Source organism: bacterium (assembly GCA_030704665.1).
Classification (GTDB): Bacteria; Patescibacteriota; Microgenomatia; order Woykebacterales; family RBG-16-39-9b; genus JAUYID01.
Genome location: JAUYID010000009.1, coordinates 721,537 through 777,471 on the forward strand (window position 1 = coordinate 721,537; position 55,935 = coordinate 777,471).

Annotated in this window: 62 protein-coding genes and 1 tRNA gene (2 of these 63 cut by a window edge); 34 read left to right on the forward strand and 29 right to left on the reverse strand. The window is 43.1% G+C overall.

The genetic code is table 11. The features are described from left to right. The 5 genes in view from Q8P13_04210 to Q8P13_04230 are tightly spaced (at most 54 nt apart) and all read left to right on the forward strand, a layout consistent with a single transcriptional unit that may run on beyond the window. Positions 1-272 carry the 3' portion of a hypothetical protein gene (locus Q8P13_04210; GenBank protein MDP2671629.1) on the forward strand. Its footprint begins 259 nt before the window's first position, so only the last 272 of its 531 coding nucleotides appear in the window; its start codon lies beyond the left edge, outside the window; it ends in the stop codon at positions 270-272. 54 nt (positions 273-326) lie between these two features. Continuing rightward, a complete protein-coding gene (locus Q8P13_04215) occupies positions 327-941 on the forward strand; it encodes a hypothetical protein (protein MDP2671630.1) in 615 nt (204 codons plus the stop codon). A gap of 53 nt (positions 942-994) precedes the next feature. Next, positions 995-1,609 carry a hypothetical protein gene (locus Q8P13_04220; GenBank protein MDP2671631.1) on the forward strand — a complete coding sequence of 205 codons (615 nt, stop codon included), beginning with the start codon at positions 995-997 and terminating at the stop codon, positions 1,607-1,609. 2 nt (positions 1,610-1,611) lie between these two features. After that, positions 1,612-1,935 carry a hypothetical protein gene (locus Q8P13_04225; GenBank protein MDP2671632.1) on the forward strand — a complete coding sequence of 108 codons (324 nt, stop codon included), beginning with the start codon at positions 1,612-1,614 and terminating at the stop codon, positions 1,933-1,935. Between the two features lie 40 nt (positions 1,936-1,975). Then, a complete protein-coding gene (locus Q8P13_04230) occupies positions 1,976-3,085 on the forward strand; it encodes a hypothetical protein (protein ID MDP2671633.1) in 1,110 nt (369 codons plus the stop codon). A 107-nt stretch (positions 3,086-3,192) separates the two neighbouring features. On the opposite strand, the gene Q8P13_04235 is transcribed toward Q8P13_04230, so the two are convergent. The 3 genes from Q8P13_04235 to Q8P13_04245 all read right to left on the reverse strand — a co-directional run bounded on the left by Q8P13_04235 (position 3,193) and on the right by Q8P13_04245 (position 5,925). Next, on the reverse strand, positions 3,193-4,839 hold the full coding sequence (locus Q8P13_04235; protein ID MDP2671634.1) for an FAD-binding oxidoreductase: 1,647 nt from the start codon (positions 4,837-4,839) through the stop codon (positions 3,193-3,195). A 252-nt stretch (positions 4,840-5,091) separates the two neighbouring features. After that, the gene (locus Q8P13_04240) at positions 5,092-5,565 is read right to left on the reverse strand and encodes a hypothetical protein (GenBank protein MDP2671635.1); all 474 of its coding nucleotides are present in this window, start codon (positions 5,563-5,565) and stop codon (positions 5,092-5,094) included. A gap of 39 nt (positions 5,566-5,604) precedes the next feature. Then, the gene (locus tag Q8P13_04245) at positions 5,605-5,925 is read right to left on the reverse strand and encodes a metalloregulator ArsR/SmtB family transcription factor (GenBank protein ID MDP2671636.1); all 321 of its coding nucleotides are present in this window, start codon (positions 5,923-5,925) and stop codon (positions 5,605-5,607) included. Positions 5,926-6,151: 226 nt separating this feature from the next. Here Q8P13_04245 and Q8P13_04250 point away from each other — a divergent pair, with 226 nt between their 5' ends. The 7 genes from Q8P13_04250 (at position 6,152) to Q8P13_04280 (ending at position 11,665) form a co-directional block, all read left to right on the forward strand. Beyond that, entirely contained in the window at positions 6,152-6,376 is a 225-nt protein-coding gene (locus tag Q8P13_04250) for a general stress protein (protein MDP2671637.1), read from the forward strand. A 113-nt stretch (positions 6,377-6,489) separates the two neighbouring features. Continuing rightward, positions 6,490-7,125: a DUF5671 domain-containing protein gene (locus tag Q8P13_04255; GenBank protein ID MDP2671638.1), complete on the forward strand. Its 636-nt coding sequence runs from the start codon at positions 6,490-6,492 to the stop codon at positions 7,123-7,125. Next, on the forward strand, positions 7,125-8,003 hold the full coding sequence (locus Q8P13_04260; protein ID MDP2671639.1) for a hypothetical protein: 879 nt from the start codon (positions 7,125-7,127) through the stop codon (positions 8,001-8,003). Before Q8P13_04255 ends, Q8P13_04260 begins: the two co-directional genes overlap by 1 nt. 183 nt (positions 8,004-8,186) lie before the next feature. Further along, positions 8,187-8,798 carry a hypothetical protein gene (locus Q8P13_04265; GenBank protein ID MDP2671640.1) on the forward strand — a complete coding sequence of 204 codons (612 nt, stop codon included), beginning with the start codon at positions 8,187-8,189 and terminating at the stop codon, positions 8,796-8,798. 60 nt (positions 8,799-8,858) lie between these two features. After that, a complete protein-coding gene (locus tag Q8P13_04270; protein ID MDP2671641.1) occupies positions 8,859-10,088 on the forward strand; it encodes a bifunctional glycosyltransferase family 2/GtrA family protein in 1,230 nt (409 codons plus the stop codon). After that, positions 10,085-11,167: a hypothetical protein gene (locus tag Q8P13_04275; GenBank protein ID MDP2671642.1), complete on the forward strand. Its 1,083-nt coding sequence runs from the start codon at positions 10,085-10,087 to the stop codon at positions 11,165-11,167. The genes Q8P13_04270 and Q8P13_04275 overlap by 4 nt, the downstream gene beginning before the upstream one ends. Positions 11,168-11,254: 87 nt before the next feature. After that, complete coding sequence (locus Q8P13_04280) at positions 11,255-11,665, forward strand: hypothetical protein (GenBank protein ID MDP2671643.1); 411 nt, start codon at positions 11,255-11,257, stop codon at positions 11,663-11,665. Here Q8P13_04280 and Q8P13_04285 read toward each other — a convergent pair. Continuing rightward, on the reverse strand, positions 11,662-12,537 hold the full coding sequence (locus Q8P13_04285) for a M23 family metallopeptidase (GenBank protein MDP2671644.1): 876 nt from the start codon (positions 12,535-12,537) through the stop codon (positions 11,662-11,664). The two genes, Q8P13_04280 and Q8P13_04285, sit on opposite strands and share 4 nt — an antisense overlap. 113 nt (positions 12,538-12,650) lie before the next feature. Here Q8P13_04285 and prfB point away from each other — a divergent pair, with 113 nt between their 5' ends. From prfB to Q8P13_04310, 5 genes are all read left to right on the forward strand, one after another. Beyond that, positions 12,651-13,730: a peptide chain release factor 2 gene (prfB, locus tag Q8P13_04290; protein MDP2671645.1), complete on the forward strand. Its 1,080-nt coding sequence runs from the start codon at positions 12,651-12,653 to the stop codon at positions 13,728-13,730. A gap of 68 nt (positions 13,731-13,798) precedes the next feature. Then, positions 13,799-14,497: a cell division ATP-binding protein FtsE gene (gene ftsE / locus Q8P13_04295; GenBank protein MDP2671646.1), complete on the forward strand. Its 699-nt coding sequence runs from the start codon at positions 13,799-13,801 to the stop codon at positions 14,495-14,497. After that, positions 14,494-15,375 carry a permease-like cell division protein FtsX gene (locus Q8P13_04300; GenBank protein MDP2671647.1) on the forward strand — a complete coding sequence of 294 codons (882 nt, stop codon included), beginning with the start codon at positions 14,494-14,496 and terminating at the stop codon, positions 15,373-15,375. The genes ftsE and Q8P13_04300 overlap by 4 nt, the downstream gene beginning before the upstream one ends. 6 nt (positions 15,376-15,381) lie before the next feature. Beyond that, positions 15,382-16,521, forward strand: coding sequence for a peptidoglycan DD-metalloendopeptidase family protein (locus Q8P13_04305; protein MDP2671648.1), 1,140 nt, complete (start codon positions 15,382-15,384; stop codon positions 16,519-16,521). A gap of 74 nt (positions 16,522-16,595) precedes the next feature. Further along, positions 16,596-17,495: an IS1595 family transposase gene (locus tag Q8P13_04310; protein ID MDP2671649.1), complete on the forward strand. Its 900-nt coding sequence runs from the start codon at positions 16,596-16,598 to the stop codon at positions 17,493-17,495. 118 nt (positions 17,496-17,613) lie between these two features. Here Q8P13_04310 and Q8P13_04315 read toward each other — a convergent pair whose 3' ends face one another. Together Q8P13_04315 and Q8P13_04320 are read right to left on the reverse strand one after the other, a co-directional pair. Beyond that, a complete protein-coding gene (locus Q8P13_04315) occupies positions 17,614-18,177 on the reverse strand; it encodes a hypothetical protein (protein MDP2671650.1) in 564 nt (187 codons plus the stop codon). 1 nt (position 18,178) lies between these two features. After that, positions 18,179-18,880 carry a hypothetical protein gene (locus tag Q8P13_04320; protein ID MDP2671651.1) on the reverse strand — a complete coding sequence of 234 codons (702 nt, stop codon included), beginning with the start codon at positions 18,878-18,880 and terminating at the stop codon, positions 18,179-18,181. Positions 18,881-18,993: 113 nt separating this feature from the next. Here Q8P13_04320 and Q8P13_04325 point away from each other — a divergent pair, with 113 nt between their 5' ends. Then, the gene (locus Q8P13_04325; protein ID MDP2671652.1) at positions 18,994-20,160 is read left to right on the forward strand and encodes a lamin tail domain-containing protein; all 1,167 of its coding nucleotides are present in this window, start codon (positions 18,994-18,996) and stop codon (positions 20,158-20,160) included. Positions 20,161-20,201: 41 nt separating this feature from the next. Here the strand turns inward: Q8P13_04325 and Q8P13_04330 are convergent, their stop codons facing one another. Then, the gene (locus tag Q8P13_04330; protein ID MDP2671653.1) at positions 20,202-21,116 is read right to left on the reverse strand and encodes a hypothetical protein; all 915 of its coding nucleotides are present in this window, start codon (positions 21,114-21,116) and stop codon (positions 20,202-20,204) included. Between the two features lie 164 nt (positions 21,117-21,280). Between Q8P13_04330 and Q8P13_04335 the strand changes: the two genes are divergently transcribed. The 9 genes from Q8P13_04335 (at position 21,281) to Q8P13_04375 (ending at position 28,936) form a co-directional block, all read left to right on the forward strand. Then, positions 21,281-21,745, forward strand: a complete 465-nt coding sequence (locus Q8P13_04335) for a hypothetical protein (GenBank protein ID MDP2671654.1) — start codon at positions 21,281-21,283, stop codon at positions 21,743-21,745. A 106-nt stretch (positions 21,746-21,851) separates the two neighbouring features. Next, entirely contained in the window at positions 21,852-22,250 is a 399-nt protein-coding gene (tsaE, locus tag Q8P13_04340; GenBank protein ID MDP2671655.1) for a tRNA (adenosine(37)-N6)-threonylcarbamoyltransferase complex ATPase subunit type 1 TsaE, read from the forward strand. A gap of 55 nt (positions 22,251-22,305) precedes the next feature. Beyond that, complete coding sequence (pyrH, locus tag Q8P13_04345; protein MDP2671656.1) at positions 22,306-22,989, forward strand: UMP kinase; 684 nt, start codon at positions 22,306-22,308, stop codon at positions 22,987-22,989. 367 nt (positions 22,990-23,356) lie between these two features. Continuing rightward, positions 23,357-23,851 (forward strand): pyruvoyl-dependent arginine decarboxylase, encoded by a 495-nt coding sequence (locus Q8P13_04350; protein MDP2671657.1) that lies wholly within the window; start codon positions 23,357-23,359, stop codon positions 23,849-23,851. A gap of 107 nt (positions 23,852-23,958) precedes the next feature. Beyond that, a complete protein-coding gene (locus Q8P13_04355; protein MDP2671658.1) occupies positions 23,959-25,140 on the forward strand; it encodes an MFS transporter in 1,182 nt (393 codons plus the stop codon). 8 nt (positions 25,141-25,148) lie between these two features. Continuing rightward, positions 25,149-25,736, forward strand: a complete 588-nt coding sequence (locus Q8P13_04360) for a hypothetical protein (GenBank protein MDP2671659.1) — start codon at positions 25,149-25,151, stop codon at positions 25,734-25,736. Between the two features lie 21 nt (positions 25,737-25,757). Next, positions 25,758-26,309: a GNAT family N-acetyltransferase gene (locus Q8P13_04365; GenBank protein ID MDP2671660.1), complete on the forward strand. Its 552-nt coding sequence runs from the start codon at positions 25,758-25,760 to the stop codon at positions 26,307-26,309. A gap of 100 nt (positions 26,310-26,409) precedes the next feature. Further along, a complete protein-coding gene (locus tag Q8P13_04370) occupies positions 26,410-28,665 on the forward strand; it encodes an ATP-binding protein (protein ID MDP2671661.1) in 2,256 nt (751 codons plus the stop codon). A 1-nt stretch (position 28,666) separates the two neighbouring features. Next, positions 28,667-28,936, forward strand: coding sequence for a hypothetical protein (locus tag Q8P13_04375; GenBank protein ID MDP2671662.1), 270 nt, complete (start codon positions 28,667-28,669; stop codon positions 28,934-28,936). Here Q8P13_04375 and uppP read toward each other — a convergent pair whose 3' ends face one another. The 9 genes from uppP to greA all read right to left on the reverse strand — a co-directional run bounded on the left by uppP (position 28,937) and on the right by greA (position 35,583). Continuing rightward, positions 28,937-29,764, reverse strand: a complete 828-nt coding sequence (uppP, locus tag Q8P13_04380; GenBank protein MDP2671663.1) for an undecaprenyl-diphosphatase UppP — start codon at positions 29,762-29,764, stop codon at positions 28,937-28,939. Continuing rightward, positions 29,757-30,404, reverse strand: coding sequence for a fused MFS/spermidine synthase (locus Q8P13_04385; protein ID MDP2671664.1), 648 nt, complete (start codon positions 30,402-30,404; stop codon positions 29,757-29,759). The genes uppP and Q8P13_04385 overlap by 8 nt, the downstream gene beginning before the upstream one ends. After that, positions 30,376-31,605, reverse strand: coding sequence for a serine--tRNA ligase (gene serS, locus Q8P13_04390; GenBank protein ID MDP2671665.1), 1,230 nt, complete (start codon positions 31,603-31,605; stop codon positions 30,376-30,378). The genes Q8P13_04385 and serS overlap by 29 nt, the downstream gene beginning before the upstream one ends. 17 nt (positions 31,606-31,622) lie before the next feature. Next, positions 31,623-31,991, reverse strand: a complete 369-nt coding sequence (locus tag Q8P13_04395) for a four helix bundle protein (GenBank protein ID MDP2671666.1) — start codon at positions 31,989-31,991, stop codon at positions 31,623-31,625. Positions 31,992-32,024: 33 nt separating this feature from the next. Continuing rightward, the gene (locus tag Q8P13_04400) at positions 32,025-32,222 is read right to left on the reverse strand and encodes a DUF2007 domain-containing protein (protein MDP2671667.1); all 198 of its coding nucleotides are present in this window, start codon (positions 32,220-32,222) and stop codon (positions 32,025-32,027) included. Further along, positions 32,215-33,756 (reverse strand): lysine--tRNA ligase, encoded by a 1,542-nt coding sequence (lysS, locus tag Q8P13_04405; protein ID MDP2671668.1) that lies wholly within the window; start codon positions 33,754-33,756, stop codon positions 32,215-32,217. The genes Q8P13_04400 and lysS overlap by 8 nt, the downstream gene beginning before the upstream one ends. A gap of 131 nt (positions 33,757-33,887) precedes the next feature. Beyond that, the gene (locus Q8P13_04410; protein MDP2671669.1) at positions 33,888-34,430 is read right to left on the reverse strand and encodes a hypothetical protein; all 543 of its coding nucleotides are present in this window, start codon (positions 34,428-34,430) and stop codon (positions 33,888-33,890) included. A gap of 95 nt (positions 34,431-34,525) precedes the next feature. After that, entirely contained in the window at positions 34,526-35,077 is a 552-nt protein-coding gene (locus Q8P13_04415; GenBank protein MDP2671670.1) for a hypothetical protein, read from the reverse strand. An 8-nt stretch (positions 35,078-35,085) separates the two neighbouring features. Beyond that, positions 35,086-35,583 carry a transcription elongation factor GreA gene (gene greA / locus Q8P13_04420; protein ID MDP2671671.1) on the reverse strand — a complete coding sequence of 166 codons (498 nt, stop codon included), beginning with the start codon at positions 35,581-35,583 and terminating at the stop codon, positions 35,086-35,088. Between the two features lie 245 nt (positions 35,584-35,828). On the opposite strand from greA, the gene Q8P13_04425 reads away from it, so the two are divergent. The 7 genes from Q8P13_04425 to Q8P13_04455 all read left to right on the forward strand — a co-directional run bounded on the left by Q8P13_04425 (position 35,829) and on the right by Q8P13_04455 (position 42,231). After that, positions 35,829-35,905, forward strand: a tRNA-Glu gene (locus Q8P13_04425). Between the two features lie 198 nt (positions 35,906-36,103). Beyond that, entirely contained in the window at positions 36,104-37,462 is a 1,359-nt protein-coding gene (locus tag Q8P13_04430; GenBank protein MDP2671672.1) for an aspartate kinase, read from the forward strand. Then, complete coding sequence (gene dapB, locus Q8P13_04435; GenBank protein MDP2671673.1) at positions 37,459-38,199, forward strand: 4-hydroxy-tetrahydrodipicolinate reductase; 741 nt, start codon at positions 37,459-37,461, stop codon at positions 38,197-38,199. Before Q8P13_04430 ends, dapB begins: the two co-directional genes overlap by 4 nt. Next, the gene (gene dapA, locus Q8P13_04440; GenBank protein ID MDP2671674.1) at positions 38,196-39,083 is read left to right on the forward strand and encodes a 4-hydroxy-tetrahydrodipicolinate synthase; all 888 of its coding nucleotides are present in this window, start codon (positions 38,196-38,198) and stop codon (positions 39,081-39,083) included. The genes dapB and dapA overlap by 4 nt, the downstream gene beginning before the upstream one ends. Beyond that, entirely contained in the window at positions 39,080-40,126 is a 1,047-nt protein-coding gene (gene asd / locus Q8P13_04445) for an aspartate-semialdehyde dehydrogenase (protein ID MDP2671675.1), read from the forward strand. Before dapA ends, asd begins: the two co-directional genes overlap by 4 nt. 226 nt (positions 40,127-40,352) lie before the next feature. Further along, positions 40,353-41,036 (forward strand): hypothetical protein, encoded by a 684-nt coding sequence (locus tag Q8P13_04450; GenBank protein ID MDP2671676.1) that lies wholly within the window; start codon positions 40,353-40,355, stop codon positions 41,034-41,036. Positions 41,037-41,109: 73 nt separating this feature from the next. Next, complete coding sequence (locus Q8P13_04455; protein MDP2671677.1) at positions 41,110-42,231, forward strand: AAA family ATPase; 1,122 nt, start codon at positions 41,110-41,112, stop codon at positions 42,229-42,231. A gap of 73 nt (positions 42,232-42,304) precedes the next feature. On the opposite strand, the gene Q8P13_04460 is transcribed toward Q8P13_04455, so the two are convergent. The 13 genes from Q8P13_04460 to Q8P13_04520 all read right to left on the reverse strand — a co-directional run. After that, positions 42,305-42,889 (reverse strand): hypothetical protein, encoded by a 585-nt coding sequence (locus Q8P13_04460; protein ID MDP2671678.1) that lies wholly within the window; start codon positions 42,887-42,889, stop codon positions 42,305-42,307. Between the two features lie 283 nt (positions 42,890-43,172). After that, entirely contained in the window at positions 43,173-44,033 is an 861-nt protein-coding gene (locus Q8P13_04465) for an ATP-binding cassette domain-containing protein (GenBank protein ID MDP2671679.1), read from the reverse strand. Beyond that, positions 44,030-45,133: an ABC transporter permease gene (locus tag Q8P13_04470; GenBank protein ID MDP2671680.1), complete on the reverse strand. Its 1,104-nt coding sequence runs from the start codon at positions 45,131-45,133 to the stop codon at positions 44,030-44,032. The genes Q8P13_04465 and Q8P13_04470 overlap by 4 nt, the downstream gene beginning before the upstream one ends. Positions 45,134-45,199: 66 nt before the next feature. After that, positions 45,200-47,410, reverse strand: coding sequence for a glycosyltransferase (locus Q8P13_04475; GenBank protein MDP2671681.1), 2,211 nt, complete (start codon positions 47,408-47,410; stop codon positions 45,200-45,202). A gap of 116 nt (positions 47,411-47,526) precedes the next feature. Beyond that, positions 47,527-48,645 (reverse strand): signal peptidase I, encoded by a 1,119-nt coding sequence (locus Q8P13_04480; protein ID MDP2671682.1) that lies wholly within the window; start codon positions 48,643-48,645, stop codon positions 47,527-47,529. Positions 48,646-48,699: 54 nt separating this feature from the next. After that, entirely contained in the window at positions 48,700-49,239 is a 540-nt protein-coding gene (locus Q8P13_04485) for a hypothetical protein (GenBank protein ID MDP2671683.1), read from the reverse strand. A gap of 308 nt (positions 49,240-49,547) precedes the next feature. Further along, positions 49,548-50,630, reverse strand: a complete 1,083-nt coding sequence (locus Q8P13_04490; protein ID MDP2671684.1) for a dockerin type I repeat-containing protein — start codon at positions 50,628-50,630, stop codon at positions 49,548-49,550. Positions 50,631-50,637: 7 nt separating this feature from the next. Then, positions 50,638-51,663, reverse strand: coding sequence for a hypothetical protein (locus Q8P13_04495; GenBank protein ID MDP2671685.1), 1,026 nt, complete (start codon positions 51,661-51,663; stop codon positions 50,638-50,640). Positions 51,664-51,712: 49 nt separating this feature from the next. Beyond that, a complete protein-coding gene (locus Q8P13_04500; GenBank protein MDP2671686.1) occupies positions 51,713-52,480 on the reverse strand; it encodes an inositol monophosphatase family protein in 768 nt (255 codons plus the stop codon). Continuing rightward, positions 52,461-54,239: a phospho-sugar mutase gene (locus Q8P13_04505; GenBank protein MDP2671687.1), complete on the reverse strand. Its 1,779-nt coding sequence runs from the start codon at positions 54,237-54,239 to the stop codon at positions 52,461-52,463. Before Q8P13_04505 ends, Q8P13_04500 begins: the two co-directional genes overlap by 20 nt. 74 nt (positions 54,240-54,313) lie before the next feature. Continuing rightward, positions 54,314-54,574, reverse strand: a complete 261-nt coding sequence (locus Q8P13_04510; protein MDP2671688.1) for a DUF4342 domain-containing protein — start codon at positions 54,572-54,574, stop codon at positions 54,314-54,316. Positions 54,575-54,587: 13 nt separating this feature from the next. Then, on the reverse strand, positions 54,588-55,121 hold the full coding sequence (locus Q8P13_04515) for a hypothetical protein (GenBank protein MDP2671689.1): 534 nt from the start codon (positions 55,119-55,121) through the stop codon (positions 54,588-54,590). A 118-nt stretch (positions 55,122-55,239) separates the two neighbouring features. Beyond that, positions 55,240-55,935 carry the 3' portion of a DUF4430 domain-containing protein gene (locus Q8P13_04520; protein ID MDP2671690.1) on the reverse strand. Its footprint extends 99 nt past the window's final position, so 696 of the gene's 795 nt are visible here — the last part of the coding sequence; its start codon lies off the right edge, out of view — the gene reads right to left on this strand; it ends in the stop codon at positions 55,240-55,242.

The following is a 55,935-nucleotide window of genomic DNA, read 5'->3' on the forward strand; positions in this document are numbered from 1 at the left end:
CAACTGGGGGAACAGCCTGGACTCTAGCTAGTACTATCGGTACTGATCAATATAAGCATTCTTTTTGTACCGCCGGTGGCGGCAGTCCAGATCCATGTGACAGCACTCCAACCTGGACAGCAATAACAACTGCCGGGTCTTATCAGTCTCTTTCAACAAATGTCGCTGCGAGCGGTACAACAAGATTTGACCTCCAACTCAGCACCCCAAGCTCAGTTGCTGACTATGTTCAGAAATCTATCACGGTAACTGTCCAAGCAGTCGCTAACTAAGAAATCTCACCACTTTCATTTTCTTTTTGACTTCTGCTATAGTAGCAGCACTTTATGGGAAAGCTCTGCTTTTTTTTCGTTTTGCTTGTTTTTTTTCTTGCTGTTCCAAAGGCTGCTCTTTCTGATATTGGGGTTGGAGTTGGAACTGGAAAAATAGTTTTGAATGAAAAACTAAAACCCGGAGCTACCTACAAACTTCCACCGTTGACGGTCTTTAATACCGGCACCGTGACCGCCACTTATAAGATCAGACCAGCGTTCAACGAAAAACAATCTCAAAAAAAACCAAAAGCCTCATGGTTCTCATTTTCACCAGAAAAAATTAGTATTAATCCGAAAAAATCAGAAGTAGTAACAGCGAGACTTTCTCTGCCTTTATCGGCTCCACCGGGAGATTATTTTGTCTATTTAGAAGCCGTTCCTGATCAAACAGTCCAAAAAGGTACTACCTCTGTGGGAGTAGCTGCCGCTACAAAACTTTATTTCACGGTGGTCCCAGCCAACTTTCTGATGGCTCTTCTTTATCGAATAATATCAATCTATCAGCAATTTGCACCTTGGAGCTATCTGCTAACCCTACTTGTAGTATCGATAACGCTAATCATAGTGCTGAGGAGAGTCATTATAAGACTTCTCCTCACAATCGCAAGGCTGCTAGAAAAGATATGACCGAATTAAAGTCGCGACTAATAAAAAATGCCAAAGCCTTCCACAGGGACTTTATGAGAAATTTCTGTTTGATTCTTACCATTTTTTTCTTTTTTCTATTCGTAGCCGCGCTTCCTACTGTAGCTGACGTAGGCGTAGGCGTGGGCACTGGAAAGATCAATGTCACTGAGAAACTCAAGCCGGGTGCTAGTTACACTCTTCCACCAATGACCGTCTTTAATACCGGCACCGTGACCGCCACTTATAAGATCAGACCAGCGTTCAACGAAACTCAACCGCAGAAAAAACCGGATGCGAGTTGGTTTTCCTTTTCCCCTGAAAATTTTACTCTTACAACCAAAGACTCCCAAAGAGTCACACCAAGACTTTCTCTTCCTTTGAGAACACCCCCGGGTGATTATTTTGTCTATCTAGAAGCTGTACCCGACAAGACAGTTCAGAAAGGTGACACCTCTGTGGGAGTAGCTGCCGCCACCAAACTTTACTTTACTGTTGTACCAGCAAACCTCTTCATGGCCATCCTCTACTGGATTATCTCTTTTTATCAAAACTATGCTCCTTTCAGCTACATTCTTACTGCTCTTTTTGTCTTTGGTGTCCTGACAACTATCTTTAGAAAATACTTTAACTTTTCATTCAGGATTCAAAAGAAAGGCAGAGGCAGCTAAAGATGAAGATCCACAATTTTTACTTAATCTTGCTTTTCACAAGCTTCTTCTTTTTGCTCGCTAGCTTCATCCCAAAAAAGGTCTTGGCCAACAATACAGTCACCGCTACTGTCCAAATTCGGCCTCCAGCAAAATCAAGTGTCGAGCTGCCTGGATCAAAATTAGACGAGAAGACCTTTGTTTCCCACGAAACCGGTTTATTAAACAAAAGCGGCTGGAAAAGCTCTATCTTGCAATACGGTCAACTATCACCAGAGGCACTTGAAGTGAGGAAGCAAACTATTTATCTAAAATCGTTGTTGAACTACTTCATCGCTGGCCCTTAACATACGGTCTAATACTAGCCTTTACTTAATTTGACTAAACATGATAAACCCTTTTCTTAACTCAAAAAAATCGTTTTTAAAAAGATTTATTGTTTTTCTTTTAATTTTATTCTGGTTATTGTCCGGTTGGCCACCCCTTTGGCAAAATCCCAGCTTCCCACCAAAAATTGGTTTTGTCCAAGCTAGTACTCTGACCAAAACGTTTACTTTTGATGCAGATACCGAAAGTTGGACCGCCACTGCCTGTGGAGCTGCCGGAGCAACTTGCGCTTGGCAATCCAGTGCTGGTAGCCCAGCCAATGGAAGTTTGGAAGAGCCGGAAACCAGAAAAAACAAAAGTGGAACCTGGACTTGGGAACTTTCTGGAATTTCGTGGGAGAGCCTTGGCGTACCGACAGGTAGTGTTGTAACTGTCGTTGATGGTTCCTACAACCACACCATGGCTACTTGTACGAATTGTAACACTACCGGAGGAAATACATCCGGCACTTTATCGATCCGCGACTCAGGAGATACCACAACAGTCACTACTCTGGAAACAGAAGTTTCTTACACTGGCGCTACTAGTTGGGCGGCTCGTAATGCTTCTGGTGCCCAGTCCATCGGTGCTTCTTACCAAGCAAGTTCAACCGGCATTATTCTGCGTCTTTCCGGTAGTATCCAAACCAACAATGTTAACGGTGCGGCCGCTGTGATAAGACAAGACCAAATCTCCATGGTAATCACCTACACCACTCCAGTGATCTCCGTTTCTATCAGTGACGGCTCTACCGCTTACGGAACCTTGGCAGTAAATACCAACGAAGATACCACCTCCTCGGGCTTAAACGATACCCAGGTAGCAACCAACGACGGTGACGCTGCCGAAGATTTCAATATCAAAGGACAATCTAGTGCTGCTTGGACTCTTGGTGCTAGCGCCGGTAGTGAACAGTATGTCCATTCTTTCTGTACTTCGGGGACTGGTAGTCCAGATCCCTGTGACAGTAGTCCGACTTGGACAACCCTAACTACAGGTTATACAACTTTGGCCAGTAATATTGCTACTAGCGGTACTCAACGCTTCGACCTGAAAATTACGACACCTACATCTACCACCGCCACCACCCAACAAAGCGTCAATGTGACAATACAGGCAGTTCTCCACTAATTCAGCTATATCACGAGCACTTCAAGAAGTGTGGTCTTACCGACTCACCCCAACACCAGGAAAACCTGGTTAAAGCCCAAACATAACTGCTTTTCCACAAAAACAATCTAAAAATGGTCTCTGACGTGCTGGAGTGAGTATTCCATTGAGGCATCAGTTTTTTTGTGCGGGTTGAAAATGTTCTCGGGATCAAAAATATTTTTCACCTCTTTGAAAAAGTTGAACATTTTCTCTCCATACATTTTTTGCAAATATGGTCCTCTTATCAAACCATCGTTGTGTTCGGCCGAAATAGAGCCTTTGTATTCAAGAACAAGATCGTAAACTTCATTTGCGACAATGGGAATTTTTTCTTTTTCGCCAGCTAGAGCTAGGTTCATCAGGGGGATAACGTGAAAATTTCCATCTCCCATGTGTCCGGCAATAGTATAGAGGAGCTGGTATTTATCCAAAATCGCCGTCAGGCGTGGAAAGAATTCCAGCAAATGCTCCGGAGAAACAATGAAATCATCAATAAAAGGAGCGGTGTGTTTGTCTTTAATATTTTTTCTCAAAAGGTTGAAGCTTTCCCGCCGTATCACCCAATATTTTTCGGCTTTGCTTTTTGTATTTGCTTTACTTGTTTTGATATTGAAATGTTTGATCTGTTGGTGGAGTTCCTCAAGCTTTTGGTCGACTTCATCTTGAGTTTCACCACCGTACTCAACTAAAAGAGTAAATTTGGGGATTCCCTCAGTTGCAAACATCAAAAGCTGGGGCAGAAAATTCAGGCCCATTTCTATGGTTCCTTTTAGCCCCAGAATTTGGACGAATTTGGGAATAAATTTCAATGCTAGTTTCATTGTATGGTCATCAAAAGCTTCAAAACTTTCTGGTTTTGTCGGAACAACCGCATGGACCAGCTCTGGAAGTTTGTGTAAATCTTCAACATAGATGACCAAAAGCCCGGAATATTTTCTGATTGGGATCAGTTTTAACTTCGCTTCGGTTACCAAGCCCAGAGTACCCTGTGAGCCGACGAAAAGTTTGCTGAGATCAAAAACACCTTTCTCCCGATCCCAAACATCCCAAAGATTGTAGGCAGTAGAGTTTTTGCTGACCTTGGGTTTAGCAGCTTTGATCGTCTCGTAATTTTCCTCGACAATCCGGTAGATCTGGCGGTAGAATTCCCCTTCAAAATTCTCCGCTTTGAGTTTTTCGTCCAATTGTTGTCTGTTGAGCGCTTCCAGGCTGTACTCATTGCCGTCACGGAGAATCACTTTTAACCCTTCCACATAGTCAATCGTTTTTCCATGAATCAGGGTTTTTTCTCCGCCTGAATTGTTGTTGATCATCCCACCCAAAGCGCAAATGTTCTTTGAGGCTGGATAGCTAGGCAGATAAAGCCCTCGCTTTAGTGTCTCTTTTTCAAAATCACGGTAAAAGACCCCTGGTTGGGCTGTTATTGTTTCCTCTTCAAAATTCTTGATCTGGTTGAAATGTTTTGTAAAATCAACAATGATTGAATCGTTGATTGCCCCACCACCCATATCAGTTCCACCAGAACGGGCGGTCAAGGAAATGGTTGGATCCTCCTGCTTTTTCTTGACAATATACTGAACTAACCTTTCAACGTCTTCGCTATCTTTGGGATAAACAACTACTTTGGGTTTTATTTCAAAAAGGCTGGTGTCATGGCTGTAAAAACTGAGGGTTTGCGGGTCACTTAAAACCTCACCTTTAATAACTTCTTTAAGGTCTTCAAATAAGCTCATTACTACCCCCTAATTTTGGAAAAGTATTCATTTAGAACAGGTTTACTTGATAAAACTGCTACTTTATCTATTTTAATGGTTTTTACTTAGTGCAAACAAGGTATACACATAAAGTTATTTCCGCTTTTTCTTTCTCTATTGTTGCTTTATTCTCGAGAAAGACTAATTCAGCGGAAATAACTATAGATAATTTTATTGCTATTTAACCTAAGCTTGCGTTTGCTTTTTTAGAATCAGCAACGAGAAAGTATCTTACTCTTTCTTACTCAGAGCATTTACTACAAACCCAGACCAGATTAATACTAACCCAAAGAGGATAGCAAAGCCTGACAACATATACGCCATTATACCGAGGTTTAGTGAAGTTGTAAGAGTAGTAGCAGTTACCCAAATATTACGCGCTGCATTCGGAACCATCACTGGTTTACCATCTTTATCTAGTACTGCACTCCCTGTTGCATCGACTTTGGCTACTTGCTGGGGCATCTCGGCATAAGTCTTGCCCTCAGTTGATTTCAAGGTATGCTTTCGAATCACATCAGCTTGAGCCTTTAGCGTCATGGGATCCCGAACAGCAGCGTTGGGTATCGAAGCATCTTCCGGAGTAACTATTTTCTCTCGAGCTACAGTCTGATATGTAAACACGACTCCCCAAGAACCGGCTAGGACAACAATGATTCCCACAAGAACAGCTAAAACAGATGAGACCTTTAGTAATCTATTCATAACAACATTTCACCTCCTTACCTGATAAACTGCCTCTTTCTAATTAAATTTAGCACTTCCCCTGCTTGCTTGCAAAATTCTCCCCAGGATTTTATCTAGCTCCTTTAGTTTCTCCTTGTTCAAGGAATAATAAATTTCTCTACCCAGTTTTTCACTGGTTGCCAATTTCTCTGCTTTTAAGATTTTTAAATGGTGTGAGATTAAATTCTGTTTCAGTCGAAGACAGCGGTAAATATCCGAGACCGTGTAGCTTCCGTGGGTGAGAATTGCAAAAACAGAAAGGCGGTTTTTGTCAGCAAGGCATTTGAGAAGATGGGAGCCTTTTTCCATCTCTTTGTCAAAACTGCTTTGGGCAGGCATAAATATATCAACTACTATTGATATATTAAGTACTTATCTTTCCTTTTGTCAATCGCTGGTAGCTTAAAACCAATCTCGTTCGGACGGACTGAGAAGAATTCATTCTTCAACCCCTTCCCAAGTCTATTCGACAAATAGCGTCCCTTTGCCTGTTTCTTGCATAAGGTGTCAGCATTGCTATAATGATTTTTGTTAACAATACCCCCAGAAAGGAGGTGTAGTGAGCATGGTTGCAGAGATGGAAGAAACAAAAAGAGAAGGTAGTGGTTGGCACGGTGACCCTGAGGGGCACGCCGAAGCCGGTCGCAAGGGTGGGGAGAAAACCGCCTCCGAAAGAGGCCCTGAGTTCTACAGTGAAATTGGCCGCAAAGGAGGGGAAGCTTCCCCTACCAAATTCGAAAAAGGCTCGGAGCGAGCCCGGCAAGCTGGTCGCAAAGGCGGACAAAATTAAAAAGTAACTAAAATAGTAGCAAACAGATGATCTTTTTTGACTAGATTGTCTGTTTGTTTGTTTCAAAAACCAAATTTGCTTTTTTCAAAGAATTGCTATTATAATTTCTTTACATGCCCAATCCTGATCTAGAAAAATACATCACTACCTCCCGAGAACAAAAAATTCCCGATGAGACAATCAAAGATCAACTGATAAAATCTGGCTGGGGGGCAAACGACGTCGCTGACGCTCTAGCCCCAAAAACCGAGGCAGCAACTCTTCCACCACCTCCAGTACCTCGTCTGGGAATGTGGGTCGCCTTTCACTATATTATTCTCTTCATTACGCTTTACATGAGTGCTACTGCGATTGGGGGAATTCTTCATATCGCGGTCAACAATACCTTTAAGGACAATCTGGATCTAAGCAATAGCTACAGCAATTCTTTTGATACCTTAATTTTGCGCGGTTTTTTGGCAGCCTTGATCGTCGGTTTCCCTATTTTTGCGACTCTTTTTGTCATGGCCAAAAAGCAACTTGCCGAAAAACCAGTGGTTCGCAATCTTGGGGTGCGGAAACTTCTCATTTACATCACCCTCTTCGGAACTTTTCTTCTCATGATCTGGAACCTTTTTCTGGAAATTTACCGCCTTCTGGGAGGGGAAACGACCTCCCGATCGCTAGCTCACTTAGCGGTAACTTTTCTTGTCGCTGGATCAATCTTTGCTTACCTATTATTGGAGGTTCGTGAAGATCGTCGCACTTGATGCAAAAAACTTATTTAGCGATTGCCATAGTTTCCCTCCTTGCCTTAGGTACTGTCATCTATGGTTTTAGTCTGACAGGCTCTCCTTTTGATGCTCGGGGCAAGCAGTTCGACCAAACTCGCGTCAGCAACCTCAGCAACCTCAAATACTCAATTGAGAGCTACTACAACCGCAACGGCAAACTACCTTCAACTCTCTCTGATCTTTCTTCAAACACCGACTACTATTATGGTAGCTCTAGGAACTCAACCAAAGATCCCGACACCGGCAAGGACTATGAGTATTCGGTCACGAGCACAACTTCTTACAAACTCTGTGCTACTTTCTCCGCCCCGAGCGAAACAACTGCCAAATCAGCTTATAGTTACTCCAACTCCTCAAACACTGACTTTTCTCACCCGAAAGGACGTCACTGTTTTTCCCTGACTGTCAGCCAAAATAGTTCTAGCTATAACTACAAATCAACCACGATCCAAGATTCGAAAATTGATTATGTCTACTCAAACGCAGAAAAAAATACAGGTGGCAATTTTCCTTACGGATTTTTCAGTCTTAGTACCACAGAGTACGGCCTAATCAACTACTCGGCTACTCCAGTCACAGTCACTATTTCTTTCAAAAAACCCGTTCAATTGTCTAGCATTTCCAACACCTTTGCCAGCTGTCTGTCATCCGCTTGTTACACTTGGAGCGCGAGTGGGGTAACAAACCAAGACAAAACGCTGGTTTTGGTAAAAAATACTGCTGTCTCCTCAGCAACCTCTACAAAAGCTGTTTCCACAGACGAAAAAATAAAGATATTGAAAATTACAGCCGCTCCTGCAACAACTGGTTACCTGTACTGGAAAAAGATCAAGATTAGCTACGTTAGTGATTGACCAAAAAGATGGCTGGTGAATTTGGCCCTAGTCCTGCTGAAATGGGTCTGACCCTCGGCCCATTGAACAAAGAAGCTCACCAATAAATAGTGCGAAATGTTGTCAATAAATTTTCTATCTGCAAAAAAAGCTTTTTGCCGAGAATTTATTGCTTCTTCTCCTAGATACATATATTATTAATTTGTGAACCGAAAGCTTCTGTTCTTCTTGCCTATACTTCTTTTTCTTGTCGGGGTGGACGTTTGGGGCGGGGTAAATTTTATCAGTCGTAAAGCTTCCTCTACCACCGAAAGTGCAAAAAACAAGATCGCTTCAGCTGAGAGCACAAAAAGCAAAACCACTTCTTGGGCAACCTACAAAAACACTGTCGTCGGCTTTGAATTCAGTTATCTAAGTTCTTACAAAAAACCCAGAGTCCCAACTAACACTCCTCCATACGAAGCTGTAGCAACGGGCAAAGAGGACAATGTTTCGGCTCTTCTCATTGGTGACGATGCAGAAAAAGGCTATGTGCTAAGTATTTTGCTCAGAGAAAAAAACTACTCATTAAATGATTATTTTACTGCTAGTCTCGCTCTAGTTGAGGAAAAAGGAAAAAGCTCCTTTAAAAAAACCAGTGTTACTATCGACGGGGTAGCCGGTTTAAAAGTAAGTTTGGTAGGGAAAACAACAAACGTAATTTTTATGACAAAATCGCATTTTATCGAGCTACACAATCACACTCCCTTGCCAGAAGAATCTAACGAATCCGAATTTACTTCAATGATTAATAGCTTTAAATTCACTATAAAATAATGGTTTCAATCACCAGACCTGCATTGGGCCATAAAATGGTCATAGGACGGAAATAGCAAAATGATTTCAATAATTATCCCCGCCTACAATGAAGAAGACCGCATTGGTAACTCCCTTGAAAAACTAGCTGCTTTTTTGGAAAAAAGAAATGGTGATTTTGAAGTCATACTAGTTGACGATGCTAGTACTGATAGAACCAGCGAAATTGCGCAGTCTTTTGCCAACAAAATCCCCAACTTTAAGGTTCTGAAGCTTGAGAAAAGTCCTTTTGCGGGTAAAGGCTACGCAGTCAACAAAGGAATTTTAGCTTCTCAAGGAGAAATTGCAGTCTTTACGGATTCTGATTTTTCTACCCCAATTGAAGAAGTCGACAAACTCCTGAAAAAAATTAGTGATGAAGGCTTCGACATCGCCATTGGTTCTCGTGCCCTTGATCGCTCAACCGTACTGCAACATCAAGGCTTTCTGCGCGAACTCATGGGACGAAGTTTTAATATTCTGGTCCGTATTTTTACAGTCCGGGGAATAGTTGATACACAATGCGGCTTTAAAGCTTTCAAGATGAGCTCTTGTCGCGAAATTTTCGAGCAGGAAAAGATCTTTGATTTTGGCTTTGACGTAGAACTCCTCTTTGAAGCCCAGAAAACAAACCTAAAGATAGCTGAAGTGCCTGTCCTCTGGTTCAATGACAAAAGAAGCACGGTCAATCCGATCATTGACTCAACCAAAATGTTTCTGGATCTGATCAAAATCCGGATGTATCACGGTCGTCTCGATGGTTCTTTGGCTGATAAAATTTACTATTTAATCTATCACCACCGAACTTTTTGGCGCTTCTCCATCGTCGGAGTCAGCAACACGATCGTTGACTACGGACTCTTTTTTGTTTTAACCAAAAAACTGAGCCTAGATGCTTTGGTTGCGAACCCGATCAATGTCGAGGTGGCCATTCTCTGGAGTTTTTTCTGGAACAACCTTTGGACTTTTTCGGAGAGAAAGTCTCGTCAACCACTCTGGTCGCGTTTTCTGATTTTTCAACTTATTCAACTCGGTGGGCTTGCTCTGTCACAAAACAGTTTACTGATTTTGCACAAATACTTCGGTTTGGGAGACTTACTTGCCAAAGCACTGACAATCCCCGTAGTCCTTGTCTTTAACTATGTTCTGAATAGTCGTTGGGCTTTTAGTGAGGAAAAGCGCAATCTTTTGAGCTGGTTTGCTTATTCTACTTTGATCGTCTTTCTCTTCTTTATCTATTTCTATTTGAATCAGGGGAAGTTCGTACTTTGAAAAGCTTTTTTTCTTTTCTCCTGATTTCTATTTTCAGTATCCTTTTTAGTCTTAGTCTCTTTGCTTACGACTTGAAATTAGTTTTCCTCAATCCAGAGACGATCAAGGAATCCTTGGTCAAAAACAATGCCTATGAAAGTGTCGTGACCAGCTTTTTGCCAACTGTAGTTTTACAAGCCCTGAAAAATAACGGTGCTGATTCTGAAAACGCAGGTACTTTAGCCCAAAAAGTCTCGATAAAATTGGTTGATCCAAAATCTCTACAGCAAGACACAGAAACAATTTTGGATCATTTACTTCCTTACCTTGATGGAAAAACTCAAACCCTAGCCTTTAGTCTTGATCTGACCAAATACAAAAAGACCTTGGAAAACAACTTTGAAACTGCTTTTTTGGACTATTTTTCTTCTTTACCGCTTTGCGACCCGGGAGGGGAAAAACAAGAGTCAGAAGGTCTTCCTTCCTGTCGAGCTGAGGGCACGACCTTGGCTCAGCTTTACCAACAAATACCGGCTCAAGAAATAAGAGAAAGTTTGCTTGACCGCTTCCCGGCTGAAGTAAAAATTGACAACAACAAGGCTACTCTTGTTCCAAGTGAGACTACAAAGGGAGAAGCAGGCCATGTATCTCCAAATCCCTCACAGGATTTGAAATCTATAAAACTAAATTCAATTCGCGACGGGCTTGGAAAAGCAAATTTATTTATCTTGCTGGGGTTTTCCCTAAGTCTGCTTTCTCTTTGTTTGGTCGCCTTGCTTTGGTTGAAAAACTACCGTTCTAGCCTGCGCTGGATCAGTCGGGGTCTCTTTACTACTGCTTTTGTTCCCCTACTGATCTCTCTGGCAATTTTTTTGTTTTTGAGTAAAAATTTCCTCCTTTCAACAATTGATCGTTTCTTTGGCTTACCAGCAGGCATAGATATCGGCCCTCTGGTTGGGGTCGTTCTTTACCTCCTAAAAAGTTTTTCTTTCCTTCTCTTGCTAGAAGCGATTGTGATGATAGTAATATCAATTGGGATAACTCTCTTTTTAAAATTTTACCGCCCTAGCGGCAAATCTCTTCTTAGGAAAACCCCTTGACTAGTGGATAAAAAAGGTCCGATAATAACTTTACTAACGTCTTTTGTTTAGCACAATTCAAGACGTTTTTTTCAAAATAGCTGCCTCTTGATTGGGGGTGAAAAAAACTTGGAAGCACGTATTCTTAGAGCTGGTTTGGGAGCAGCGGTCTTTGGACTTCTGGTCAGTGGCGCTCTCGGAACTTCCGGTGGTTGGTCACCAGTTCTTTCTCTGACCAACAATGTCCTCGGAGTTTGGATCATCGCCATAGTCCTGAGTATCTTCTTTGCCTATATCTTCACTTACTGGTTTGACGCTTTTTTGCCAGGAAGTGCGGTAGTAAGGGGAGCCATCTTTGGAGCTTTAATTTGGGTTCTTCTCCTGGTCCTTGGAGGAGTCTCGAACTTTTTCAAAGAGGCTGTTTATCCAGACCCAGCCGGAGCTAGTCTTTTCCTTAGTCTAGTTCTTCACTTGGCTTGGGGCTCGGTTTTATCTCTTCTTTACCAAAGTAAAGGTTAGGGTAGAACTGAAAGTGGGTTGATGTTTTGTCCGGACTGCGAAACCTCAAAGTGAAGATGTGGTCCTGTTGCCCAACCGCTAACACCAACCCAACCAATGACAGTCTTGGCTTTGACTATTTGCCCAACTACAACGTTGGTGGAGCTCAGGTGAGCATACAGTGATTCAAAACCGTTGTGTTTGATGATCACATGATTGCCAAAACCACCATTGAAGTGATTCACTGAGCTCACCACCCCCTCCATAAAGGGGTGAATCGGTGTTCCATAACTAGCCGCAATATCTATCCCTGAGTGGGAAGAGGAAAAATAGGTGGTGATATAGCCTCTTGCGGGCCAGTGAAGAGATCTCGAAAGACCTTCTGGCAGACTCACTACGCCAGAAGAAAAGGAGGTGTTCGTGGGCGGCTTTATATTAGAAGCCTTTATTTCCGCTTCTGTCTCCACTTTGCTAACCAGAGTAGACGTTTGTGTTTCGACCACTTGAGGCGGGTAACTAGTCGAAGCCGCGTTGGTGTTGGGTGCAAAAAACAAAGTCGCCGGCGAAAGTAGGGAAATTGACAGTAAAACTACCCCAAGTGCCGAAAGCAAGGAAGGTACAAAGAACATTCTCGGAGAAAAATAGCTTGAAGTTTTGCTTGGAAAGTAAGGTCTCAATTTTTTGCTGGTAAGCAAATTTAGTTTAAAGTATTTGACCAATTCTGAGATTAGGTAGGGGAACAATTTCTTATCAATACCGAAAAACTTACTCTTTCGAGCTTGGTGAAAATCATGGAAGTAAACTACTTCCCTTGGTTTTATTTCTTGGACTTGCGGACCTCTGGGGGCTTTTCCCCACAGAAATCCATTGTCCAAATAGTGTATTGAACTCATTGAGATTTTGCTTCGGGGGATTTCAGGTCAACAATCTATCACTTTTGAGTCTTTTTGTCAAAAATTTTTGAGAAATTCTAGATAAATTCACTTAAGCGTATATAATATTGAGTATGGAAGAGTACAAACAAAAAATAAAGCAGCTCACTAAACGGCTAGACAGTCTAATTTCGGGAGCGGTTTTGGCTGAAAAAAGAAAAGAAATTCTCTCTTTGGAAGCAAACACTCTCAAAAGTGATTTCTGGTCGGATACTCTCTCTGCCCAAGAAACGATGCGGCAACTGTCTGATTTAAAAACTGAGGTTGCTGACTTCGAAGATTTGAAAGAGACACTGACAACCTTGTCAGAACTAGCAGATTTGGAAACTTCAAATCAGGAAGAAACAATCGATTTCGAATCTGAAATTGAAAAGGTAGGAAAAAAACTAGACAAAATCGAAAGTCTTTCCTTTTTGTCTGGTCCCTATGACAAAGCAGACGCTCTTCTTTCAATCCATTCCGGTCAAGGCGGTACTGAGGCGATGGATTGGGCCGCTATGCTGCTGCGGATGTATCTGCGCTTTGCTGAAAGAAAGAGCTGGTCAAGCCATCTTATCGAAGAAACCAAAGGTGAGGAAGCCGGAATAAAATCGGCAACGATTGAAATAAAAGGCAAACAAGCTTACGGTCTTTTGAAAAATGAAGCTGGAACTCACCGTTTAGTTCGGCAATCCCCTTTTAATGCTGACGCCCTTCGCCAAACCTCTTTTACCCTTGTCGAAGTTTTACCTGTCATTGAACAAGCAGAAAAAACTTTACTTAATCCAGAGGAAATTGAAATGGAGGCTTTTCGCTCTTCTGGTCCGGGCGGGCAAAATGTTCAAAAGGTAAACACCGCCGTCAGACTACGTCACAAACCAACTGGTCTTGTCATCACAGCTCAATCGGAAAGAAGTCAGCTCCAAAACAAGGAAAATGCTCTTAAGCTCCTCACTGCCAAACTTTACGCTCTTGAAGAAGAAAAACGGGCCAAAGAGGAAAGACAGCTCAAAGGTCAGTTCAAAGTCGCAGGCTGGGGCAATCAAATTCGTTCTTATGTCCTTCACCCCTACAAACAAGTGAAAGATTTGCGTACTGGACTCGTCTCAACTGACCCAAACCAAGTCCTGGACGGTCATTTGGAGCCGTTTATTGAGGCTGAATTGAGGCTCTAACTCGAGAGAGCAGCCGCCAGTAAAGTTGCTTTTTGTGGCTAAATTTGCTATGGTGAAATCTCCAACTGATGATTGTCTTCGATGAAGTCTCCAAGCAATATAATCTAACCAATGCCCTCTCGGATATAAATTTGGAAATTGAGGACGGAGAGTTCGTTTTTTTGATTGGTCCTTCCGGAGCAGGAAAATCTACTCTGCTCAAACTTTTGATTCGCGAAGAACTTCCTACTCAAGGACAAATATTCGTTGGCGAATCCGAAATAACCTCCCTACCATCGAACCGCGTTCCTCATCTTCGTCGGGTCGTGGGAACAATTTTTCAAGATTTTAAACTTCTACCCCAAAGAACTGTTTTTGAAAATGTCGCCTTTCCTTTGGAAATAATCGGTCTTGCCGACGAAGAGGTCTCTCGTACTAGTCATGAGGCTCTTAAACTAGTCAATTTGGCTAGCAAAGCCGAGCACTTTCCTTGGCAACTTTCCGGTGGTGAACAACAACGCACTGCTATTGCCCGCTCAATGGTCCAGAGACCTGAAGTACTTCTTGCTGATGAACCAACCGGCAACCTTGATCCTCAAAGTGCCTGGGAAGTGATGCAACTCCTCGCCAAGCTCAACAAACTAGGAACTACTATTGTCATGGCTACTCACAATCTTGATATTACGAGCAGTCTCCCGCACCGGATGCTTGAAATCCGTGAAGGCAAAATCGCCCGCGACACCAAACCGAAAAAGGAATCGAAAGAAACCAAGGAGGAGAAAAAATGAAAACTTTACAACGACTCTTTTCAACTACTTTTAAGAGAATAACGCGCAACCCCTACAATGCTGCGGGAGCCATAGCCGTCATGTTTCTCACTTTTTTGGTGGGCGGAAGCTTTGTCTTGATTAGCTTTGGCTCCAACAAAATTTTAAGTTACTATGAATCTAGACCTCAAGTAATTGCTTTTTTGAAAGATGACACTACTGATACCCAAGTTGAAGAAATTAAGGAAAGTTTAAACTCCACCGGAAAGGTATCTTCGGTAAATTACGTTTCCAAAGAAGCAGCGCTAGAAATTTATAAAAGCAGAAACAAATCTCAGCCAGAACTGACCGAATTTGTTACTGCTGATATTTTACCCTCTTCTTTGGAGATCTCCACCAAAAACATTGAGGATCAAGATGAAGTCGCCAAAGCAGTTGCCGCCGAGCCTCAAGTTGAAGAAGTAGCTTTTCTGAAAGAATTGATCGACAATCTTACTAAATGGACAAAAGCGATCCGTTTGGTCGGTATGAGCTCGATTGTTTTCTTGATGCTAACTTCTATTTTTGTCACTCTAGTGGTCATCGGACTGAATATTTCTCTCCACAAAGAAGAAATTGAGATCATGAAACTGGTCGGAGCAACTGAACGTTACATACGCACTCCTTTCCTCTTTGAAGGAGCTCTTTATGGTTTGGTATCAGCTCTTTTATCTACTTTGGCGACCATTGGAGCAATGGTTTGGCTGAGTCCCTTTGTTTCGCGCTATCTGGGAGAGTTTTCTCTTGTTCCTGTTCCTTGGACCAACTACGCCTATCTCTTGGCAGCTGAGGCAGGGGTAGGAATCTTTGTTGGAACTCTTGGCTCCTACATTGCGACGAGAAAATACTTAAAAGTTTAGATCCTTATGAAAAAAAGATTGTTCTTTCTGACAATCATCTCCCTTTTTATTCTCGGCCCCTGGATACAGGTACCCCTTTCTGCGGCCAGTCTTCCTCAAAACTCGGGTGGTTTGCTCGAGGACCTAAACAGTAATTTAAAAAGACAGGAACAGCTCAAGAAAAATATTAGTAACGCTCAAAATCAGGAACGCAGTCTAGCCAACCAAATTTCTTATGCTAACAACCAAATTGAGCTAACCAACCTTCAAATCGAGGAAACTAACGATCGCCTCGATCTCTTGGCGGACAAAATTAAGAAGACCAAAAAGAAGCTGGCAAACGCGGTCAAAGACTACAACCACATGAACGATGTGGCTGACAGCCGAATCAGAAAGATTTACAAGGAAGGCTTCTCCGGACCACTTGATAATCTTCTAACTAGCGACAACGTCAACTATTTTCTCATCCGACAAAAGTATGCCGACGCCGTTCATCAATCAGACGTTAACTTGATGAACAACCTCAAAAAAGTACGTGACGGCATCAGTCAAGACAAAAAAGATCTGGACAAGCAAAAGTCTGACACCGAAAAGCTGAAAACCCAACTTGTTTCCCAGGAAAATTCTTTGTCGGATCAAAAATCCCAAAAGTCTTATCTGCTGAGAGTCACGAAAAACAACGAAATCACCTACCAAAGTCTGCTCGCTCAAGCCAAGGCTGAACAAGCTCAAATTCTGGTCGCTTTGGGTGGTGGCGGAGTCATCATTGGGGACGTCACCCGCGGTCAGATCATCGCCTTTCAAGGCAACTCAGGGTGTTCTAGTGGGTCCCACCTACACTTCGAATACCGTATTAATGGAAGAGCAGTTGATCCACTGCCTTATCTAAGAAGCGGTCAATTAGGTCAACCAGAAAGAGGTTACCAGATTAACCAATACTTTGGACAAAATGCAAACTGGGCCATCTATGGACCTGGAGGGCATCCAGCTATTGATATTAGCTCCGGATCTAATTCTCCAGTTTATGCGGCCAAAGCCGGCCAAGCTAGACTGATAGTTGATAGAAACAGTTACGGCTGCCCAGGAGCCTGGTGGCACCCACCGGCACGTGGGATTGTCATTGACCACTCAGACGGAAGCAAAACCCTATATTGGCACATTCGTTAGAAAAACTTAGCTAACTTCAAAAAAACGGCACTTATCCCTTGACAACAAGTAAATAGTATGCTATAGTGAGGCTAATGAACACTAAGTTTAGCCTCAGACAATTTAAGAGAAAATATGGTACGCACGAACAATGCTTGGAAGCTATTAAGAAGCTACGTTTCGCAGATGAAATGGATTGTCCAAAATGCAAAAGGCTTTCAGTTTTCTACAAAGTTTCAGACCGAACCGCTTATGCCTGTAAGTTCTGTGGCTACCAAATTTACCCATTAGCAGGAACTATTTTTGAGAAAACTACTACGCCACTTGATATGTGGTTCTTTGCAATGTACTTAATGGTACAAACCCGTTCTGGTTGTTCTGCTAAACAACTGGAAAGAATGCTCGAAGTTACTTACAAGACTGCTTGGAGAATGTTTAAGCAGATTAGAGCCTTAATGGCTGACAATTCAGGTGAGCCGTTAGACGGAATTATTGAAATTGACGAAACCTTTGTGGGTGGTAAAGCAAAGAACAGGGCAAGAAAGTGGATACAGGGCGTTGAGGGCGAGGAAAAAGAGGTTGTTATGGGTATGGTGCAAAGAGAGGGTAAAATCTATCTCAAGCACGTTCCAAATACTGGCAAGTACACTTTGCTTCGCCAAATCAAAGACCACGTTAGCCCTAAAGCTACCATTTACACTGACCAGTACGGCTCGTACAAACAACTTAACCGCTTGGGCTACAACCACTCTTGGGTAAACCACAAAAAGACTTTCGTTTATGGTGACGTTTACACTCAAAATATCGAGAACTTTTGGTCTCACCTAAAGCGTGGAATTACTGGCGTGTACCGAGTGGTAAGCAAGAAGTACCTGCAAAGCTACGTTGATGAGTTTGGTTTCCGTTATTCTAACAGAAATGTAGGCGGCGGAATGTTTGATCTACTTTTGGCACAGGTTGCAGAGGTTAAGGTTTTGAAGATTTCTGAGGAGTAGAGGCTTTTTTCAGAACTTTAAGGAAGTCTTTTTTTGCGTCTTCCCGACCACCTTGCTTAAGCCACTCTTTGAGTTTTATATCCTGGGAAAGAGGTTTTTTCTTCACAACACAATTATATCACTTAGGTGTCTGAATAGCAGAGGATGTGGCGGTGTTAATAAGGTAATTTCCCTTTGAATAAAAATTATTGAAATTTATACCGAAAAATATCAACCCAATAATTAAGAGTGTTAGCACTATATAAATAACTATTGAGCCCGCATTTTTACCAGTTCTAAGAACAACGTGTAGAAGTAGAACAAAAAATGTAAGTAAACCAGCGGAAATTAAGGTTAAAGAAACAGCCGCTGAAAAAACAGTAACCTGCTTAAATAAAGAGAACTCTATAGATATAAAAGTGAAAAGGGCAACGAACAAACCCAACGTCTCTATAAGTTGTGTTCTATTCTCATCGAGTTTATCTTCCACTTTCTTTACTCTATCTTCCTGGCTGTTAAACTCCTTTAATATATCATTTTGTTTATCACTAAGAGTTTTTACTTCATTCTGAAGGGTTTTGGAAAATTCATTTAGTGCTTCAATTTGGGGATAAGTTTCTACAATTTCTGGACTACCCGTAGTTGGGATTTTACTGCTTTCAGGCTTTGTTGTTTCTGGTATCGGTTCTGATGGTTTTGGCATTTTAATCAAAAATACTTGAATACATGTCTTTTTTATCTAATTTATTATCAGCTTCTTGTATAAACGTCTTAATTTTTTCGGAATCCCAATTCATATCTTTGTCCTGCCGAGTATTTATATCTTTCATCAACATTATTACTTTTCCCTTATTACCCACATTTTTTATTCCATCGCCGATAGTAACAACTTGATTGCAATCAATATTATTCAATGTTAAATTGAATGTTAGATTGAAGAGGAAAGTTCTTAAATTCTCTGTAAGCCTTTCTTTAAAAACAGTTTCTGAGATATCCTTGGTAGGGTTTTGGGAAAGAAAGAATATCTCCTTTATATACCCAACCCTTTTCATTTTGTTCTGGGAAGGACTATGATGAAATATAATGTCAGAGAGTTTCCCGACTAAATCTTGAATTTTATCTAATGGAAGTGAAAAGGAAGATATTTCCGTTTGATTAATCCACTGAATGTTTATTTTGTCAAAACTCAAATTGCACGCAACTGAATTATCTTTGGATCTAAGTAAAAGCCTTGGTATTTCACGAGGGGCAGTGCTTGGAATTGGTAAAATAATGTTATTTCCATCAGAAAATACATCAACCCCATCCCTTATCTCTTCTAACAGGATATTTAAATCAGAAATATAAAAATCTTTTGGGAAAAGAGCTACCTCGTATTTATTTATAACTAAATTTCGTTCAGCCATAAGTGGAACGAATTTTATCAAACTTTTAATGAATTTACTAGTCCTTGTTCTCATGGTATAGGTGCCAAAAAAACCCCTTGACTTAGCGCTAAATTTTCATTAATTTATCTTTCGTGTCCAAAAAACTGCTCAGTTTTTTCTTTTCAACAATTTTGGTTTTTGCTTTCTCGAAGCAAGCCTTGGCTAGTTCCTTGCCTGCTCCTACCGTTCCAGACACAGTAAAAGCGACTGAAAATTTTACAGTAAGTTTCAGCCTTAGTCTTGATCCAAATTACAACTACTATGCAAAGGTAAGACTTGGTACCGAGACAAGCAATCTTAAATATGGGCAAACTTACAACTCAGCATCAGATCAATGGTTAACTGATTCAGATGCTTGGACTTCTTTTCCAGTTTTTACAACAAACTCTGCTGGTACTTTGTCCGCTAGTTTAACAGCCAAAACTTCAAGTAACGTTGTCCTAGGATCAAATTTAATTCGGATAGCCGTGAGAAGAACTGACACAAAAACTACTCTTCAGAGCGAAACGGCTAATATCAATGTCGAGGCGGCACCTCCAAACCAAGATTCCGACTCGGATGGTAATACTGGCTCAACCGACCCAACTCCAAAGCTTAACTTAAAGCTAGCCTTGTCAGAATTTATGCCCAATCCGGAAACAGGGGAGAAAGAATGGGTCGAAATTCGCAATTTGGCCAGCTCTAGCGCTGATCTTTACGGTTGGAAAATTGACGATGGTCCCGCCGGTTCTTCGCCACTGACGCTTGAGGAAAACTCAACTATCGCCGGCTTTGGCTATAAAGTTTTTTATTTACCTTCGAAGCTAAACAATTCCGGGGACAGCCTTCGTCTCCTCAAACCTGACGGCTCAGAAGCTGACGTGGTAAATTTCGGGGAAACAACCAAGGGGGTTTCTTTTGCCAAAGGCTCTTCCGGTATCTGGCAACAAACCCTGACCCCGACTCCGGCAGCAGCGAACATTATCAACACCGGGGAAGTCCTTGGCTCTACGGATACCAGTAAGTCTTCTCTGACGGAAAATCCCAAAAGCGACAACTATTCACTTGATGTTCTTACCCCTCTGGAAGCAACTGCCTCAAGCCACTCCGGAAAGCAAGCTAGTCCGGTCAAAAATCTTTTTGCTTCTGAATCCCCAAAGGGTTTCTTTTGGATCTTGGTCGTGATTGGAGGTTTTTTGCTAGTAACTTCTTTAACTATTTTTGGGATCAAATCAGGATTTTTCCGAAAAATCTTTTCTAAAAACGCGAAGAGCAGTTGAGGGGGTGTGAAAACCCAGCAACTGCTCGTGCGATCTACTCTCTACTTATCTCCCGGTATGTAGCAGGTACCAACACTCCCGTCCTCATAGACCAAGCAGACCTTGATGAGGCGGGCGGCGTTGACAAAGTCGAGAAACTCTTCCGCGCTCGCCGGCAACTCGATTGGTGCCTCACCAACCGGGCAGACCACCCAATCGTCATTTTCATGGGGGACTCCCGCTCGAGCTTGATAAGTGCCTCCGGAGTCTTCCCCACAGAGAGAATCTGTGCTTGAGTATGAGACCTCTACGCCATCAGCCAAAAGTATTGTGGCGCTGAGACTGAAGTTGATGTCCCGGTCCGAGTCGTTGAAAACCCAACCCCGGATCACGAAAACGGGGACATTGGTAACCTCATCCCTCCAGAACTGGTTGTTGTAGGGCTTGTCCACCCGTTCGAAGCTGACTTTTCCTGCGAGCAAAGTGGCAAAGCCACCCCCTACCTCAATAGTTGCTGCCTCCTCTGCTTGTTGATCAGCCTCGGCTTGAGCCGTAGCAGCAGCATTTTTCTCTTGCTGCTCGGCTGTAGCGGTGAAGTGGATGTCACTGGCATCGACACTCCAAATCCCTTGAGATTTGATCAGGTCAAAGATACCATCTTCTTCGACCTCTGAGGTTCCCTCTTTACGAACGGCGATCAGGTGAACCCGGTAGAGGTAATCGTCGCCAACACTGTCGTACCAACTCAGGCACTTGATCTCAAGCAGGCCGTCGACACCTTTGAGCGCTTTTTCAGCTACCTGAAGTTGCTCGTCCGTCAGCTTGACCTCATCGTCGGCACAGATCGACAGCTTCTCCAAACCTGTACCAGCGATTCTCTGGGGAACCGACGGCTGCTCGACAAGGCGCTTACTCCCCCCACCACAAGCAGCTGCAATCAAGACCACTGAAGTGGCCAAGAAAATGAACCCTCTCATGATCCTCTCTCCCTTCCTTAAGTCGTTTTTGTGACTATTAATTATACGCCCAAAAGGCAATTTTTTCCTTATTTGGCCCCTTGAAAAGGGCTTTCAATTAGGCTAGTTTTAAGGCAAAGCCCATCAACTCAAGCTAAAGCCGATTTTTCTTCTGGGAGGGGGAGATGCTTTTCAAAGTTAATCTAAAGGCAGTTCCAGCCCGACGCCTGCGGCAGATTCTCAAAAACGTCGGTTTGGAAGTAAGCACGAATGACATCTGCTTTAACGATCATCGGGTTGGTGGTTTCAACTATGCTAGCGGCAACCTACTCGGATTCACTCTGGAAGAAGCCACGGGCGAAGTCCTGAAGGCTTGGCTGTCCCGGAACGAACAGTCTTCAAGGTCTAGAAGAATCTTAAGAGTTCTTGGCCTCACCTCGTTCTTGGGCAAATGGAACCAAGACTTAAAGTACACCGACTCCCATCCTTTCGGGGAAGGGATCTTTATTGGTCCGCTCCCCAAAGAAGACAGCTCAGCTTACCCGGGCGGCGCAGGAACAGTGAAAACTGTCTCTTTGCGAGAGCGTTTGAGTGCTTCGAAGCACCTTACTCCCCGCCAAAGCCGGCGTCGAGTCAGCCCGCGCAAGTAGTTCCCAACTCTGCTACAGACCTGGACCGCTCTTAAATTCGGAGCTAAGGGCGGTCCAGCCAAACCAATTTCTTAAAGACCCTTTTTTGTTGTAAACTCTTTTAGTCATGGAATACTTAACTCAAAGCCCAGAGGAAACCAGGCAACTTGGAAAAACCTTGGCGAGCTCTTTAAAATCGAAAGTAATTGTTCTCTTTGGTGAGCTTGGAGCCGGTAAGACTCACTTTGTTCAAGGTTTAGCACAAGGACTAGGAATAGAAAAAAGAGTCCTCTCGCCAACTTTCATTTTTATCCGACCTTACACGGAAAACAACTTTTATCATGTCGATCTTTATCGCCTGGAAAAGGAAAGTGAAATTTCTGCCCTGGGCTTGGAGGAAATTTTGGAAGAAAAGGGTGCCACGATAGTCATCGAGTGGCCGGAAAAGATTATTAGTAAGTTAAAAGACCCGGTCAAAATCTATTTTGAAAAAGCTTCAGAAAACGAAAGAAAGATCAAGGTTTAGAAGTTTGAATAGCTAAAATTAATTTTAAGATTAACTGCTATACTAGTAGGAAACTATGCAAGATTTCAAAATAATTTCCCTTGGCGGCTCCCTGATCTATCCGAAGGATGGTATTGATGTTTCTTTTCTAAAAAAATTTAAAGCTTTGATACTGCAGTTCATCGAAAAAGGAAACCGCTTTATTATTGTTTGTGGAGGTGGCGCCATCTGCCGTCATTATCAACAGGCAGCCACCGAGATTGGCCTTCTTGATCACGAAGACATTGACTGGCTCGGAATTCATTCCACCCACCTCAACGCCCAGCTGATCCGGACTATTTTTCGTGACCACGCTCACTTGAAACTTGTTACTCATTACAACGAAGATGAGCCAATCACTGAGCCGATCGCTGTCGGGGCAGGGTGGAAACCAGGCCATTCAACTGATTACGACGCGATCATGCTTGCCAAAAAATATGGTGCAAAGACGGTAATTAATCTCTCCAACGTAGATCAAGTTTATGACAAAGACCCGAAAGCTTTTCCCGATGCCAAACCAATTGGAGAAATAAGTTGGCAAGATTTTCGCAAAATCGTTGGCTCAGAATGGAAACCAGGTCTCAACGCTCCTTTTGACCCCATCGCTTCACAGCAAGCTCACGAAGCCGGGATCAAGGTTTTAATAATGAATGGTCACAATCTTGAGAATTTCAAAGCTGCACTCGAAGGCAAAGACTTCGTCGGGACTGAGATAAGCTAGTCAAAGAAACCAAGCAAAATTATTATATTTCAAGGAAAATTTCTTTAGTAAGTGTGGTGAGGTTGATGAGGAGAAGAAGAATCTACTCATCAACCTCTTGTCTTCTAGAAACGTCGTTGGTGGACTCAGACGGGTGGTTTACGGAAGGCAAACCACCTAGCACCTTGCTCTACGCACCTTTTATCCTCCATCGCCTTGCGGAGTTGGAGAACCTTCTGCGCTCGAGTGTTCACCGAAACCGAAGACCGAACCCACGGAAAAGAAAAACGCATAATCTCACTCCTTGCGTTTCTATTAGATAGTATCTATTTTACTACTACATAGCAAATTTTCCACGTTAACGGGAATGTACTATAATTAAGAAAGTATGAAAATAATAATAAGTTCGGGAAACGGTACAGGAGAAACGACTTTAGCAGCTTTCGACAACGCTTTGAAAGAAGCAGGAATATATAACTATAATCTGATAAGACTTTCCTCAATCATTCCTCCCGACTCAGAACTTGTTGAGAAAAAATTTGAGTCGCCAGAAAACGAGTATGGGAACAAGCTTTACGTAGTTCTAGCTGAGGAAAGAACCGATCAACTAGGCCGAAGCATCGCTGCAGGTATTGCTTGGTACCAGTGGGACGACAAGCGAGGAGTTTTTGCTGAACACCATGATATTGTTGAAACTCTTGAGGCCGATGAAGCTGAAAGAAATGTTTCAAAAAAACTTGAAGCGACTATCAAAGATTTGTGTGAGTTCAGAGAAATCAAATTTGAAAGAGAAAAGATACATATGAAGATCTCTTCCCAAGAGGTCAATCAAAAATCTGCCTGCTCTTTGGTTGCCGCTGTTTATAGTTCTGAGCCCTGGTAACCCTATAATACTATAGGTTGCTTTATTCTTAACTTTCTGCTACAATCCCTTTAGAAATTGCACACGGTCTGTAAGACCACAACTCAATACCCTAAGGAGGGGATCGCATGAGAAAGAATGAATGGCCTCTTTTGGTGCTGATTCTGGCCGTGGGAGTGAGTTTTTGGAACCTTACTCTCCCCTCGCCTCTTCAGCCCTACATCGCCTTTTCTCTGGGTATCAGCCTGGGAGCGGCGGCGCAACTGGTGACGATTTCGGCCGGCGCCATGATCGGAATCCTGCTAGTTTACGGTCTTTTCGGTTCGAGGGTTAGTCCAAAGTACGTTATTTGGTTTGGTCTGGCTAGCTTAACTTTTGGATCTTGGCTTGCCACAACGACTGACACCTATGGCGCGCTCTTGGCTATTCGCATTCTTAACGGGTTCGCAGATGGACTGATCTACCCAGCGGCCTGGGTCGCTATCGCCAACTACCTACCACGCAACCGTTGGGCTTTTGGAAACCAATGGATTCTAATCGGGACAGCCCTTTCAGCTATCTTTGGTCTTCCACTAGCAAACACCTGGGCCGGAGGCGGTGATTGGCAGAGCGCCTTCAAGTGGTTTACTTTAGCGGGCGCAACAATGCTGCTTCTCAGTCTAACCCTTGCTTTTGCTAAAGAGTACCCACACAAGGAAGTGGAAACGGGAGGATTCCAAACTATCTGGAACAACAGCTACCTTCGAGGACTTCTTCTCGCCAACATCTTTGTTGCTGCGAGTTGGTTTGGGGTAGTAACCTTCGTAGGAGGTTTCCTTGTCCGCACTTACCAGCCAACTTCATCCGAAGTCAGCTGGTTTTTCGTCTGCGCTGGAATAGCCTTCACCATAGGTACTTTCATCTTCTCAGAAAACCGAGAAACCCAGAAGAAAATCGCGATCACCACTGGAGTGTTGGTCATTCCTCTAGCTTTCGTCTTCTTCTGGCTAACCAACGGCTTCTGGACGACAGTTGCTATCGCGTCGGTATACGCATTCGTGCGCTCTCCTGGCCTTTTAGCCATGGAAACAATGTTACTTCACGAAACAGAGCGCGCGGCAGCTAGAGTACCCGCCATTGCAGCAGTGGATATGGTAAGTGCTCTTGGAACCCTAATAGGTGCGGCGCTCGGTGGCATCATTCTTTCGGAAGGAACCTACGCAGGAATAGGGGTGATCTTTTCTGCTTCGGCAGCACTTTCACTCTTTTTCCTGGTGAGAACTAACCAAACGAGCTCCAACTACGTGCTGATCAAACCTGTTCACGCATAGGAGAAGCCGTGATAAATACCAAACTTAACGGTCGTCGTCAACACTTAGTTGACTCGATCAAGAACTCACCTGTGACGAAGGTAGTTGCCGGGGCACTAACCGTTAGCCCAGTATTTGCTCTCATGATTTGGGATGAAGTGGCCCTCGCAACCCCTATCATTCTGCTAGTAAACCACCTTGGGATAGTTTGGGGTTATGTAGCTTTCTGCACGATCTGGGCTGTCCTTGGTCTCCTGGCCTTCACGATTTGGCCACAGGTCAAACCAATGGCTGAGTCGTTTATCAACTGGTTGTTACCCAAGAAGGTATCGTTCAAGAGGAAGTCCAACTCAGGTAACAGGCCTTCGACCAGCAGCCTAAGAAACCGCGTAGTTTTTTGGTTCGCCAAAATCTCTAGATTCCTTGGAGTCCTGGCGGCCGCGATTCTGCTCGGTCCTGTACTAGGCTGGGCTGTAGTCAAGGTTTTGGGTTTCAGTAACCGTTTTACCTACGGATACATTGTGGTTGGCGCCTGGTTGTTCGGGGCAATCTGGGTTCCATTCTATGGTGTAGGTGGAATAAGCCTGAGTAGGTTTGTCGAAAGAGTGTTGGGCTAGCAAGCCTTAGAAGGAGGTCGTGTGGTTGCAGACACCGGAAAGCGAGAGGGTGCTAAGCACCTTCAGGTTGTGGAAGGGTCAGACCTTGAGGAAGCATGGCAGGTGTATGAAAGCAGCTTCGCGGAAATCAGGGAAGACCACCCCTGCCGTCAGAGTCTCACCCGGCGTGAATTCAAAGAGTTCATGCGCAATACTGAAATCGTGAAGCTGTTGGTCTACGAGAACGGAGAACTCGTGGCCGGCAGCCTCTTCACCAAGAACCTCGGTCTCGTACCTTGGATCAGCGAAGCGTACTACAACAAACACTTCCCTGAATACCTAGGTAGGCGCATGTACGCTCAGAGCTTCTTCGTTCGCCCAGACAAGCGTGGGAGAGGAATTCTCCAAACCCTCGCTAATGAGATCAAGCGTCACATGAAGCAGGAAGGAATCGTGGTAACATTCTGCGACTTCGGCGGCCGCAATGAAATCACGTTCACTCTTCTCCTGAAAACGGTTCACGCAAAGTCCTTGCCATCTCGCCTGGTGGAGATACAGACCTACGACGCAATCATCATCAACGGCGACGATTAAGGGGTAGGAAGATGAGAGATCCTCCGGGGAGTGTACAGCTTTGCCTTGCACTCCCCACCCCGCAATTGAAAACACCCCAATAAGCTGTTAAATTTAACATATGCCCATAGGATCATTTGTCTCGGTACTCACAATTCTTATCTCATTAACCCTTAGTCTTTTGATTCTAATAAAGAATCCAAAAAGTCCTGTAAACTTATCCTTTGGAGCTTTCACATTATGTATCGTTACTTGGGTTCTAACAAATTTTCTTGCTGATCAGTCAAGTACCCCAGAAACAGCTTTATTTTGGGCAAGAGCAACAGTCTTAGGACCAGTAGTTCTGTCTCCTATTCTTCTGTTTTTCTCAGACGTATACCCAAAACCTCCGACAGTAATAAAACCTCTAGTTTGGGTTATTGCTACTATACCAACACTAATTCTTTTGCCTTTCATTCCAACCGCATTAAATATCTCCAAGGTAACATTTACAAACGCCGGCCAACAAACCGAAGTAGGACCTGTTTATTCTGCGATTGTTTTATTTATAGCAATATACGCATTAATTAGTTTAGCTAAACTTTATACAAAATATCGACGTTCTTATGGTTTACAAAAAATTCAACTTGCTTATCTATTGGGTGGGTTGTTTGCCACTCTCCTCTTTGCTTTAGTTATGAGTGGAGTTCTACCTCTGTTTGGATTCTCTCAATTAATAAGTATCGCCCCTGCATCAACCTTAATACTAACTACTGCTGTAACCTACTCAATCATTCGTCATAGACTCCTGGATATCGAAATTATCATCCGTCGCTCACTTGTTTACTCATCTTTACTCTTTGTACTTGCCATAATTTATTCATCCCTTGTCTTTGTTTTGAATAGGTTATTTTTGCCGGAAGGTACGAGCTCTTTCCCGAGAATCACTGACTTACTAGCCATCATAGTTGTAGCTTTTACAGGTGACCCACTCAAAAGGTTTATTGAAAAAACCACTGACAAAATCTTTTTCAAGGCTAGGTACAATGCCGAAGAAACAATTTCCAATCTTGCAGAGGACATAAGCTCAATCATTGACCTGGGCGAACTTCTTTTGGCTATCAAGAACAACCTAGCAGGATCAGTCAAAATGAGCAAATTTGCAGTTTATCTTCGCACTGATGGTCATTTTGAGAAGATAGAGGTAGCTGATGGTTTCGACAACACTCTTGATACGATTGCTGAGCAAAAATATTTTCTGTCCGAAATACTTGAAAAATTTCCGCGTCTCTTAGTCATGGAAGAAATCAAAAGTATGATCCAGGAACGGCGTGGTGTTTTTGATGAAAAGACCTTGGCCGCTTTCGAAGCTCTGGAAAAAAGTGGGGTGGCTGTGATCGTTCCTCTGATCTCAAAGGACAAAATCACTGGTGCAGTTTTCCTTGGTGAAAAACTTTCCGGGGATCTCTACTCAAACGAAGATCTTAAGCTTCTGGAAATTTTGGGTCGCCAAGCAGCCATCGCCATTGAGAACGCGAAACTTTATGATGAGCAGAAAAAGTTTGCCAGTAAACTCCAGATTGAAGTCAGCAAAGCCACTGAAGATCTGCGAGCCGCCAACGACCGTCTCAAAGAACTCGATAAAGCCAAGGACGAATTCGTTTCGGTCGTTTCCCATGAACTTCGTACTCCAATGACCGCAATAAAAAGTTACGTTTGGCTAGTTTTGAACGGTCGAGCCGGACCACTGAATACTCAAATGCAAAACTACCTTTTCAAGGTTTATGACAGCTCTGAGAGGCTCATCGGTATGATTAACGATGTCCTTGACGTCTCCCACATTGAGACTGGTCGGCTGAACATCGAGCTTGAACCAGTTTCTCTGATCAAAGTTGCCCAAGATGTGACTGATACCCTCGCCGAGCAAGCACGAGAACTAAAAATTGAAACAGTCATTGATAAAGATAGTACCGTACCCCTTGTCTCAGCTGACATTCAAAAACTTAACGAAATTTTTACCAACCTTATCGGCAATGCCCTGAAGTTTACTCGAGCCGGAGGAAAGATCACAGTTTCTTTCCAAAAAAACGCTGGTAATATTGAAACCTCAGTTGCCGATACCGGTATTGGAATTAGAAAAGATGATTTGCCCAAACTTTTTAGCAAGTTTGGCCGTTTGCAAAAAAGCTACGCCACTATGGCAACCTCAGGTGGAAGTGGACTCGGGCTTTATATCACCAAAAACTATATTGAACTCATGCACGGAAAAATCTGGGCCAATAGTGTTGAGGGCAAAGGAACCACCTTCACTTTTTCTCTTCCAATCTCTAAATCTCAGAAACCGGTCGAACATGACCCAAGTACCCTAATGCTCCAGGGAATGCTCAAAAAACGCTAAAATGAAGCTCTATCTGGATACGACTGTCAGCAAACAAGCAACTGTAACCCTCTTCAATGGAGACAAGAAGATTGATGAAAGAACCGCTACCTCGCCACTACCCGCAATTGACTTCTTGGTAAAAAAACACAAACTCAATCTTTCTACCTTGGAATTTGAAATGAATGAAGGACCGGGCTCTTTCACCGGTCTTCGGGTCGGAGCTGCAGTAGTCAACACCATCAATTGGTTTAAGGGTAAAAAGAAACTTTTTTCTCCAAAATACGAGTGATTAGCGGGCTATGGTGACCAGAAGAAGGGCTACTCCAACCACCAAACGGTAAACTACAAAGACACGAAAACTATTTTTTTGAACAAAGCTGAGAAGAAATTTTATCGCGATCCAGCCAGAAACAGCCGAGGCAAGGCTTCCAACCAAAAAAATATCAAAGTGATCTCCAAAGCCACCCTCTTTGATGATGTCTTTGAATTTAAAGAGCGAGGCTCCAACAATAATTGGGGTGGAAAGCAAAAAGGAAAATCTAGTTGCTGCCTCCCTGTCCAAGCCAGCTAGCAAACCGGCGGTGATAGTAATCCCACTGCGTGAAACCCCGGGAATCAGAGCAAGCACTTGGGCAAACCCCACTGCCAAAGAATCTCGCAGAGTAACCTTCTCAACCTTCCTCTTTCCTATTCGAGAATCAGCCCAATAAAGCACCAGAGCAAAGATTATCACTACTGAGGTAATCAGCACCATGTCTTTCCTGAAACTGTTTTCGACAATATTTTCAAGAAAGACTCCGGCAATAGCCGCTGGAATCGAGCCAAGCGCCAGTAGCAAAAAGAGTCTGCTTTCCGTTTCTTGCCAAATCTTTTTTGTCCCCCCAGGCAAATTTCTTAGAAAAGATAAAAACAACCTTACCCAATCCCGCCAAAAAAAGCCGATCACCGCTAGACTAGTCCCAATATGCAAAGCTAAATCAAACGGTAGGGAAGCCACCACCCCTTGCCAACCAAAAAACCAAGGTACCACAATCAAGTGCGCCGTAGAAGAAATAGGAAGAAACTCGGTCATACCCTGGATGAAGCCCAAAATGACAGCTTGGAAGATTTCAACCATAATTCTCTCCTACCAAAATCAGATTTCCAGTTTCAGCAAAGGCGGGACCGGATTTTTTGTTGACAACTCTAAAATAGCGAGCGAAAGCTTGCTCAAAACTCTTTATTTCCTTTTTGGAATCATAAATCCTATTCATGACGAGTCTTCCTCCACTTTTCAACAGTTTCCCCAACTTTTCCATAAAGTCTTTATCAAAAACAAAGCTCGGTACTTTGTCGCCGACGAAAAGATCCAAAATAATCAGATCGTAACTATTTTTGGCTGTTTTAACAAAGCTTCTTGCGTCTCCCACAAAGACGTTTACTTTTGCTTTCTCAAGATAAAAGAATCTTTTTCCCAAATCAATCATGAGAGGATCTATTTCCACCCCATCAATGATTGTTTCCGGATATTTTTTGCGTAGTGATAGTGCAACAGTCCCGGCTGACATCCCCAAAAGCAAAACTCTGTTTCCAGTTTTGAGTGGTACTGAGTGGGCAAGCGCGTTCCAATAGAACTCACTTTCACCGTTGTCCTTGACGCTGCGCGATTGAACAAAACCAGAAGCGGACAGTTTCCGAACCCCCAGAATCTCAAAAACTTTGATTTCGCCGTTGAAGGGGGACTCGCCTTCAAAGAGTATCTTTGCCCAAAAATTCACGCAACACCTCAGGAACTTTGACCGAACCGTCTTTTTGCTGATAATTTTCTAAAATAGCGATTGGTGTTCGACTCATCGCGATTGCCGTTCCGTTGAGGGTATGAACAAACTCAGTTTTCTTCCCATCTTTAGTCCGATACTTAATCCCCAACCTCCGTGCTTGGTAATCAGTAGTATTCGAGGTTGACGTTAGTTCACGATAAGTCTCATCAAGCGGAGAGTAATATTCAAAATCATATTTTAAAACTGCTGGAGCACTCATCTCACCACTGGCAATATTCACAATTCGGTAGGGAATCTTCAACGCCTGATAAATCTCCTCCTCAACTGCAATAATCTCCTTAAACTCTTTTTCTGAGTCAGCTGGTTTGGCAAATTTGAAGATTTCCACTTTATCAAACTGATGAACCCGGTAAATCCCTTTCGCGTACTTACCATAGGTTCCTGATTCTTTCCGAAAAGAGCTACTGAAACCAGCATAATTTAGAGGTAGGTCTTCCTCATTTAGAATTTGCTCAGCATGCATACCGGCGAGAGGAATTTCTGCTGTCGCAATTAAGTACAAGTCCTCATTTTCCACCTTATAGAGGTCAGGTTCTTCCCGCTTTGGTAAATAGCCGGTGCCCTGAATAAACTTTTGGAGAGCCAGCTCCGGAGTAATTACTGGATGAAAACCTTTTTTTACCAAAAACTGCATGACCCAATTCACTAGGGCGAGCTCTAAAAGGGCACCGCCGTCTTTTAAATAGTAGAATCCACGCCCCCCAATCTTTGTTCCAGCCTCAAAATCGATAATTCCCAGCTTCTCTGCTATTTGCACGTGATCGATAATCTTGAAATCTCTTTTCTCGATCTCTCCCCAACGCTTTATCTCAACGTTAGATTCCTCTGTAGCACCATCTGGAACCGACTTGTCCAAAAGATTTGGGACTTGGTCAAGTAAGTCTCTAAACTCCTCTTTCACCGCTGCCAATGCTGCCTCTTGTTTGGTTAAGTGAACCTTGATTTTCTTACCCTTCTCAATATCCTTATCTTTTGCAAACTGGTTTTTTTGACTACGCAGATTATCTACTTCAACTATCAAATCGCTACGTGCTTTGTCAACTCTCAAAAGACGGTCGAGATCAAACTCATAGCGCCGTTTTTTTAGAGTTTCTCTAATAAGATTTTGGTTGTCCCGAACGAATTTAATATCGAGCATTGTTTAGGGTACAGGGTTTAGGGTTTAGCTCCTTTTAAGTTCGAAATCATTTTATTCAGCATTTTTCTAGTTTCTTCTAATAGATTGGTGGCTTTAGAATAATCCAATTTTTTGGTTTGTTCAAGTTTTTCTGCGATTATTAGTTGGGTTTCTACTTCAGACGAAGATGCAAACGCAACTCTGAGGAATTGTATATACTCTGCTTTGTGACCTCTTTGATAGCCTTCCGCGATATTTGAAGGAATAGCCACTGCCGCTCTTCGTAACTGACTTACCAATCCGTAGGTTTCCTCTTTCGGGAATTTGGCTGTGAGTTTATAGATTTCCTCAACAAGTTCAATTGAACGTTGCCAAACCGTAAGTTCTTTGTAAGAAGTTAAAGTCATCTTTTCTACACCCTAAACGCTAATCCCTACTCCCTATAATTCAAGTATTTCTTTGGCTTCGGCAATGTATTCTTCTGGGACAATGACGGTACGACTCAGCTCAACACCAAAAACCCCGGTCGATGAGGTTTCACTTCCAACTCGAGCCGGAATACCGGCATTTTTCAGCCTTTCAACTAGCATCAGGGCCACTTTATTGTCGAAGGCGGTTGTCACCACTCGCTCACTCATACTGTTTTTTTAAGGCTTTTCTAGCTTTAGATTTATCAGAAATTATTAAGGCTGAAACTTTTGGTCCGTGATCATCTCCAATTAAAGCTTGATACGTACTTGTGAAAGCTTCTTTTGGCTGTAAATCATTTTCCTTTGCTATCTGAAAGATGCGTTTCTGCAGTTCCTCCTCAGTCCAGTCTTTATCTAAGTCTCTATCAAGATCTTTAAAGTATTTTTTCACTCGCTCACTAAAAGTGAGTTTTTCTTGCTCTTTAACCTCAATTACCCTCTGCTCTTTTTTTGCAAACCTTTCGAGCCAGATTTTGGCGTAACGCGCTCTTCTATCCAAGTCTTCTTTGTCCTCTTTTGTTAAACCTGAACCCTTAGCTTTTTCTGCTTCAGCTTCTATGTTTATATTTGGTTGGCGCAGCCAATTGGCCAAAGTAATAAACCGTGGAATGAAAACCTTGACCGGTTTCCCAATATGGCCGGCTTCAAAAGTCCGTCCCAAGTCAGACTCTGGATCTGCAAAATAAGCTTCCCGGGCTCGATCGTACTCGTCAAACAAATTGGGAATAGTATCCGAATGAGTGGGATCAAAATCAATCGCCACTCGAGGGTGATAGCGGGCGTTTAAAAATCTGAGTACGCTAGCAGGTAACACTTCCGCAACAGCAGCTGCGGAAGCTCCTAAACCTTTGGAAGAACTCATTTTTTTACCCCCAAAAAGAAAGTGCTCGTAGGCAAGATCTTCCGGCGGTTCAATTTTGAAAATCTCCCGAGCAATATGATTGCCGATATCACGCGAGCCGCCTTTGGAGGTGTGGTCTTTGCCTGAGCCCTCGAAGCCAACCTGATTAACCAACCATTTACTCGGCCACTCCACTTTCCAAGGCATTTTGCCTTTACCGCCAAAGGGACTCACTTTCCCCTCATACCCACAGCCTACCGCCCACTCAACCATGTCTTTTTCACAAACGTAACTGACTTGCTTCCCGTCCCAAAAGTAAACTCTCGTCGTGCCGATCCTGCCGCAATTTTCGCACACCGGCTGAAAAGGAAACCAATCTTTTTTCTTTTCAGAACCAGAAACCCGCTGGTAAATTTCCTGAATTTCAGGGGCCTTATCAAGAACAATTTTTATTGCTTGATCGAGCCTTCCCGAGGCGTACATATCCTTGTAAGACCAAACGATTTCTGGTTCGGCACCAAGAGAATTGAAAACTTTCAAAAAGTCTTTGGCGTAGTAGTCTGCGTAACTGGTGTAACCTCTTTGCGGAGAAGGGACGTCTTTGAGAGGAAAACCCATGTATTTTTCATATTTTTCTTTATCCAAGTAAATCGGAAGACCGTCCATTGGATCAAAGTCATCAAAGTGATAAGTATAGCGAGCCTTTTTGCCTAGTTTTAGTAGGGATTTGTAAACAAAATCGTGGATGAGAACTCCCCGCAAAGAACCAACGTGAACTTTCCCAGAGGGGGTTTTTGCATCGTTAACCAGAATCGGTTCTTTTCTTTTTGTTTCTTTGGCAACAATGTCAGCCCAAAACATGAACCTAGTATATATGAAGTTGAGCTTGGTTGCAAAGGAAGAAAGTGGGGGTAGGGACTCACGTCGGTAGACAGGGTCGAACAGACCGTCTAGCCAACATGAGTCCCCTTTGTGGTGAGTGTCATGGTCGATCAGGCTCCAGCTGCCAACTCCGTCAGGTGAAGATGAGCTCGAACGAAATCGAAACCCTCCTGAGCAGAGCGGACATAGGTAACCTTGCCTTGAGCTGCCGTCTCTTCTCGGATCAAATCCACCGCCCTACCTCCAATGTCGAAGACTACTGTCGGCTTGTCCTTATCAGTAGCCTTCAAAGCCTCGGCGTAAGTCTTGCTTTCTCCAGGCAAGACCAGTACCACCTTTGACTCTTCGATCTGGTTGGTATTACGATGGTCGCGATCCTTCGTAGAAGGAACGATGGTTGGGCCCAGCTGCAAGAACGATGGTTCTAGCATTTCCCGGGTAATGCCGACGGGAAGTTCGATCAGAACCTGAACGTTTCGATTCGACGAAGAAAGCAGCCCCTCACACAATGCATGGACAACCTCTCCCTTGGTTGGACCCAAGCGAAGCAGCCAAGGCATGGGTGCAAGGTAAACACCCAACTGTCGGATGATCGACCGCTGTCTCGAATGAAGCACCAAACTCTCACCACCCGCAATGAAAAGCGCGTCCATTGGTTTTCTCCTCTCTCTGACGCGGCTGCGGGTTTATGGATAGGTATTCTAACATATTTAGCTTTAATTTCAACTTACAAGGAAGCAAACAGGGATTAGGCGGTGTGGATTGAGGCAGAAGCGTGGGTTTGGGGAGAGTTTTCCATAAGGTGAAGAAACTCAAGCATGTTTTTTACACTTTTAGCCAAAAAAACTTTGCTTCCTGTCTTGGGAAGCATTCGTACAATAGCAGAAACTGGACCTGATTTATCAAGGACAGCTACTGGTTTTTTATAATCCAAAATTGCATTGATAATTTCAGAAACAGTGGCATCGGCCCCACCAATGACGGCGAGCGCGTCACAAAGTTTGATTTGGATGAGATTTCGGCTTGGATAATCTACCCCGGTCTGAACAACGATGTCAGCTCCCTGGGCCAATTCTTCCCCAACTCTCTTCATTTCTATTAAATCTGGTAGATAAAATATCGATTTGCCATGACTCGGAACCGAGTTAAAACCTTCCAATACAAAACGGGCCACTCCTGTACCAGAACCAAGAACCACGTCGAAGCCTGACTCGGCAAGGAGTTTCCCTAGCAAACGGGATTCTTTGGCGAAAAGATTTGCTTTGTGATTTTCCCAGCTACCACAAACAAGCACTTTCATAAGTGAAGCTAGTTTATCGCTTTGATGCGGTAATGTAAAGTAGCATACGGCGTAGTGACATCGACTTCGTCACCGACCTTGAGGCCAATCAGAGCTTTACCAACTGGAGATTCATGGGAAATCCGACCGCTCTCTGGCTCAGCTTCCATCGTTCCAACGATGTGATAAGTATCTCGATCACCGTCTATCTCAACTGTCACACTTGAACCAATCTGGACCATCCCAAGATGGGTTTCTTCGATGACTTCACTTCTCTTGAGAATAGATTCAATTTCGAGAATTCTTCCTTCAGTAAAAGACTGTTCATCACGAGCAGTGTCATACTCTGAGTTTTCGCTGATATCCCCATATTCCCTTGCCTTGGCGATTCTTTCGGTAACTTCTTTTCTTTTGACATTTTTCAAATGATCAAGCTCTTCTTTGAGCTTGGCTAAGCCTTCGCCGGTGAGATAAACTTTTTCAGCTAAGTCTTTGTTAATTATTTCCTCTGAAGTAGAATTTTTCATAATTTTAATTTTGCTTTTCCTTTCTTAGAAAACGCAAAAGTCCCCAATCTCGGGGACTTCATTTTCGTACCCTAACAAAGTAGGGATTTCAATACTCAAACCCGAGTACAGGATCCAAGTATCACGCTAGAAAATATCATAAATATATTACCCTTGTCAAGCAGTCTAGTAAGCAGCTGAGTAGCTCCTCTTTGACGTCTACGAAGCTAATAATGTATAATCCGACCACGAAACATTTATCTAAAGGCCCCGTCGTCTAGCGGTTCAGGACACCTGGTTCTCATCCAGGAGATCATCGGTTCAAATCCGATCGGGGTCACCAGTACGGATATCCTTTCCCGATAGTCATCTCTATATTTGTTTGTGCAGGCTTGTAGGAAACCTATCTTAACACTCCTTCCAATTCGGGCTGTAATTTTTCGTTAACCAGCTACAAAATAAATCCACTCCGACTCTAAATAAAGTTTACAATTCAACTAAATTGAACTAAAATGCAGCTGTCTGTTGAGAAGGGAAAAATGTGATTGTTATTAAATTCGGCGGAACCTCGGTTTCGACCAAAGACAGAATCTCGAATATTTGCGAAATAGTGAGTAAAAGAGTCACCAAAAAACCAGTAGTGGTTGTATCGGCTTTATCTGGCGTTACCGACTTACTTATTTTGGCTACGAAACCACCTGAACAGTCGGAAAGTCTTTTTCAAAGAATCAGAGAAATTCACGTTGATCTAGTAAAGAATATCTGGAAAGAAGATGCAGCTGCAAGTAAAATAATTTCTTATGTAGACTCTACTCTTGAAGAAGCAAAAAAAGTTTCAAGTAAGGGCAATCTAGATAAATCTTCTACTGATAAACTCTCTTCCTTCGGAGAAATTATGTCTTCCTACATAGTTAACGAAGCATTAAAAAGTAGTGGAATTAAATCACAACAGGTGTTAGCAACTGAGTTGATTGTTACTGACAACAATTTTGGCGAAGCTGAATTCCTTCCTGGAGAAACCAGGAAGGCAGTAAACAAAAACCTAAAACCTTTAATTGAGAAAGGATTAATTCCAGTGGTCACTGGATTCATTGGCTCAACACAGGATGGGAAAACTACTACCTTGGGAAGAGGGGGTTCTGACTACTCAGCCTCAATAATTGGCTACTGTTTAAACGCTGATGAATTAGAGATTTGGACTGATGTTGACGGGATTCTAACTGCTGATCCTAAATTAGTAAAAACAGCAAAGCTTCTAGATAGAATTTCTTATAAGGAGGCTTCAGAGCTAGCTACTTTTGGCGCTAGGGTTCTGCACCCAAGATCGATTAGACCGGCAGTAAAAGCAGGAATTCCTGTTCGAATATTAAATAGTTTTAATCTTCAATCAAAGGGTACCTCTATTTTAGAGAAACACCAGTCTAAAAACCATATTACCGCAATTTCCTCAAAGACAAAGGTAACTCTGGTGAATATTTATTCTACAGAAATGCTTTTAAGTAAAGGTTTTTTAGCAAGAATCTTTGAAGTTTTTACCCGTCATAATATTTCAGTGGATTTAGTAAGTGTTTCTGAGGTTAGCGTATCCGTTACTTTAGATAATAAAGATAGTATGGCCTCAGTTGTAGAAGAACTTTCGGAATTTGCCTCTGTTAATACCTCGGAGGGCTTTGGTATGGTTTCTTTAATCGGAGAGGGAGTTGTTGCTTCTTCAAAAAACATTAGCCGTATTTTTGACATCTTAGATAAAGAAGGAATTTTAGTTAAAATGGTCTCACTTGGTTCTACTGATATAAACGTCAGTCTAATTATCAGACGAGAACAGATAGAAAAAGCAGTTGTAGTTCTCCACGACCAAATATTATTAAACAATTCTAACTACATAGGAGTTAAAAAATGAAAATTGCTTTAATTGGTTACGGAAACATGGGTAAAGAAATCGAAAAGGTTCTCTCTGAAACTAAGAATCACGAGATTGTTTCCGTTAGTTACAGGAAAACAACCGATGGTTTAGATAAAGAAGGCATTAAAAAGGCTGACGTAGCTTTAGACTTTACTTCCCCAGAGATAGTATTGAACAATACAAGAGAAGTAGCGTCTTTAGGTAAGAATTTGGTTATTGGAACTACTGGTTGGTATGATAATCTCGAAGAAGTTAAAAGTCTAGTAAAAGAAAATAACATCGGTTTGATTTATGGTCAGAACTTTTCCATTGGGGCTAATATATTCTTCAAAATTGTCGCTTTTGGCAGTAGCCTATTAAGCAGATTTGGGGACTATGATGTTTTCGGTTATGAAATCCATCACAAAGGCAAAAAAGATAGCCCCAGTGGTACTGCAAGGAAACTTTCTAGTTTAATTATGAAAAACTTTCCTAGTAAAAAGACTCTCCAAGAAAACAAACTCGATAGGCAAATAAAAGATGAGGAGTTGCATTTTGCTTCGGTTCGAGGTGGTCACAACACGGGTCTTCATGAAGTAGTGTTTGATAGCCAGGCGGACGAAATTGGTCTCACCCACAGGACTCACGGAAGACGCGGTTTTGCAGAGGGGGCTATAATGGCAGCTGAGTTTATTGACGGTAAAAAAGGACTTTATACAGTTGATGATTTATTTGATCAGGAGAATTTAAAATGAGTAAGAAATTTATTGGGGCAATAACAGCGCTAGTAACACCTTTCCAGGAAAACGGCAATGTCGATGTCGAGGCATTAAAAGGCCTTGTTAAATTCCAAATTGATAGTGGTATTTATGGAATTGTTCCTTGTGGTTCAACAGGAGAAGCGGCCACTTTAAACCTTGAAGAGTATGAATTAGTTGTAAAAACAGTCGTGGATGAAACTAAGGGAAGAGTTCCTGTCATTGCCGGAGCAGGAAGTAACGATACTCAAAAAGCAATAGAATTTTCAAAAATAGCAAAGAAAGTTGGAGCAGATGCACTACTTCATGTCAGCCCCTACTACAATAAACCTACTCCAGACGGACTAGTGGCTCATTTCAAAGCAATTGCTGATGCGGTTGACTTACCGATTATTATTTACAACGTACCTGGTAGAACTGGACTTAATATCAAAGCGGAAACAACTTTAAGAATTGCTAAAGAAGTACCAGCAGTTGTAGGAATAAAAGAGGCCTCAGGTGACTTAAATCAGATGATGGAAATTATTAAAGGAGTACCAGAAAGTTTTTCAGTTCTCTCTGGAGATGATTCTTTAACTTTGCCTTTAATGATTCTAGGTGGTAAGGGATGTATTTCTGTAGTTTCCAATGAAGTTCCTAAAGAGTTTTCTGAGATGGTTAGCGCTGCGTTGGAAGGTAATTGGAAAAAAGCAAAAGAACTTCACTTTGAACTGTTAGATCTTATGAATGTCAACTTCATTGAAACTAATCCAATACCCGTTAAAACCTCACTTGCTCTTATGGGGAAAATTAAAGAGGTGTTTCGTTTGCCGTTAGTAAAAATAACTGACAAAAACAGAGAAATTCTCTCCCAAGTATTAAAAAAGCAAAATCTAATATGAGTAAAATAAAAGTTGGAATTTTAGGTGCAACGGGTAATGTTGGGCAAAGATTTGTCCAACTTTTATCTGACCATCCCTGGTTTGAAATAGCCAATCTTTGCGCTTCAGAGAAAAGCGCAGGTAAACCTTATAAAGAGGTAGTTAATTGGAAAGTCTCTGCTAGTATTCCCAAGAAGGCAGAAAATTTAGTAGTTGGTCTTTGTGAACCCAAAATAGATGCCAAAATAGTTTTTTCTGGTCTTGATTCATCAGTAGCTGGCGAAATAGAAGAAAGATTCGCCAAAGCTGGTTATGTCGTAATAAGTAATTCTAAAAACCACCGTATGGATCCAGATGTTCCCCTACTTATTCCAGAAGTAAATCCTGATCATTTAGCTTTGGTTGAGCAGCAAAAGAAAAGGTTTGGCAGTGGAGGTTTTATAGTAACCAACCCAAACTGCACTACAGTTGGACTTACTATGGTTCTAAAACCATTACATGACGCTTTCGTAATAAAGCAGGCAGTAGTTACAACTATGCAAGCTCTGTCTGGTGCAGGTTATCCAGGAGTTCCTTCCTTGGACACTATTGATAATGTGGTTCCTTACATAGGCGACGAAGAAGATAAAGTAGAAACCGAACCTTTAAAACTTCTTGGAAAATTTTCGGAAAGTAAGGTTATTGACGCATCAATCAAAATAGACGCTCATTGTAATAGAGTTTCGGTAAGAGACGGACATCTAGAAACAATAACACTAGGTTTTGAAAAGAAACCTTCAATTGAAGAGGTTATAAAAGTTTTAGAGAAATTCACCGCTCTTCCTCAAGAGCTAAAGTTACCATCGGCTCCAAAACAACCTATCGTTTACCGAAGTGAAAATGATAGACCTCAACCTTCTTTGGATAGAGATATCAATAATGGTATGTCAGTTACTGTGGGGAGGGTAAGAGAATCAAAAACAATGCATATTAAACTGACCTTATTGGTTCACAACACCATTAGAGGTGCTGCCGGTGCCGCTATATTGAATGCGGAGCTTTTAAAAGCAAAAGGTCTCATCTAACACTTCCCTTTCTTTAATCAAACTTAATAAGCAGCATTACCCAACGGATAAGACTCGAAAACAACCTCCCATTCCTTGAGAACCCCAACAAACTGGTCCATAGTTTGGTACGAAATAACGAACTTGCTGTTCACCAAAACTTGACAGTACTAACTAAATAGTTTAATTTCAATATAATAAGGAGCTGCTCAATCTTCTTTAATTTTTAGATTGGCAAAAATCTTTCATGCCCGAAGAAAATCAAACCAATCCAACCACCCCGGCTGTACCAAACCCAACTCCAGCTGAACCAACGACTCAACCAAGCCCACCAGTAGTCGGGATAGATCCAGCACCGCCTACGACAACCGATCCTCTGACAACACCTGAAGTACCTGCTCCTCCGCCCCCTCCAGAACCGGCACCAAGCGCCGCTCCGACAGCGATACCAGAACCAACTCCGAGCGTAACACCGCAACCTATACCAACACCGGAACCGCCAGCACCAGTTGTGACTCCGCAGCGGCCCGCGCCAGCAGACAATCTGGCCCCAGCACCGACTCCAAGCCCTATGCCAGCAACACCAATGGGATCAACACCAACACCTGCCCTCGATACTGCGGTCGGACCGTCTTGGATGAGACCTGAAGCAGCAAACTCAAGTCCCAACCCACCTACTCCCGCTGCAGTCTCTGCACCAGGACCAGCACCAGCTGCTCCGGCGCCCACACCAAGCGATGTGGTTCTTCCCTGGCAACACAAAGAAGATGCCTCCGCACCAGAAGCGGACAAACCCAACTCAGTCCAAGCCAGTACCGTCCAAAAATCCGGCGGTTTTCCAATTGTAATTTTTTTGGTGGTTGTCCTTCTGATCTTAGTCGCAATTGGGGTTTTCCTTTACACCCAAAAAGCCTTACCTTTCCAGAGCTAAGAGTTTTTTAAACACCGATCACAAGCCACAGCTGTTTGACTGGCACGTCTATTCACGCTAAACTCAAAATAGAATGGCTGCTTCTGCCCAAAAACCTGCTGGCAATCAAGATCACCCCTTCGCTTCCAAAAGCGAGCTCGAGGGCAATTTCCTTGCGGAAAACAAGGTTCTTCTAGACAAAGTCGAGTCTTCCAAAATCCCGGCAACTCTAAAGCTAGACCTAGCTGACAGGCTAAAACGGCTCAACCGCTCCATGCAGTTTGGTAGCTATCAAGCTGACTATGAATCAACCTCAAAATACATAAACTGGCTGCTTGCCTTACCTTGGGAAAACCGAAGTGAAGACAAGTTGGATTTAACTTTAGCGAAGCAAACTCTCGACAAAAGCCACTACGGGCTTGAAAAAATCAAGGAACGAATCATTGAGTATTTAGCAGTTTTAAAACTACAAAGCGAAGCGGAAAACTCCGGGGTCATCAAAATTTCCCGCTCCCCGGTTCTCTGCTTTGTCGGTTTGCCAGGAACTGGGAAGACCTCCTTTGCCTTAGCGATCGCGCAAGCTTTGGGCCGAGAATTTGTTCGTATCCCGATGGGAGGAATGAGCAACGCCCTTGTTTTAAGGGGACAACCACGGGGTTATCCTGAGGCAGAGCCGGGGATGGTCGTCAAGAGCCTTCGTCGCGCCGGAACCAAAAATCCCGTTGTCCTTCTCGATGAAATTGATTCAACCGCCGAGGGAGCTGCTTCTGATATCATGGGTGTTCTTCTCGAGCTTCTCGATCCAGAGCAAAACTCTGCTTTTACTGATTACTATATCGACTTCCCTTTTGATCTCTCTGAGGTCCTTTTTCTTTGCTCGGCCAACAAATTGGGTAATATTACAAGCGCGGTCATGGACCGCATGGAAGTAATTTTAATGCCCCGCTACACTGATGATGACAAAATTCATATTGCCCGCGACTATCTTTTCCCACGGGAACTCAGTGTTGTTGGTTTGAAACCGGAAACAGTCAGCTTTGATGAAGCGGTCTGGCCTCTGGTAATCAAACCCTTTGGCTATGAAATTGATGTTCGCAATATGGAAAGGACCATCAACGGAATTTTGAGAAAAGTAGCGCGAAAATATGTTGATGGCAGTCTCCAACAGGTCACAATTAATTCCTCAAACCTCAAAGATTTTCTTCCTGAGTGGTAAAGCCCTCTAGTAAAAAAGGAAGAGCCGCCTGCAGGCGGCTCTGAACCTTCTAAAAACAAAGTAAGTTTAAGTTTTACGGACTTACTGTGTTTGTTCCACCACTATTGGCAACACCAACTGAAGTGGTCGCTCCACCAGTCTCAACTGTACCACTACCTGTGTTCTTGTTCGCCTTGTTCTTGCCAGTTTTGGCTTTGACTTTGGCTTTGTTTTTCACCTTGAGATTGTTGCTCTGCCCTACCGTGTTAGTTTTTGTACTGCTGGCAGTTGTGGTGTTGACGGAACCTGCTCCAGTAGTCTCATTTGTGGCCGCATTGTTTACGTCACACTCGCACGTGCAACCGTTGCTAGCTGTATTTGAACTTCCGGAATTGACGATCGAAACAGTTGCGCTGGCATCCCCAGTCGTCACCGAACCATCACCAGTGTTCTGGCTGGCGCTATTACCACCAGTGTTAGCGTTAACACTAATATCGTTGTTGATATCGACAACGTTGCTCTGCCCAATGACAGAAGAACAAACGCTTGTAGCGATTGCAGTGTTGACTGATCCAGCACCGGTGTTTGAGTTGCTAGCGGTGTTGTCAGCCAAGGCGGGCACTACTGCTAGAGCAACTCCGGCTAAACCCAAGCCAGGAATTGTGAAAAGTCTTTTCATTTATTTCTCACCTCCTTTCATCTTCTTAAACTGTAAATTGACAACAAAAAACCAACCCCCAAAAAACGGAAGTTGGTCGCATCTTTTTTTGCTTTTTGGCTGAGACAGTTTTCATGGCAGTATCCAAAAGCTTTCAGTACAAGCACTTTTGCTCTGAGCCTCCGTTGGCGGTCGGCTCACGTTTTCATTTTATTTGAAGGCAGAAAAAAGAGGCAGAAAGAACGGGTTTTATTTTAGAGAGAGGCCACTGTAGTGTCAAGACAAATCAATTAGTTATAGGGCACTAAAGTGCCCTGCGAGCTTCGCTCTTAGGATTTGGGGGGGTTTGCTTTTCTTCAAATTCCTCTTTGCATTCTTTTGAACAGAAATAATAGGTCTTGATAGAAGTAACTAGTTGTGGGGTGGTCGCTGTCTTTTCCACTCTGGTGCCACAGTTTGGATCGTGCTCGAGTATTTCGATTTCTTTGAAACGTCCGTCTTCGAGCCAAAGGATGCGGTCAGCAATTTCTTTGAGCCTTTCGTCATGGCTAACCACCACGACGGTTTTGCCCATATTTTTGGCCACACGAGACAGAAGCCTCATCACCTCTTTTCCTTTTTTAGAATCAAGGTTGGCGGTTGGTTCGTCAGCAAGGATGAGCTTGGGATCGTTGGTCAGGGCTCGAGCGATAGAAACTCTCTGCTGCTCGCCTCCAGAAAGTTTTCTGGGACGAAAGTTTCTTCTCTGAGTCAGGTCAAAAGTTTCCAAAAGACCGTTTACTTTTTGTCTAGCTAGTCTCTTTGGAACACGGGCCAGGAGCAAAGGCACAAGAACATTTTCAAAAACAGTCAGGTTTTCTAGCAAATTAAAGGATTGAAAAATAAAACCGATTTTAGCTTGACGGATTTTTGTTAGTGTCCGATCGTCAGCATCAGCAACTTCTTCTCCATCAATTTTGACTGATCCTTGGCTAGGTCTCAGCATCGCTCCAGCAATAGTAATAAAAGTAGTTTTACCTGATCCGGAGGGGCCCATGATCAGAACAACTTCACCTGCCCAAGCTTCAAAATTGATGTCATCTACTGCTCGAACTTGGATCGTGCCGAAGCCAAAAATTTTGGTTACATTTTTCAGTTCTAAAGTTGGTTTTTCTGGCAACCTCATGATCGAAACACCTCAGCTGGGTCAATATGAATTATCCGCCGTACTGGTATGTAAGAAGCAAAAATACTCATTGTATTGGCCAAAACAAAAACATTGACCAAATCTACCCCTCTCGTAGTCGTGACAAAAACAGGAACGAAGTTCGGAATAATCCAAAGTAGCAAGAAAGTTAGACCAACCCCGACGAAATAACCAATTATTCCTGAAACGAAGGACTGCTGAAAGATAATCTGATAAATTTGCAGGTTTGACCCACCAATTGCCTTCAAAACGCCAAATTCCCGCGCTTTTTCGATAGTAGCTGTGTAAATAGTTAGCCCAATCACGGCGGTTCCCACTAAAACACTGATCAGAACTAAGACTGCAATGATTGGAACAAAAACTTCGTCAATTAGGCGTCGGTTTTTATCGACGAATTCTTCCCTATCCAAAGCATCCACACCACCAATTTGGTTGATCTCGTCCCTTACTTCGTCGAGTTTGCCAGAGTCAGTCTTTACCAAGTAAAAGTTGGTAAAGCCTTCTGTGCCAAAAAGTTTAATCGCTTCTTTTTGGTCGATAAAGGAGAATTGAAAAAGAAACATGTTGGCCCCGTCAGCAATTCCCACTACTTTGAGGCTCGTCCCAAAGATTTCGACGAATTCTCCTATTTCCAATTTTTTGTTTTTGGCTAGCACTTTATCTACCACTATTTCTCCTTCGTCCGGTACTTTCTTCCCTGAGAGCATTTTCTTTGGTCCAGAAATTGGCTTTTCTGGATCAAAACCAACGATATAGGTGTTGACGTCTTTATTTTTCAGGGAAAAACTGACTGGCTTACCCACAAATTTATTTACTTGGGACACTCCGGGAAGTGTCTTTATTTTTAGCCCAACTGAGTCTGGAATGAGTGAAGCACTACTGGTGATATCAGCCGAGCCTGATTGAGTAACCCAAAGGTCAGTATCAATACCCCGGATATACTCGGTTGCCTTAACACGCCACCCTTGATAAAGGGAGAGAATGATCAAAATAAGCATGACAGAAAAAGCGACACCACCTACAGAGATTGCGAAACGGGTTTTTTCTGCAAAAAGATTTCTTAGGGCAATTGAAACCATAGTTTGAAAGGTCAGTACAAAACTTCTTTTATTTTGAACTAAAGGAAAGGTTTCTTCAAGTAGAGACTAGCTAGGGGTGCCTAAACTTAGGTTGCCTTCGTGATCAAGTTTTTTCCACTCTACCGGAGCACCCTTTAGCAAGGCCCAAAGCGCCTTAAAAAGAGAGATATAAAGAATCGGCTGATAATAAAGTCTTTGCAAGGGCATGAGAATCAAAACCCAGGCAGACTCTCTCTCAAAAGCAAAGGCAACAATACCAAGAATCAACCTCGTCAAAAGATAGAGACTGAGGTAAATAAGAACGAGCTTGGCGGAAATGAAAAAGAAAGCAAAGATAGCAAAAAGATCCATCAAGGGCGATAAAAGCATGATCGGGATCTGGACAAAAATTGTAAAGGGCAGAACGAGCCAACCCAAAAAGCCATGGCGGCGTCTAAAAATTAGGTTGCTGTGAGCCGAAAAGGTCTGAAAGACCCCAAAGGTCCAACGAAACCTTTGGCGGATGAGATCTGAGATTTTGGTCGGCGCCTCGGTATAGGAAACTGCTTCTTTGTCATAAACTACTCTGAAACCGGCCCTTAAAAGCCGTATCGTCAACTCTGCATCTTCTGTCAGGGTCCTGCCTGAATAACCCCCGATTTTTTTCACTACACTACTTCTCCACGCTCCTAGAGCCCCTGGAACCACCAAAATCGAGTTCAGCGCGCTGTAGCCGTTTCGTTCTAGGTTCAGGTTCATGGTGTACTCAATTGCCTGCAACTTACCGAGGATAGTTTCTCGGTTGCCGACTTTTACATTGCCTGCCACAGCGCCAACTTTGGGATCAGCAAAAAATTTTACTAAGCTCCCAAGGGCATTTTTGTCGAGATGAGTATCAGCATCAAGAGCGACAAAAACACTTGATCGAACAAACCTCAAGCCATAGTTTAAAGCAGAAAATTTTCCTCCGTTTTCTTTGGCAAGAACCTTAACTCGGCTGTCTTTCTCAAACTTTTTGGCCAGCCTATTGGTATTGTCCGTGGATCCATCATCAATGATGAAAAGCTTGAATTTTTTGTAGTTCGAGGCTAGAACCGAATGGATTGTAGCAGCAATCGCTTTCTCTTCGTTGTAAGCCGGTACCAAGACGCTAATTGAAGGTCGAAAATTTCCCTTTGCCAAAGTCTTTTTGAAACGAAGCGAGCGGTATGATTCTAAGTTCGCCAAAATGATCAGGAACAAACTGTAAGTCAGAGTAAAACCGAGGCCAATCAAAAAGACCGGGTCCAGAAGTCTCGGAGACGCCTTGAAGAATTTATACCCTACAACCAAAAGATTACTCGAAACCGACTCTCTCAATGAGACCCGCGGCATGGTAGCTTTTCCGGACAAAGCAGCCAAAGTTTGAAAACTATAGCCTTGGGATTTGTAATACTTGATGATCTCAGGAAGAGCAAGAACGGTGTTGCGCCGATCACCTCCGGCATCGTGCAAAAGCAAAACTACTGGGCCTTCAGTACTGGTAGTACTGTTTTGGACGATTTTCTTGATGTTCCTCTCCTGCCAGTCATTAGAGTCAAGAGTCGGGGTTGATACCAAGTAACCTTTGTCCAAGGCAAAAGTGGTAAGGATCAAACTATCCATCGAAATTTCGTTCTCTTGACCCCAATATGGGTTGCGAAACAATTTGGGACTAATACCTGTCGCCTGCTCGATCAAATTTTGATTGAAATCAATCTCAAAATTAACTCTATTCAAGCGCTCCATAGGGTTTTGACCAATAGCAACGTGAGAGAAAGTGTGATTTCCCAACTCAAATCCGTTTTCAACAATTTTTTTAACCAATTCCGGATATTTCAAAACCTGACTCCCAACAACAAAAAATGTTGCGGAAACATTTTCTTTCTTGAGTATTTCAAGAATTTTTGGAGTGTAGTTCGGGTCTGGACCATCGTCAAATGACAAAACTACTGTTTTTTCTTTGTTCGATTTTTCCCTGTTGATTGAGTAGGTATTTTTTTCTTGGTCCGCGTTTATTTGAATAATTGTCCCAGAACCGTGGACCGAAATTTCCCCCGGTGTTTTTTTACTAATTTTGTCTATCACATCTCGGTTTGTTTCCCCTTGGATTTTCGTTAGTTTATTTCTAGCTCCTCCAAAAAACTCCCAGAGTACCAAACCGGCCACAAGAGCAAGAGCAAAACCCAAGACCAAAAAAGCCAAGCAAAAAGTCTTCCAGCGTCGACCGGACTCGTCAAGAAAGACAAATTTTTGATTTGACAATACACTTTTTGCCATAAAAACAACTATTTAACTGGTAACTAGGCAGAAATGATCTCTTCTCCGTAGGAGGCAAAGTCATTATAAACCTAATTAAACTGAAATTCTACTGGAAAAATAGTTTGATTTTCAGCTCAGAACACCTCACAATTTTGGTTGTTTTCTCCGTTCAAGCAGGTGTCTGTTTGTGCTCCACCATCGTTTTTATCTGAACCATTCCCTGCATCAAGAAAATCCTCCCCAGAACCTCCGGAAAGCCCGTCGCTACCTGGTCCACCAAACAATTTATCGTTGCCACTGCTGCCATTTAGACTATCGGAGCCTTCGGCACCAAACAATTCATCCGCACCAGAGCCCGCTTGCAGCGAATCACTGTCCTGACCACCAAGGAGAATGTCCTGACCGGGCCCACCTTTCAACTTATCACCGCCGTCTCCACCAACAAGGCAATCGTTACCACCTTTACCCTCAATAAGATCTCCCCCACCAAAACCAAAAATCAAGTCGTTGCCGGCAGTTCCGATCAGCCTATCGGAGGCCTCAGTTCCCAAAATAGGCTCTCCGGAAAACTCAATATCACTACATTCTAAAGGAGCACTCGAAATTTCACCAGTTGAAAGTCGATTACTCTCTAAAATTACACTACTTTTGAAGAGACTAAAGGCAGGAACAGCAAAGAGCAAAAAAATAAGTACAAGAGCCGGCGCAGTTAAAACTCTGGTATTTAGTTTCTCCTTTTTCTTTTTTTTCATTCTCTTCATTTCCTCGGCAATAACCAAAAATTCATGGAGAATAACAAAACTAGCTGGAATGATTACAAGAATAAATAGCCCGGGGAAGCTGCCAAGAAAGGCAGCCAACACTCCCAAAAGGGGAGCTGAAAAAACGACTTTTCCAAAAATATTTCTGTCTCGGATCAGTGTCGAATCTGGGCCTTGATTAGCATCTCCCTTGGTTTGATAATAAGTGATTCCATCTTTCTCAACTATCTTGTTAATTCTGTGAGTAATTAAACTCTGCGTTCCTGCCGACTGAAAGCTGACGACTTCCCCTGTTTCATAGTTTTTGTTTTTATCACTGAAAATACTTTTTTCTGGAAAAACAACCAAAAGTGAATTTATCGGAAGGTTTGGACTCATACTTCCTGTTTTTACCACCAACAATCGAACCCAGTTTAAAGCAGAGAGGGTAAGTACCAGGGTGATGGTAAAAATAAAAACTATGAAAACTGAGTTAAAGGCTTTTACAATCATAAACTCTTTACCCGGCTGGTTCCGCAACCGCGGAACCAGCCTAAAATCTAGACATTAAGGTACGACTTGGGTTCCAGTAAAGACTACATCATACTGAATACTCTTGTTGGAGGCACTGTTTGTCGCTGAACCACTGAGGGTTTGTTTGATGTTGCATCCGACTTCTGCGTCAGGAGCAATAGTTACAATAGTTGTCCCAGGAAAAGGGGCGTCCAAAGTCCCACTCACTACCCCGCTACCACAATCTAGTGCAACTGTTACCAGACTTGGATCAAGGGCACCCGAGTCGATAGAGGTTGCGGCAGTGATATCAAGACTAATCGCACTGTCACTGTTGTTTTTCAGACAAAATGGTAATACCTCTTCCTGCCCAGGGGCCAAATCGTCTGAATCAATCCCCGGAGTTGAGCTTGCAAAACTACCACACGCTGAACCAGTCCATTCCGCTATTTGCAGATCGGCATCACCAGTACTTAAGGTGTTGTTGGATAGAGTCGCAGTGTCAGTAAAAACAGCTAAAGTGATTCCCACAACCGCAGCTAGGGTTGCGGCAATGGTGAGAAAACCAAAAGCTACTCTTTTGTTTATTGCCATTTATTTCTCACCTCCTCTCCCCTTCAACCAATTTCTTTTTGAAAATTGGCATAAAAAAACCAACTGTCCTGTTTCGGCTCGTTGGTTACTATTTTTTTGTAAGCAGATATTTTGGACAGTCATGGCAGCAAACTTTTGGCAGGATTTTTAATATAGGCCTCTCCTTGGCGGTCGGCTGTACAGTTTTTACTTAACGATCAGGAAATTTTGAATGCGAAGTGAGTATAAACTATCGCAAAGTGGAGGTGTCAACTAGGTCTATTTGTATCTTTTTGCTTGGATGAGTGCTGAGAGGATTTTGGTTTAAACTAGGTGCACGTCTTACCGTGGGCAGCTGTTACAAAACCTTGGTCAGTGGAGTTTATGTAGCCATCAAGGTTCAAGTCATATCTCTTTCTGTAATAATTCCCGGAGGAGCTTTTAGTTCCCTTGTAGTCTGCTCCAATGTATTTAGCCAAAAGTAACTGATCAGCAGAGGTTACTTTTTTGTCACTATTGAAGTCTATTGGCCAAGCGCTTGATCCACAGGCTGCTGTCGGACTGGTCCCCATATGTGACTCCGCCGCATCTCCAAAGCTATCTCCATCACTATCTTTTTTGAGAGTCCTGGCTTCTTTAGTTACTGATGTATTGTTATTACTTGTATCGTCCACACCTACTCTAATTTGATACTTCGAACTATCCCGTAAATTCGACCACGTTTGAGTTGTCTCTAATGAAAGGGGCGAACAGATCCCCGAACTTCCTCCTCCGGTTGGACCATTAGGAGGATTGTAGTCCTCATAATACTTTGGATCAACAAGGTCAGAAGAAGAGGTACAAACATAATAACCAGAAATCCCAACGTTATCTGTCGCCGACCATTTCCAAGTAATCGAGTTGGTAGTGATATTTGTGGCGTTTACCGTCAGAACAGGTGGGGTAGTATCCTTTGAAAGAACCGTAAAAGCCTGGGTTGAAGCTGTGGTACATCCCCCAGTTACACAAGAAACGGTCCAATAGTAGGTGGTGCCAACTGTCAATTGGCTTGGTGGGGTTCCGTAGCTTGCACTACTCCAACCACCAAAGTTTGTCGAGTTGACTCCGCTGCTACCATACACATCCTTGTACCAAGATCCTGAGTAAAAATTCCCATTATAGGCCCGGAGATAAACTCGATATTTTGTGGTGTAGCAGTAACAGTTCCAACTAAAGGTTGGCGTAGTACTGTAGGTACTGTAGGCTGGAGTTAAGCTTGAAGGTTTTCCAGTTGCGGCCTGAGGAGTAAGTGAGCGCACACCATAAACTGCAAAAACAGTAATCGGTATTGAAATGAGAATAATGAGAGAGGCAAGAATTCCTAGGTTTATGCTTTTGAGAGTAAATTTGTGATCTTCTTGTTCATCGTTCATTTTAAATTCACTGGCATCTCTGTCCTACATACTTCGCAAGAGCTTCCGAATCTTTCGAGTTCAAAACATTATCACCTGGGTAAAATTCATATCTTCTTATATTCGCTGGTGGGCTAGCTATTGCCTTGTATAACAAAAACTGGTCTGCTGAGGAAACAACTTTGTCCCCATTCAAGTCTGGTGGCCAAGCAGAAGCTCCACCACATTTTAAGTTAGGATTGGTACCCATCCAGATTTCAACCCCGTTTAACCACCCATCACCATCACTGTCTATATCATCTGTCCTAATACCTCCTGACCTGCCACCCACATTTCCTGCTGCATCATAAGCTCTGATATTGTAGTAATAAAGTGTATTCGGAGTAAGGTTGTTGTAGGTATATGACGTTATACCTGACCCCAAAGGAATAATCCCTGTGGAAGTCTCAGTAGTAACTCCTAAAGAGATGTCTTGGCGAACAACTCCAACATTATCATAAGTACTCCAGTAAAAAGTAAGTGAAGTTGGCTTGGTCAGGGTTGTACCCATAGAAACTTCAGGTGGCGAGGTGTCTTTCGTAAGGACGGTGAATGCCTGAGTTGCTGAAGTCTTACACCCACCAGTCACACAACTAACCGCCCAATAATAAGTTTTTCCAGCGGTGAGAGAAGCTGGGGCCGATTTGTAATTGTTGTTGATCCAGCCGCCAAAGATAGTAGAATTTTTTCCGCTCGTCCCAAAAACTTCTTTGTACCAAGACCCAGCATAGAAATTGCCATCTCCTTCACGAAGATAAACTCTATATTTGGTCGTGTAGCAGTAACAGTTCCAACTAAAGGTTGGCGTAGTACTGTAGGTACTGTAGGCTGGAGTTAAGCTTGAAGGTTTTCCAGTTGCGGCCTGAGGAGTAAGTGAGCGCACACCATAAACTGCAAAAACAGTAACGGGAATGGCGGCAAAGATAACCAAAACACCAACCAAAGCCAGCTTCGTTGATCGAGTCTGGTGCTCAAATCTTTCCAACAAACGGTTGATTGTTTTGGCAGGATTCATCTTTTTAATTATGGCTAACAGTTGTTCTGCTTGTCAAGTTTTCATTTATCTAGCTACCAAAACCAATAACTTCAATGATTTTGGGGTGCAGTTTTGGGCCCGCGGCGACAAACTCAGTTGAATCAATAGTCCAGATTTTCCCGGCCAGATCAGTAACGAGACCACCAGCCTCGATCACTGCCAGGGAAGTGGCGGCATAGTCCCATTTTGAGGCTCCAGTGGAAATAAAAGCTTCAGTCTCGCCAATGGCAACCAGAGCTCCTTGGACGACTTGACTGCCGAAAATTCGAGCGGTGCGGGTTTTGGTGATGAAACGCGAAAAAATTTCGGCTGTTTTTTTCCTGACTTCCTCGCCCGGACCATAGCCAAACGAGAGTAGACTGTACTCAAGTTCGTCTTTTTCCGACACATGTATTCTTTTTCCGTTCAAAAAAGTTCCTTTTCCTTTTTCGGCAGTAATCATTTTGTCCCAAGCTGGTAAATTTATAACCGCAAGCAGAGGCTCTTTGTTTTTGTAGAGAGCAATCGAGGTGGCAAACATTGGGATGTGTGAATGGTAGTTGGTCGTCCCGTCGATTGGGTCCACTATCCAAAGATATTCAGAATCTCCAACCCCAATCTGGCCTTCTTCTTCCCCGAGAATTTTGTGGTTCGGATAGTCGGCCAGAATAATCTCGCGAATCATCCCTTCGGCGTTTTTGTCCGCAACGGTCACGAGCGTGTGGTCGGCTTTTCTTTCTTCTTTGAGAACTTGGTCATAATAACCAAGAATGATTTTTTCTGCTTCTTTCGCTGCTTTAATGGCGGTTTGTAGCATGTAAAACCCTTTCTTGAAGATTCAGCATTTCTTCTTCTATCCTTTTTGCTAAAGAGTCGACTTGGTTTTTTGTTTGACTCAAATCTCCCGCCACTTTTTGTTGGTGCTGTATATAATATTTGATCTTTGGCTCAGTTCCGGAAGGCCTAGCAGTGACCTTTGTTTTTTCATCTTCAGAGAGAATAAAGGTAATTTGGTCTCCAGTAGCTCCACAAACATAGTTTTCCGCCCTTCTTTGTTCTGCGGGTAAACGGTCAATGGTTTTCAAAACCTTTAGTCCAGCGATCTCAAGTGGGGGTTTTGTTCGCAAGGAAAGCATAATTTTGGCTCTATTTTCAAAACCAACCCGACCCTGCATCTCAACCATATTTAGGATGTTTTTGTAGTAGCTGTATTTTTGATAAATTTCATCTAAGTAATTAACTAGAGTTTTTCCCTGATCTTTAAGAAAACTAGTAAGTTCAGCTAAAGTAAGAGCGGCAATTGCTGCATCTTTGTCGCGCACAAAACTAGAGCGCAGATAACCAAGGCTTTCTTCGGCGGCGAAAACAAAATCATTCTTATCTTCAAGTTTTCCAATCACTTCACCGATAAATTTGAAGCCAACGAGTAGATCATCAATGACTTTCACTCCGTAGCCTGCAGCGATATCGGAAATAAGGTTGGTGGTTTCGTAAGTTTCCACGACTAACGAGTCTCTCGAGAGTTTATTTTGCAGTTTTAGCTGTTCCAAAACAAAGGACGCCAGGACTACCCCTACTTGATCACCATTGAGAAATTGGACTTTGTTTGAGTCGTGGGTAACCTTTGAGGCCACCCCAATTCGATCGGCATCAGGGTCGGAATTAACAACGAGATCGGCAGCGATCTTCTCTCCCAGCGCTACCGCTAGACTCATCACTTGTGGGTATTCTGGGTCAACTAAACCGTTCGGAGCAGTTGGGAATTTTTCATCGGGGCTGGCTTGTTCAGGTACTACTACAACTTCGAAACCTTCTGCTTTCAAAACAGGTAAGACGTTATTTACGCCTGCTCCATGCATTGGGCTAAAAACGATTTTAGCACTACGAGTTTTGGTGAGTGAAAGTCCCCGAATCGCTGTCAAATACGGTTCGTCTACTTCATTTCCTACCATTTGGATCAGACCTTTTTCGAGCGCTGAAGAAAAATCTGTCGTTTTGATGCTATCGACTTTTTTGACCTGTTCCATAAATTTTAAATCTAACGGAGGGACTACCTGACCGCCATCACTCCAGTAGAATTTAAAGCCATTATCGGCTCTAGGGTTGTGGGAAGCAGTGATCTGAACTCCAGCGGCAGTTTTCAAAAAACGAACCGCAAAAGAAACCTCTGGGGTGGAGCGGAGAGAATTGAAAAGATAAGCTTTAATTCCGTTAGCTGCAAAAACACTACAACAAAGTTGGGCAAAAGGTAGCGACATTTTCCGGGCTTCATAACCAACTATAACTCCTTTTGCTTTTAGCTCCTCACCAAAATCTTTGATAAAGTTCGCCAATCCTTGGGCCGCTTCTCCAATAGTTTGAAGGTTAATTCGATTTGGTCCAGAACCCACTTTGCCCCGTATCCCGCCTGTACCAATTTGGATATGAGTGTAAAAGGCGTCTTCAAGTTCTTCAAAGTCTTTGTTGGAAATTAATTTGTTTATTTCCTCCCGAAAGTCCGAATACTGGGGTTCGTTTAACCATTTTTCTAGGTTGTTGAATGCCTCAGGAGAAAGTCTGTTTTTTAGTTCATCCATGGTTAAATTGAGTATATACCGCTAAAGCGTCATGTAATTGAAATTATAGCAGATCGTCTGTTCGAAAGAGGGGTTTATTCTTCGCGTTCAACCGAAATCGTGCATTCAGTCACCAAAGCCGCGAGTGCTCCCATCGCGGCGAGGGGGGCGGCAAGAACCGCACCAACTACCCCAACGGTAAGCGGAAATTCAGCGATAGTCTTGCCATTTTTATCTGTAATAGTGACCCGACGGACGTTACCCTCTTTGATCAGTTCTTTGACTTTGCGGACAACATCTTCACCTTTAACTCTAAACTCTTCTCGTCTCGCCGAAGTCTGGTCTTTTTTAGCCACTTTGATTTACCTCCTATTTAACTTTACTGAAACTAACCTTCTTGTCAACGACCAAGCTTTTTACTAGTTCAAAACCTCCGAAAAAAGCTCCAGTATAGAAAAGGTCTCCCAAAACAGTATTTCGGAAGAAAGGAATCCCCATCAGGTAGCTTTGGAACAAACCTTCCAAAGTTTTCGGATAAAGACTTTCAGTGTAGAGAACCCCAAAGTTGGTAATCAGAAAGAAAAGAACTGAGGAAAGCAAAGAAGCCCCCAAAACGTTGACCGCACTTTTGTGATTGCGTAGCCAAAAGCCAATAGCCCCAATCAGTAGAAAGCTCCCGTAAATAACCAGCCGAGAGTCAAAACCGTCAAAGCCAATGAAGATGTCCGAAACAATCATTGCCGAGAGCGGCAAAACCAAAGCTAAACGCCTATCTAGATAGACCCCGCCAAAAAGAGCCATCGCACCAATCGGAGCAAAGTTCGCTGGGTGAGGAAGTATCCGCAGGGAGGCAGCGAGCACGATAATTAGGACTGGTAGAATCAATGAGTTAATGTTTTTCATAAACTATGAAAACTACTTTAACTTATTTCTTTTTTTAAGTCTAGATCCAAATATCCCCGATTCTAAGTAGGAGCAACTCTCTGGAACAGGTGTTTCAGAGAGTTGACAGAAACGAAGGTTAATAGCCCAGCTCCCAGGTCACTCTGTCTTGAGACTGAAGTCTCATATTTGAGACCCCAACGCCGGCGGATCGCCCGTTTACAGAGTACTTCAACCAAGGACCAGAGTTTGAGTCTCCACCTACACTGCTGATCCCTCCAATGAATTGACCCAACGGTTCTGGGAAATTAATCGCTTGCAGTGCAACAGCATTCTTCTGACCAACAAATACCAGAAAATCCCAAACTGTTGAGCCTTCTGGAATCCGCTCGGAAACAACCATACCGGCCGCAGGAACTTCCAAGGTGACTACCATCCCAGCCTCCACAGTCGCTGTCGGTTGCTCTGACGTTGAGGTTGGAGCAACTTCAGACGGTGTTGGTGACGGATCTGGGTTCACCACCTCAGTCGGAGGCGGTATCGCTGTTGCTGGCTCAGTCGTTGGAGCACCAATCTCTTCCATAGCCGGTGAGGCTGCTGGTTGCGTCGACACAGGAGTTTCCACAGCTGGATCTGTCTGAACTATAGACGACCGTTCAGAGCTTCCAACTACCTCAACTTCAGAGTTTGGTCTTTGACTGCCTGCTACAACAGTCTCTCCTGAGGAGACAGGTGTAGTCTGAGGCGCGGTTGTAGGTCGAGCAGTGGAAGTTGGACTCGAACTTACCCTCGTCTTACCAGGTGTCCGAGCTGTACTTTCTGGAGTCTGTCCAAC

What these genes read in the sequence shown, in the direction of transcription:
- pyrH (MDP2671656.1), top strand. Translation starts at nt 22,306, where the DNA reads ATGCAAGATTTCAAAATAATTTCCCTTGGCGGCTCCCTGATCTATCCG.
- asd (MDP2671675.1), top strand. Translation starts at nt 39,080, where the DNA reads ATGAGTAAAATAAAAGTTGGAATTTTAGGTGCAACGGGTAATGTTGGG.
- Q8P13_04240 (MDP2671635.1), bottom strand. Translation starts at nt 5,565, where the DNA reads ATGAATAGATTACTAAAGGTCTCATCTGTTTTAGCTGTTCTTGTGGGA.
- tsaE (MDP2671655.1), top strand. Translation starts at nt 21,852, where the DNA reads ATGGAATACTTAACTCAAAGCCCAGAGGAAACCAGGCAACTTGGAAAA.
- Q8P13_04350 (MDP2671657.1), top strand. Translation starts at nt 23,357, where the DNA reads ATGAAAATAATAATAAGTTCGGGAAACGGTACAGGAGAAACGACTTTA.
- Q8P13_04485 (MDP2671683.1), bottom strand. Translation starts at nt 49,239, where the DNA reads ATGGCAATAAACAAAAGAGTAGCTTTTGGTTTTCTCACCATTGCCGCA.
- Q8P13_04320 (MDP2671651.1), bottom strand. Translation starts at nt 18,880, where the DNA reads ATGGCTGAACGAAATTTAGTTATAAATAAATACGAGGTAGCTCTTTTC.
- Q8P13_04230 (MDP2671633.1), top strand. Translation starts at nt 1,976, where the DNA reads ATGATAAACCCTTTTCTTAACTCAAAAAAATCGTTTTTAAAAAGATTT.
- Q8P13_04250 (MDP2671637.1), top strand. Translation starts at nt 6,152, where the DNA reads ATGGTTGCAGAGATGGAAGAAACAAAAAGAGAAGGTAGTGGTTGGCAC.
- Q8P13_04235 (MDP2671634.1), bottom strand. Translation starts at nt 4,839, where the DNA reads ATGAGCTTATTTGAAGACCTTAAAGAAGTTATTAAAGGTGAGGTTTTA.
- Q8P13_04255 (MDP2671638.1), top strand. Translation starts at nt 6,490, where the DNA reads ATGCCCAATCCTGATCTAGAAAAATACATCACTACCTCCCGAGAACAA.
- Q8P13_04315 (MDP2671650.1), bottom strand. Translation starts at nt 18,177, where the DNA reads ATGCCAAAACCATCAGAACCGATACCAGAAACAACAAAGCCTGAAAGC.
- Q8P13_04305 (MDP2671648.1), top strand. Translation starts at nt 15,382, where the DNA reads ATGAAAAAAAGATTGTTCTTTCTGACAATCATCTCCCTTTTTATTCTC.
- Q8P13_04515 (MDP2671689.1), bottom strand. Translation starts at nt 55,121, where the DNA reads ATGAAAAACATTAACTCATTGATTCTACCAGTCCTAATTATCGTGCTC.
- uppP (MDP2671663.1), bottom strand. Translation starts at nt 29,764, where the DNA reads ATGGTTGAAATCTTCCAAGCTGTCATTTTGGGCTTCATCCAGGGTATG.
- dapA (MDP2671674.1), top strand. Translation starts at nt 38,196, where the DNA reads ATGAGTAAGAAATTTATTGGGGCAATAACAGCGCTAGTAACACCTTTC.
- greA (MDP2671671.1), bottom strand. Translation starts at nt 35,583, where the DNA reads ATGAAAAATTCTACTTCAGAGGAAATAATTAACAAAGACTTAGCTGAA.
- Q8P13_04490 (MDP2671684.1), bottom strand. Translation starts at nt 50,630, where the DNA reads ATGAACGATGAACAAGAAGATCACAAATTTACTCTCAAAAGCATAAAC.
- Q8P13_04455 (MDP2671677.1), top strand. Translation starts at nt 41,110, where the DNA reads ATGGCTGCTTCTGCCCAAAAACCTGCTGGCAATCAAGATCACCCCTTC.
- Q8P13_04505 (MDP2671687.1), bottom strand. Translation starts at nt 54,239, where the DNA reads ATGGATGAACTAAAAAACAGACTTTCTCCTGAGGCATTCAACAACCTA.
- Q8P13_04220 (MDP2671631.1), top strand. Translation starts at nt 995, where the DNA reads ATGAGAAATTTCTGTTTGATTCTTACCATTTTTTTCTTTTTTCTATTC.
- Q8P13_04285 (MDP2671644.1), bottom strand. Translation starts at nt 12,537, where the DNA reads ATGAGTTCAATACACTATTTGGACAATGGATTTCTGTGGGGAAAAGCC.
- Q8P13_04395 (MDP2671666.1), bottom strand. Translation starts at nt 31,991, where the DNA reads ATGACTTTAACTTCTTACAAAGAACTTACGGTTTGGCAACGTTCAATT.
- Q8P13_04500 (MDP2671686.1), bottom strand. Translation starts at nt 52,480, where the DNA reads ATGCTACAAACCGCCATTAAAGCAGCGAAAGAAGCAGAAAAAATCATT.
- ftsE (MDP2671646.1), top strand. Translation starts at nt 13,799, where the DNA reads ATGATTGTCTTCGATGAAGTCTCCAAGCAATATAATCTAACCAATGCC.
- Q8P13_04480 (MDP2671682.1), bottom strand. Translation starts at nt 48,645, where the DNA reads ATGATTGTAAAAGCCTTTAACTCAGTTTTCATAGTTTTTATTTTTACC.
- prfB (MDP2671645.1), top strand. Translation starts at nt 12,651, where the DNA reads ATGGAAGAGTACAAACAAAAAATAAAGCAGCTCACTAAACGGCTAGAC.
- Q8P13_04415 (MDP2671670.1), bottom strand. Translation starts at nt 35,077, where the DNA reads ATGAAAGTGCTTGTTTGTGGTAGCTGGGAAAATCACAAAGCAAATCTT.
- Q8P13_04310 (MDP2671649.1), top strand. Translation starts at nt 16,596, where the DNA reads ATGAACACTAAGTTTAGCCTCAGACAATTTAAGAGAAAATATGGTACG.
- Q8P13_04400 (MDP2671667.1), bottom strand. Translation starts at nt 32,222, where the DNA reads ATGAGTGAGCGAGTGGTGACAACCGCCTTCGACAATAAAGTGGCCCTG.
- Q8P13_04225 (MDP2671632.1), top strand. Translation starts at nt 1,612, where the DNA reads ATGAAGATCCACAATTTTTACTTAATCTTGCTTTTCACAAGCTTCTTC.
- Q8P13_04335 (MDP2671654.1), top strand. Translation starts at nt 21,281, where the DNA reads ATGCTTTTCAAAGTTAATCTAAAGGCAGTTCCAGCCCGACGCCTGCGG.
- Q8P13_04330 (MDP2671653.1), bottom strand. Translation starts at nt 21,116, where the DNA reads ATGAGAGGGTTCATTTTCTTGGCCACTTCAGTGGTCTTGATTGCAGCT.
- Q8P13_04300 (MDP2671647.1), top strand. Translation starts at nt 14,494, where the DNA reads ATGAAAACTTTACAACGACTCTTTTCAACTACTTTTAAGAGAATAACG.
- serS (MDP2671665.1), bottom strand. Translation starts at nt 31,605, where the DNA reads ATGCTCGATATTAAATTCGTTCGGGACAACCAAAATCTTATTAGAGAA.
- Q8P13_04495 (MDP2671685.1), bottom strand. Translation starts at nt 51,663, where the DNA reads ATGAATCCTGCCAAAACAATCAACCGTTTGTTGGAAAGATTTGAGCAC.
- Q8P13_04370 (MDP2671661.1), top strand. Translation starts at nt 26,410, where the DNA reads ATGCCCATAGGATCATTTGTCTCGGTACTCACAATTCTTATCTCATTA.
- dapB (MDP2671673.1), top strand. Translation starts at nt 37,459, where the DNA reads ATGAAAATTGCTTTAATTGGTTACGGAAACATGGGTAAAGAAATCGAA.
- Q8P13_04215 (MDP2671630.1), top strand. Translation starts at nt 327, where the DNA reads ATGGGAAAGCTCTGCTTTTTTTTCGTTTTGCTTGTTTTTTTTCTTGCT.
- Q8P13_04450 (MDP2671676.1), top strand. Translation starts at nt 40,353, where the DNA reads ATGCCCGAAGAAAATCAAACCAATCCAACCACCCCGGCTGTACCAAAC.
- Q8P13_04460 (MDP2671678.1), bottom strand. Translation starts at nt 42,889, where the DNA reads ATGAAAAGACTTTTCACAATTCCTGGCTTGGGTTTAGCCGGAGTTGCT.
- Q8P13_04410 (MDP2671669.1), bottom strand. Translation starts at nt 34,430, where the DNA reads ATGGACGCGCTTTTCATTGCGGGTGGTGAGAGTTTGGTGCTTCATTCG.
- Q8P13_04270 (MDP2671641.1), top strand. Translation starts at nt 8,859, where the DNA reads ATGATTTCAATAATTATCCCCGCCTACAATGAAGAAGACCGCATTGGT.
- lysS (MDP2671668.1), bottom strand. Translation starts at nt 33,756, where the DNA reads ATGTTTTGGGCTGACATTGTTGCCAAAGAAACAAAAAGAAAAGAACCG.
- Q8P13_04465 (MDP2671679.1), bottom strand. Translation starts at nt 44,033, where the DNA reads ATGAGGTTGCCAGAAAAACCAACTTTAGAACTGAAAAATGTAACCAAA.
- Q8P13_04475 (MDP2671681.1), bottom strand. Translation starts at nt 47,410, where the DNA reads ATGGCAAAAAGTGTATTGTCAAATCAAAAATTTGTCTTTCTTGACGAG.
- Q8P13_04375 (MDP2671662.1), top strand. Translation starts at nt 28,667, where the DNA reads ATGAAGCTCTATCTGGATACGACTGTCAGCAAACAAGCAACTGTAACC.
- Q8P13_04355 (MDP2671658.1), top strand. Translation starts at nt 23,959, where the DNA reads ATGAGAAAGAATGAATGGCCTCTTTTGGTGCTGATTCTGGCCGTGGGA.
- Q8P13_04245 (MDP2671636.1), bottom strand. Translation starts at nt 5,925, where the DNA reads ATGCCTGCCCAAAGCAGTTTTGACAAAGAGATGGAAAAAGGCTCCCAT.
- Q8P13_04260 (MDP2671639.1), top strand. Translation starts at nt 7,125, where the DNA reads ATGCAAAAAACTTATTTAGCGATTGCCATAGTTTCCCTCCTTGCCTTA.
- Q8P13_04470 (MDP2671680.1), bottom strand. Translation starts at nt 45,133, where the DNA reads ATGGTTTCAATTGCCCTAAGAAATCTTTTTGCAGAAAAAACCCGTTTC.